The sequence below is a fragment of the Parabacteroides merdae ATCC 43184 genome (assembly GCF_025151215.1).
Taxonomy (GTDB): Bacteria; Bacteroidota; Bacteroidia; order Bacteroidales; family Tannerellaceae; genus Parabacteroides; species Parabacteroides merdae.
The window spans coordinates 980414-1038084 of record NZ_CP102286.1; the positions used below are offsets into that span (position 1 = coordinate 980414).

Genomic DNA, 57671 nt, shown 5'->3' on the forward strand with positions numbered 1-57671 from the left:
TATAGATGTATTTCTTATAAAAAAACTATTATAGAGTGGCTGGGACAATGTGTCGGGATTGCAGTTCACCGACCGTTGGTCCGTGAAACAATAAATCAATATATAAATTATTTAAAACAATTAACAGGACAAGATATGAGCACGATAGTTCAATCTGAAATTATTAATTTGCTTTCGAAAGCTGAAAATATAGAGTCTGTTTTGCAAATACCGACCTATATAGAAGCCGTGAAAGATGCCATTATGACAAAAATGATTCAATCTGTGGCCTTGGAATGTGGCGTGAAAGGTGGATTACGGACAGACCTAAAGGAGCGTGAGTTTTATTTTTATAAGGAATCATGGAAAGAAGGAACTTCTATTTATTTTGGATTGGATAAAGGTAAAGTTTATTATGCAATTAAAACAAAAGAGTCTCTGGATGGGAAGGCTAAGCCGGAAATATATCTGGAACATTTATTTGAAGAAGGAATAGATGCGTTTGATCCTTATGGCTATGGATATATTTGTGAATATGACTGGTTGACAAATAATCATATATGGGTGGAGATGGCTGATGGTTCATTTGCCAAGAAGTATATTATTCCTTCTGTAAAGAAGATACTTGAATTTGTCGAATGTGATGAAATGTTGAAATCAAAATTAGAAGAAAGAAATGAAAACGTTTAATTGTTGGTTGATTGCGAATGTGTTGCCTTACGTCGTAGCTATAAGTTGTTATTTTGCTATAGGAGGCTTAGGGCTAAGAATGAATTGTTTTTCTTTTTGGGATTATTTTGTAGTATTTGGTTGTGGGGGTATTTTTTCCATCATAGTTATGATTTATACATATTGTAATATCGAGGAAGTTCTTTCTTGCCGTTTTATATGGGGGAACAGCAATGTGAGTATATTCTCATTTTCTTTAATTTATACTCTTAGAAAAGGAATATTAGCGTTCCTTTTACCTGGGGCAATTTATTTTTCCATCCTTCTTTTTTTAATGGAGGATAATAAGAATAATGAAACAGAACAAGTTACTGAACAAGTAAAGGCAAATGCGAAACCATCTGCTTCAGAAAAGAAAGATGCCAAAGATAAAGAGGTTGTAATGGTTTGCGAATATATTGAAAAAGGAGATTATTATATTTACTATCCTGAACAGTGTATGGCCCAGAATGATAATAATTTGGTATTCCTTTCAGAGAATGGAATAAAGATCGAAGCATTTTTCAATGAAAGTGAATCATTGGATATTCATTATCAGAATGGAATAAAATATAATGAAGAACATGGGTGGAACACGACTTACAAACATCGTTCAAAGACGGGTTATTTTTTATCCGGAAAGAATTCGGACGGGATTATTTATTATCAGAAAACTGTAAAAAAAGATTTCGGTAGTTATTATACAATCCGAATTGAGTATCCAGAATCAGAAAAAGATTTTGGGGATCAATATATTAAATATTATATAAAGCGTTTCCCTGAGCAAATATAAAAAAACGTTACCGGACGAGGGGAACGGCTGACTGTCGTGCAAATCTGTATCTTTCGCTATGCTGAATGTGATACAGTCCGAAAAACAGTCGGTGAACCAGTATTTCCGACAGATGATACTTTAGTGCCGGGAATTTTTGTAACAAAAAAACGGCTCAGTAGATGTTTTTGGTGAATGAAGGGTGGCACATCGCCACTCTTTTTTGATATATCAAAATGTCACTACCACCCCGTGTAAATCGGATTAGTACCCCATGTTCTATGAATTAATATAGCGGGTAATATTTTTAACATAATAAAAAGAAGCGTTTTGCCTGTTTGGAGGAAGCAAAATGGCAGATTCCGGGAGTGGCGATTCTTGGAAACTGTTTGAAAAAAGTCCAAACCGCTTTCCAAGTCCGCGAATGATTTGTACATTTGTGACATTATTTAAAAAACAATGACGGAAGATATTCAAAAAGCCTGCGAAATTATGCAGGCGGGAGGCATAATACTCTATCCTACAGATACGATCTGGGGAATTGGTTGCGATGCGACCAACGAGAAAGCCGTACAAAAAGTGTACGAGTTGAAGAAGAGAACGGACAATAAGGCTATGCTGGTATTGACCGACAGTTCGGCAAAACTGAGCATGTACGTGTCGGATATGCCCGATATAGCTTGGGACCTGATCGAAGTGGCCGATAAACCGCTTACGATTATCTATCCTCATGCAAAGAATCTGGCGAGCAATCTCTTAGGTGAAGACGGAAGTGTCGGCATCCGGGTGACGAACGAAGAGTTTTCCCGTAAACTGTGCGAACGTTTCCGCAGGCCATTGGTTTCCACCTCTGCGAACGTGAGCGGCGAGCCTTCTCCGGGTAATTTCAGCGAGGTGTCGGACAGTATTAAGAACGGGGTCGATTATATTGTGAAATATCGCCAGGATGATATGAGCAAGGCCAAGCCTTCCAATATCATCAAATTAGGAGACGGTGGCGTTATCCAGGTAATCAGATAAAAATGAAGAAGAGCAAGCAGGCTGGAAAATACATATTATCGGATTTTATATCGGCTTCGGTAGCGTGGTTGCTATTCAATATCCTTCGCTATGAGGTGTTCGCCATCGATGAGGGAGCAGATAGTCTGCTTGATTATTTGCAATATCCGGGTGTGCTTGGCGGCCAGGTAGTCATTCCTCTTTTCTGGCTGGTGCTTTATTATTTTTCGGGATATTATAACAAGCCGTTCGGGAAGTCCTGCCTCACCGAACTTTTCTCGACATTCATTACCGTGCTGATCGGGACGGTTTTCGTCTTTTTTGCATTGCTGCTCGACGATATTCCCCGTTCGATCGATATCTATTATAAACTGTTCTTCGGAATGTTCGGATTGCAGTTTTTCATAACCTATATCCCGCGTCTGCTGATTACGCAAAGCGGGATGAGGAAGATAAAGAACCGGGAGTGGGCGATGAAGGTGCTGATTATCGGTGCGGGAGGGAAGGCTGTCCGCATCGCCCACGATTTGTATCGCCTGGGCTATGATATTTGCGGCTTTGTCTCGGAAGACGAGAGGACGCCGGTCAAGGCCGACCGGAATCAGGTGCTGGGGACGGTGGAAGATATTCCGGTCTTGATGGAAAAAGAGAATGTGGATGAAATCGTTTTAGCTGTCGAGTCGAAGAATAATAAGGCGCTTTTAGGAATCCTCTATTCGCTCTACCGGTATAAACGTCCGATAAAGGTGTTGGCGGACCGGTTCAATATGCTTTCGAAAATACAGCTTCGGACGATACGGGGAATCCCGTTGGTCGATGTGACGGATAACAACTTTTCACCGGCCGAACAGAACATAAAGCTTTTTCTGGATAAAGTCTGTTCTGTCGTTGCACTGCTGTTGCTCTCTCCCTTATTCGCCTATATCGCATGGCGGGTGAAGAAGGATTCTCCGGGGCCCGTGTTTTTCCGCCAGGAGCGGATCGGTTATCTCGGACAGCCGTTTTGGATGTACAAGTTCCGCACCATGTATGTCAATGCCGAAGAGAACGGCCCGTCGCTTTCGTCGGAAGACGACCTGCGTGTAACGCCGTTCGGACGTATCATGCGGAAATACCGGTTGGACGAATTGCCGCAGTTCTGGAACGTGCTGAAAGGGGATATGTCGCTGGTCGGACCGCGCCCCGAACGGAAATATTTTATCGACGAGATCGTGAAAACGGCTCCCTACTACTATCTGTTGCACAATGTCCGTCCGGGCATTACCTCGTTGGGGATGGTGAAGTACGGCTATGCGGCAAGTGTGGACAAAATGGTGGAGCGTATGGAATATGATATATTATATTACGAAAATATGTCGCTGACACTGGATCTGACAATTCTGATCTATACAGTTAAAACAGTAATTACTGGTAAAGGCGTTTGAGGAATTAAGAATTAAAAAATAGAGGTGTTGATTATGAAGGATAATTTTCAATTTTCAATTTTCAATTTTCAACTTTTCTATCGGTTCCTGTTATGGCGGGACAAGCATATAAAAGAGAAGCATTTCATATTGATCGTCAGTTTTCTGGTCGGTATTTGTACGGCAGCAGCAGCTATTGTCCTGAAGTCGATCATTCATTTTATACAACATCTTCTGACCGGCAATTTTAATCAGGATGGGGCGAATTACCTGTATCTGCTTTATCCGGTGATCGGTATCCTGCTTGCCGGTTTGTTTGTAAAATATATCGTACGGGATGATATCAGCCACGGGGTGACGAAGATACTCTATGCCATTTCCCAGCGGAAGAGCCGCATCAAGCCTCATAATGCTTGGACTTCCATTGTCGCCAGTTCCGTCACCATCGGTTTCGGCGGATCGGTCGGGGCAGAGGCACCTATTGTGTTGACAGGGGCTGCGATCGGATCCAACTTGGGCCGTCTGTTCCGCATGGAGCAAAAGACTTTGATGTTGCTGGTCGGCTGTGGGGCTGCCGGGGCGATTGCCGGTATATTCAAAGCTCCGATTGCTGGGGTGGTGTTTGTGGTGGAAGTGCTGTTGTTGGACCTGACGATGACGTCGGTACTTCCTTTGCTTATCACTTCGGTGACGGCTGCGACTGTTTCCTATATTTTTACGGGTACGGAAGCAATGTTTCCGTTTTCCCAGACCGAAGCGTTTGTGATCGAGCGTATTCCTTATGTGCTGTTACTAGGTGTTTTCTGTGGTTTGGTGTCTCTCTATTTTACCAAAGTCATGAACCGGGTCGAGGGGATGTACCGGAACTTGAATAATTACTGGAAGAAATTCGTCGTTGGGGGGATCATGCTGAGTGTGCTGATCTTCATATTTCCTCCGCTCTATGGTGAAGGTTATGATACGATTTCGTCTTTGTTGAACGGGCAGTTCTCCCATATAATGGATAAGAGTATGTTCTATAGTCTGAACGATACCTATTGGGGATTGCAGATATTCCTTACGCTGATCTTGTTGTTTAAGGTTTTTGCTTCGAGCGCGACGAATGCTGGAGGCGGTTGTGGTGGTATATTTGCTCCCAGTTTGTATTTAGGATGCATTGCCGGATTCGTGTTTGCGCATGCGTCCAACTATTTTCCCTTTACGATGTATCTGTCGGAGAAGAACTTCGCCTTGTTGGGAATGGCGGGTATCATGTCCGGTGTCATGCATGCGCCGCTGACCGGTGTCTTCCTAATTGCCGAGCTGACCGGCGGGTATGCTCTTTTCCTTCCACTGATGATCGTATCTGTGAGCTCCTATATCACGATCAAGATGTTTCTTCCACACAGTATCTATTCGATGCGTCTGGCCCAGAAAGGGGAGTTGCTTACCCATCATAAAGACCGTGCCGTGTTGACGTTGCTGAATACCGACAGTGTGATCGAGCGCGACTTCCTGACTGTCTCTCCCGAAATGTCCTTGGGAGATATGGTGAAGGTGATTGCCAAGAGCGGGCGAAATATGTTCCCCGTTATCGACGAACGGGGTATCCTGTTGGGGCTTGTTCTGTTGGACAATATCCGGAACATTATGTTCCGCCCTGAGTTATATAATCGGTTTCACGTCTCCAAGTTCATGGTTTCGGCACCTGCCAAGATCCAGGTAGGGACGCCGATGGAACAGATCATGCGTATCTTTGACGATACGAAGGCCTGGAACCTGCCGGTTGTAGACGAGGAAGGACGGTATATCGGCTTTATGTCCAAATCGAAAATATTTAATTCATACCGCGAAGTGCTGGTTGAAAACTTTTCAGGAGATTAAAAAATGAAGAAAGAAGATTTACGAATCGTTTATATGGGCACTCCCGATTTTGCGGTGGAGAGCCTGCGTGCCTTGGTTGAAGGCGGATACAATATAGTAGGGGTGATTACGATGCCGGACAAACCGGTCGGCCGTCATGGCAGTGTCTTACAGGCAAGCCCGGTGAAGCAATATGCCCTGTCGAAGGGATTACCGGTACTCCAGCCCGAAAAGTTGAAAGATGAGGCTTTTCTTTCCGAGCTGCGGGCTTTGAAAGCGGACTTGCAGATCGTCGTCGCTTTCCGTATGCTGCCGGAGGTTGTCTGGGATATGCCGCGTCTGGGAACGTTTAACCTCCATGCCTCTTTGCTTCCCCAATACAGGGGGGCAGCTCCTATCAACTGGGCGGTGATCAACGGAGATACGGAAACCGGTGCGACCACCTTTTTCCTGACTCACGAGATCGACACAGGTAAGATCATCCGCCAGAAGCATTTGCCTATAGCCGATACGGATGATGTGGGGATCGTCCATGACGGCTTGATGACGATGGGAGCCGGGCTAGTACTGGAAACCGTCGATTTGTTGTTGGAAGGAAAAACAGATGCCGTTCCTCAGGAAGAATTTTATAAAGATCCTTCCGAACTCCGTCCTGCTCCGAAGATTTTCAAAGAAACTTGCCGTATCGACTGGCTTCAGCCGGTGAAAAGGGTTTATGACTTCATCCGCGGCCTGTCTCCTTATCCGGCTGCCTGGACTGAAATCGTTTCTCCGGAGGGCGTGCGCACCGCGCTGAAAATCTATCAGGCAGAGAAGCGCCCTGCCGCACATGAACTTCCCGTCGGAACCATCCGGACCGACCGTAAAAGCTATATCGATATCGCGGTGGAAGACGGCTATCTGCGCCTGCTGTCGGTTCAGTTGGCAGGTAAGAAACGTTTGCCTGTTACGGACTTTCTGAACGGGTTCAAGCAGATAGGAGAATATAAAGTCGATTGATAAAAGAAGGGAGATGTGTCGAAAGCCCCTTTGTTCCCGCGCTTGACGGCTATGCCCTCAATGTGGGAACAAAGGGGCTTTCGACACATCTCCCTATGTTCGGTGTTACCTGTATCCCGGCTTATTTCTGTTTCCGGCTGAATTTGTCCAATACCTTTTCCTGGAATAACTGCATCAACTCGTAGAAGCCGGGGATAAACATCGTTGCAAAAATGGTGTTTACCGCCATGCCGAATACGACTGCCGCTCCTAAGGATAGACGGCTTCTCGCTCCGGCTCCTGTTGCAAACAGCAGAGGCATCACCCCTAAGACGAATGCGAATGAAGTCATCAGGATCGGACGCAGACGGATATGGCCGGCTTCGAGTGCGGATTCGCGTATCGGATTGCCGGCCTTATGGTAGTCACGGGCAAATTCGACAATCAGGATGCCGTTCTTCGCAGAGAGGGCGATCAGCAGGATGATACCGATTTGTGTATAGATGCTGACCGGCACGCCCATGACGAAACAACCCAAAATGGCCCCTAACAGGGCGATCGGAAGTCCCATGATGGCGGCGATCGGGCTTGTCCAACTTTCATACTGGGCCGAAAGAACCAGGAAGGCGACCAAAAGAGCCATTGCAAAGACGAGCATGGTGGTGGAGCCTGCTTTCGTTTCCTGGTAAGCGACGGATGTCCATTCATATCCGAAATTATTGCCTAACTGCTCTTGTACGAGCTCTTCCATAGCCTGGATCGCTTCACCGGAGCTATATTTCGGATTGGCTATGCAGGTGATGGATGCCGACTTATACATATTATACAGGTTGATCTGATCCAGTCCCAACTGCTCCTTCACCTCTGTAAAAGCGGAGAAAGGAACCATTTTGCCGGAATTGTTTTCGAGACTCAGGTGCAACACATCGTCTATAACTTTTTGAGCTTGGTCGTTGGCCTCGATCTTTACCTGGTAGATACGCCCGAATTCGACGAAGTCGTTTACATAGGCGGCTCCCATATAGTAGCTTAGAGTCGCAAAAACCTGGTTGAGCTGCAGGCCGAGCAATTGCACCTTGTCGCGGTCGATAGCCAGGTTATACTGGGGGACGTTGGCTTGGTACATGCTCGAAAGGCTGAGCAATTGCGGCTTGCTCCGGTACGTGGCTTGCAGTGTTTCGATAGCATGCTGCATCTCCGTCGGGACCAGATTATTACGGTCTTCCAATTGGAGTTGCAGGCCTCCCGAAGCTCCCAATCCGGGGATTGCAGGGGGGACCATTGCGAATATCTGTGCTTCCTGGATGCCGTAGGCTTCGCGGTTGAAACGGTTTACGACAGCCGAGGCGGTATGTTCTTTGCCTTTTCGTTCGTTCCAGTTTTTCAGGATCACGAAATAGGTCCCTGCGTTCGAGAGTTCGCCGCCACCCATGATAGAGAAACCGTTTACTCCGATATAGGTCTTGATTTCAGGATAGCTGTCGAGGATCTTGTCGATCTGCTTTCCGACTGCTTCCGTACGGTTCAGGCTGGCTGCCGGCGGGAGCTGGGTGGATATCAGGAAATAACCGTCATCCTCTTCCGGGATGAAAGTGGTCGGCCAACGCATAAACATGACGATGGCAATGGCCGTTATGATCCCGAATATCACCATCGTGACAAACGGGTTCTTCAGCATGCGGCCGACGATGTCGTCATATATTTTCTGGGTTTTGCCGAACACCTTGTTGAAGGCTTTGAATACAAAGAATTTCGGTTCTTTGTTCGCTTGCAGGAACAGGGCGCACAGGGCCGGCGTAAGCGTCAGCGAGTTGAACCCGCTTAAGACGGTGGCGGCAGCGATTGTCAGGGCAAATTGTTTGTATAATTGGCCGGAGATACCGCTGATGAAGGTCGTCGGGATAAAGACCGCCAGCAATACCAGCACGACGCCTACGATCGGGCCGACAATTTCACCCATAGCTTCGGTCACGGCTTCACGGGCGGTATATTTCCCCGTATCCATCAGCCGCGACGAGTTTTCCACCACCACGATCGCATCATCCACCACGATCGCGATGGCCAGGATCAACCCGAACAAGGTCAACGTATTGATCGAGAATCCTAAGGCCGACATGACCGCCAGTGTTCCGATCAGGGAGACGGGGATGGTGATGCAGGGGATGATAACGGCACGGAAATTCTGGAGGAACAGGAAGATAACCAGTATGACGAGGGCTGTCGTCTCCAGGAAAGTGACGAGCACTTCGTCGATGGAGGCATTGATTACCTGTGTCGTGTCCAGTGTCACATCATAGACGACGCCTTCCGGGAGGTTGCCTGCCAACTGTTCCATTTTGGCCCGTACCCCTTTGGCCACTTCCAGCGAATTGGAACCGGGGAGTTGGTAAATGGCTATGGCGGCACTCGGCTGTCCTTTCAGTTTGGAGGTGACATTGTAGGAAGAACTGCCTAATTCGATACGGGCGACATCTTTCAAGCGGAGTATCTTGCCGCCCTCTTCCGTACGGAGGATGATGTTCCCGAATTCTTCCGGAGTCGTCAAACGGCCTTTTACCGTCAGTGTGTATTGGAACGGATTGTCGGCTTTGGCTATCGGTTGCCCGACGTAACCGGCCGAAACCTGTGTGTTCTGTGTCGAGATCGCCTGGAAGATCATATCCGGCGTGAGGTTGCGGATGCGCATGGCGTTCGGATCGAGCCATATACGCATGCTGTAGCTTCCGGCTCCCATGACACTGACGGAGCCGACACCCGGCAGACGCGTCAGTTCGTCCGTCATGTTGAGGCTGGCGTAGTTGCTCAGGTACAGCCCGCTGTAAGTGGAGTCACGGGAGCTTAGCGTCAGCATCATAACGATGTTGGACGATTGCTTCTTGGTGGTGATGCCTTGTACGATCACGGCTTCCGGCAGACTGCTTTGTGCAATGCTGACACGGTTCTGCACCATGACGGTCGCCATGTCGATATCCGTACCGACAGCGAACGTGATGGTCAGTGAATAGGCTCCGGAACTGGATGAATTGGAACTCATATAAAGCATGCCGTCTACACCGTTTACCTGTTGTTCGATGGGCAATCCTACGGTCTGCGCTACTGTTTCCGCATCCGCACCTGGGTAGAAAGCCGATACCTGTACGGTCGGCGGCGTGATTTCCGGATATTGCGCGATGGGAAGTATGTGTAGCGTGACCAATCCGGCTACCACCAGGATCAGGGCGAGGACGGTAGCGAATATCGGTCTGTTTATGAAGAATTTTACCATAGCTTTTTATTTTATAGGCTTAATACTCATACCGTCTCTGACTTTCAGCAGGGCGGTTGTCACATACCGTTCGTCGGGGCGGATACCGCTGATGACCTGCCGGAGCGTATCGTCCACCAACTGCCCGGGTTCGATGTGGCGGTAGCGCACGATGTTCGAGTCGTTCACTATATAGAGGAATTTTCCCAACTGGTCGGTCCCGATAGAGGCGTCGCGCACGAGGACAGCGTCTTTCTGTTCGCTGTAGGGCAAGGTGATTGTAACATACAGCCCGCTTTTCAATTCGCCGTCTTTATTTTCGAGATTGGCGCGGACGTTCAGCGTACCGGTCGACAGGTCGACGTTGGGAGAGAGGTAGTCGAGTGTCCCGGTATAACTTTGCCGTCCGTCCTGTCCGAGGCGTATGGAAACATGGGTAGGCATCTTGACGTTCGGATCGTTCTGGTCGGCAATCATTTTCATCCGCATGAACTGGTTGTCTTCGATATTGAAGTTGGCGTACATGATGTCGTCTTTGTATAATGTAGCCAATGTGACGGGTTGGACAGCGCCGTTGATATAGTTGCCCACATCATAGCTTGCACGGGTGACACGCCCGTCGTAGGGAGCCCGGATGTAGCAATAGCCCAAGTTGGTCCGGGCTGTTTTCAAAGCAGCTTCGGCATTATGCACGGATGCCTCCATTTCCGCTGCGGTCGATTCGGCCTGCAAGACCTGTATTTGGCTGACAGCCCCGCTTTTGGCTGCTTCTTTCATGCGTTCGTAGTTGCTGCGGGCATATTCGACCTGGGCCTTTGCCGTGTTTAGCGCGGCTTCCGCCTGGGTGACATTATTTTGGTACACTTCCGGTTCGATCACGAATATCAGGTCGCCTTTCTTCACTTTGGCGCCCGGCACGAGTTGCGAGGATTGCAGATATCCGTTCACGCGTGCTACCAGGTTGACCATGCGGTCGGAACTCAAATAGCCCGGATAGTCTTTTGTCAGCGTGATATCTCGCACGACCGGCATCGCGACGCTTATGGAAGGAGCCGGCATCTCCGTCTGGTGACTTTTCTCTTTACATCCGGCAAGCAGGACGATGGACAATCCCATCATCCCTATTTTAATAGCAGTCTTCATCTCTCTTATTTTTTAATTCGAATAATTTTTAATTCTCAATCTCCCAACCGCTGCCTAAAGCCTGGTAAAGCTGGATCAGGCTCAAGAGGGACGATCCTCTGGCTTGTGTCAGTTCGTTCTCGTAGGAGAGGAGAGAACGTTGTGCGTCCAGTACATTCTGGAAAGGTGTAAGTCCTTGTTTATAGAGGTCGAGCGAAAGTTCCAACGTTTGTTTCCCTTGGTTGACGACTTCCCGGAGCGCGACGATCTGCTTGATCGAGTTCTTATAGAAATTCATGGCATTGTCCACTTCCTGGACGGCAGTCAGTACATCCTGGTTGAATTGCCGGATCGACTCGTCGAGCTGGGCTTTAGCCAGCCGTGTCGCCTGTGCCAACTTCGTTCCCTGGAAGAAGTTCCAGGAGATGGCCGGGGCGATCTCGTAGGTCAAACTGTTATGGTTTACCAGTTTGTCCAAATCATGAGATGCGAAGCCCACCGATCCTTTGACGAAAACCTTCGGCCACCAGTCTGATTTGGAGGCGCCGAGCGATGCCGCCCGTGCGTTTACCAGGCGTTCAGCCTCCCGGATGTCCGGCCGGCGTAGTAGCAGGTTTGCGGGAATGCCGATGCCGATTGTCTCGATGTATTCCGGCAATGGCTTCCGTGTTTCCATGATTTCCCGGACGTCCCAGGGATAAAGTCCCATCAGTACGCCCAAAGCGTTTGTGTACTGGATGATTCCAGCTTCCAGCATGGGGAGAGAGGCTTTTGTGTCGTAGTAGACGGATAAGGCCTGTGCGACATCTAATTTTGAGACAAGCCCTGTTTCGTACCTTTTTTCAGTGATCTTGACGACCGCCTGTTGCGACAGGCAGTTCTTTTTGACCACTTCCACTTCCTGTTGCAGTTCCCGCAAGTTGATGTAGGCGGATGCCACTTGGGCGCAAAGGGAGACCATCACGGCGTTGTAGTCCTCTTTGGAGGCTGCAAAGTTCTCCTTTTGGGCCTTTACGCGGTTGCGGATGCTTCCGAATACATCGATTTCCCAGTTCATAGACAGGGCGGCATCGCTGTATTGGGTTATTGTCTGCGGCAGGTTGCTTGTATGCCCGCTACTTTGTTGCCGGGTCCAGCCGGCAGCGAGTCCCAGGGTTGGCGAATAGCTACCTTGTTGTATACGCAGATTGGCTTTTGCCATAGCGATACGGTCTACCGCCATCAGTACGGAGTAGTTCTGCTTTACGGCTACTTCAATCAGCGAGTCCAGGGTGGGATCATTGAAGTTTTTCCACCACTGGTCGTCTACCGGTAATGTCTGTTGAAAATCACTGTCGTTTTCCTGCCACGCTTCCGGTAATGCGTGATCCAGGTATTTGTGTTCTTTCTGCGCCGGCAGCGTTATCGGCAGGAACAGGCAGAGCACAGCATAACACCATGTACGTATGTGCATAATTTTTTTGTTTAGATTTAGCAATTAAAGAACAGACTTGCCGTATAATTGTTTGCCTCTTTTTATTTCTTTCTGTTTATTTTATACGTGGGATGCTTTGTATCTTTGCCACGAAATGAAATGAGAATAACAATGGGAAAGAAAGAAGAATATAAAGAAAAGAATCTACGGTTTTTAGAAGAAGTGGCTACCGGTGAGGGAGTCGTCAAGCTCCCTTGTGGTGTGTTGTATAAGGAGATAGAGAAAGGGACCGGTGTGGTTTCACCGGAACTGACGGATGTCGTCTCTGTCCATTACCGTGGAACGCTGGCCAACGGACGCGAGTTTGATAATTCCTGGAAACGGGGATGTCCGGAGGCATTCCGCCTCAATCAGGTGATCGAAGGATGGCAGGAAGCGCTCCGGCGGATGCATGTGGGAGACCGTTGGATGATTTATATCCCGTATACATTAGGTTACGGGACACGTACATCCGGTCCGATCCCCGGTTATTCCACACTGCTGTTCGAAGTCGAACTGTTGGGGATTGCATAATTTTCCTTAAGGCTCTTTTTCAGTTTCCGATAGACATATATGAATGCCGGGACGAGGAAGAGGTCTGCTGCTATCCAGGCGGTCGGATCGCCAAAGCAAACAGCTAAGAATCCGAATATCGGTACGGCATAGATACTGACCAGCGTGCGTGCGATCATTTCGGAAACTCCGGAAAGCATCGCCAGATTGGTGTATCCTGCGCCTTGTATGGTGTAGCGCAGGATACAGAGCAGCCCTAAGATCGGAAAGAAATAGCAAGAAACGTGTAGGAAGAGTACCGTGTTTTTAAGTATTTCCGTTTCCGAAGCGTCTACGAACAGCAATGATATCTTGTCGGAGGCCGACATCAGTATTGTAAAAGTGAAGACGGCATAGATCATCATCAGCAGCGAGCTGGCTTTGATCCCCTGCCAGATGCGTTCGGGTTTTCTGGCTCCGTAGTTTTGCCCCGTATAGGTAGCCATCGCTATACCTAAGCTTTCAAAGGCACAGATAAAGAACATCTTGATTCTCATTGCTGCTGTGAATGCGGCTACACAAGCTGTTCCCAAAGCGTTATTGGCACTTTGGAGCAGGATGCTGCCGATTGCCGTAATGGAGAATTGAAGTCCCATAGGTACTCCGATGTATAAAAGATTTTTAGCCAGTGGAAAGCGGAATTTGCGGTCGTCAGCCGTCCCTTTCAGGACTGGAAAATGCTTGTACATATAAAAATAACAGAGAAGTGCCGACACACCTTGTGACACGACGGTGGCGATACCAGCTCCTAACACGCCCCATCCCAACACGAGGATACAGAACAGGTCGAGCACGATGTTCAATACGGTAGAGAACAGCAGGAACCAAAATGGTGTTTTACTATCGCCGAGTGCACGTATGATGCTGGACAGCAAGTTGTAGAAGAACGTACAAGGTACTCCGATAAACGTTACGAGCAGATAATAGTAAGCTCCGTGAAAAATATTTTCCGGAGTCTGCATACTTCTCAGGATATCTGCACAGTATACGCTTGTCAGAACCGCAATGACGATCGACATCAGGGCTGCCAGTTGTAAACTGACCGTCACGTACCGTCGCATTGTCTTGTAGTCTCTCGCCCCGAATTTCTGTGCCACCGGAATCCCGAACCCGCAACAACACCCGTTGCAAAATCCTAAAATCAGGAATACGACCGAAGTGCTTGCCCCGATTGCTGCCAGATCATTGATCCCTAAGAATTTTCCAACGATAGCGGCATCCACAAGCGAGTAGGTTTGTTGCAATATATTTCCAAGCAACAGGGGGAAGGTGAAATTGAGAATAAGCGGCAGGGGAGCACCCTCCGTCATTTCTTTAGTAGTAGTTGCCATAAATGTGATACCTAAACAATTTTGGGAGACAAAGATAGAGAAAAGGATGGGAAGTTGTTCCGATAAGCGTATACAGATAGCAAAAAAATAGCGATGAAACTTCAATGCCTCATCGCTATTTTTTTATTAAGCTTAATCGAGTTATTCTCCTTTTTCGATCTGTTCCTGTACGATCGCATCTACGACAGCGACAGTCGTCAGGTTCAGGATGTCACGCGTAGAACTTTCCACGTCGGTGAAGTGGATCGGTTTGTTCAAACCCATCTGGATCGGGCCGATCGTTTCGCTGATGCCGAGTGTGTCGAGCAACTTGTAAGCACTGTTGGCAGAACTCAGGTTTGGGAAGATCAGCGTGTTGACATCTTTGCCTTTCAACTTGTTGAACGGATACATGTCGTCACGCAGTTTCTTGTCCAGAGCGAAGTTGACCTGCATTTCTCCATCTACCATCATGTCCGGATAGTTTTTGTGCAGATAGTCGATCGCGTCGTGGACCTTCAGCGGGCTACCCTGCTTGTCGGAACCGAAGTTGGAGTAGGACAACATCGCCATAACCGGTTCGTGCGCGAAGAATTTCACAGCATCTTGAGTCAGGCGGGCGATATCGATCAGTACTTCTGTCGACGGATGGCGGTTGATCAGCGTGTCGGCAATAAAGAACGTACCTTTCTTGCAAGTCAGGATATTCAAAGCACCGAAATGTGTGTAAGACGGACGGATACCGATGATCTGCTCTGCCATTTTGGTCACTTCGGAATAGCGGCTGTAAACGCCTGTCACGAAAGCATCGGCATCGCCTGTCGCAACCATCATCATACCGAATGCGTTGCGGTCGACCATCTTTTCGCAGGCTTCCGCATACGTGACACCTTCGCGGGCTTTCTTCTCAGACAGGATCTTGGCATAACGATGGCGGCGTTCTGTCTCGCGGTCGTGACGAAGGTTGACGATTTCGATCCCTTCGAGGCTGATATTTTCTTCGGCTGCGATCTTTTGCAGGCGTTCTTCGTTGCCTAAAAGGATAGGGATGCAGATACCTTCGGCTTTCGCTTCGGCAGCGGCTTTCAGCATATTGCCGTGGTTGGCTTCTGCAAATACCACCCGTTTCGGGTTGGCTTTAGCCATATCGGTGAACGAACGGAGCAGCTTGTTGTCATATCCCATCATTTCGCGCAAGTGGTTGGCATATCCTTCCCAGTCGGTGATCGTCCGGCGGGATACGCCCGAGTCAATAGCTGCTTTGGCAACGGCACAGGAGACACGAGTCAGGAGTCGCGGGTCGAGCGCTTTCGGCAGGATGTAATCGCGTCCGAAAGTCGTCCGTTTCAGTTTGTAGGCAGCATTCACGACGTCGGGAACCGGTTCTTTGGCAAGTCCGGCGATTGCGTAAACGGCTGCTAATTTCATCTCTTCGTTGATTGCTTTGGCGTGTGTGTCCAATGCGCCGCGGAAAATATAAGGGAATCCTAATACATTATTGATCTGGTTCGGATAGTCGGAACGGCCTGTGGCAAAAATAATATCGTCGCGTGAGGCCATTGCATCGGCATACGAGATTTCCGGATTTGGGTTGGCCAAAGCGAACACGATCGGGTTCGTATTCATGGAGCGGACCATATCTTGAGTCAACACATTGGCGACCGATAATCCTAAGAACACGTCAGCTCCGACGACGGCTTCCGTCAATGTCTTGATGTCGCGGTCGGTAGCGAAGAATTTCTTGGATTCGTTCAAGTCCGTGCGATGTGTGGAGATAACCCCTTTGCTGTCGCACATGATGATGTTTTCCTTCCTTGCCCCCAACATTATATATAGTTTCGTGCAAGAGATGGAAGCGGCTCCGGCGCCATTCACCACGATCTTCACGTCCTCGATCTTCTTCCCTGCGATCTCCAGCGCGTTGATCAAGCCTGCGCCGGAGATGATAGCTGTCCCGTGCTGGTCGTCGTGCATGACTGGAATATCCAGTTCTTCTTTCAGGCGTGTTTCGATCTTGAAACATTCGGGAGCTTTGATATCTTCAAGGTTGATGCCTCCGAAAGTGGGTGCGATGGCCTTTACCGTTTCGATAAATTTGTCAGGGTCTTTCTCGTTCACTTCGATATCGAATACGTCGATACCTGCAAAGATCTTGAACAACAGTCCTTTTCCTTCCATCACCGGCTTGCCGGCCAACGGACCGATATCTCCTAATCCTAATACGGCGGTACCATTCGAAATAACGGCAACCAAGTTTCCTTTAGAAGTATATTTGTAAGCATCCAACGGATTCTTTTCGATTTCCAGACAGGGTTCGGCAACGCCGGGCGAATAAGCCAGCGACAAATCCATCTGGGTACTATAGGGCTTGGTGGGAACGACTTCTATCTTTCCCGGCTTGCCTTCCGCATGATAGCGAAGTGCTTCTTCTTTAGTGATCTTAGCCATAGATTATTTTATAGTTTTTAATTTGTTGTTTGTCTTTCGAAAATTGCACACAAAAGTAACAAATTATTATGAATATGGTGTCGGTCGCTTACATTTAGTTGCTCGAATTTTGTGTGTTTGCTGGTCTCGGCTATTTGTTTTATCTTCGCACCTTTAATTTAATAGGGGGGAATGTGAAACAGACAATGGCTAAATATATGAAATGGCTGCTGCCGGCACTTTTTATAGTGTACTACAGTAGTATTTCTTTATTTATGCACGTCCATGTCGAGAATGGCACGACGATTGTCCATTCGCATCCATTCGAGAGAGCGGCAGACGGCACCTACCATCATCACTCGTCTCTTTCGGAAATCCAGTTGTTCCATTTGCTGACGACTGTTCATGTGCAGGATGGAGCCATCCATTCGCTGCTTCTACAAATTTATGTTACACCGAATTATAAAATAATTGATAATCCGGTCTATCCGGATTATTTGGTCCCTGTCTTAGGGAAACTGTCTCTCCGCGCTCCTCCTTTTGTCTGATAAAATAGCGTCTGTCCGTTAGTGGAGTATCAAAAAGCTTTCACCTTCTGAAAGATAGTAAAAATAAAGTTTCAGTTTGTTTCATATAGGTGAAACTTTATTTTCCCTGGTAGGAAACTTTATTTTCCATTGCATGAAACAAAATTTTCGTGCAATGGAAACAGCTGTTGTCTGCAAGGCTTTCCAGCGGCAGATGCATAAGGTGTGTATTTGTTTTTTAATCATTATTTTATCAAAACAAACGAAATGAATAAAATTATTATACTTATACTGTGTCTGTGCTGTGCCTTTACGATCGCGCGGGCGGAGGAGGGTCCTGCCTTGAATCCATCGGACGCGAACATTGTCGGTCATGTGGTGGACCGGAAAACCGGCGAACATTTGTCCTTTATTACGATCTTTTTGAAAGGGACGACTATCGGGACTTCGACTGACGGCACGGGGCATTATTATCTGAAGAACCTGCCGGAAGGAGAGTTTACGGTCGTGATGAAGACGATGGGCTATAAAACGATCGAGACGCCCGTGATGTTGAAAAAAGGTAGGACGCTGGAAATTAACTTTGAGGTGGAAGAAGAAGCCTTGTCTTTGGATGGAGTCGTGGTTTCGGCCAACCGGAACGAGACGACTCGGCGTATGGCTCCGTCGCTTGTGAACGTGCTGGATTCGAAAATGTTCGAGACGACGCATGCCACTTCGCTTGCCGACGGGCTGAACTTCCAGCCGGGCGTGCGGGTGGAAAACAATTGCCAGAACTGCGGTTTCCAACAGGTGCGTATCAATGGACTGGAAGGTCCTTACACGCAGATATTGGTGGATAGTCGTCCCATATTCAGTGCACTGACGGGTGTGTACGGCCTCGAACAGATTCCGGCCAATATGATCGAGCGTGTCGAGATCATGCGTGGTGGCGGTTCCGCTCTTTTTGGTTCTTCGGCGATTGCAGGTACGATCAATATCATTACAAAAGAGCCTTTGCGCAACTCAGCCCAGATTGCCCATTCGCTGACGATGATCGGAGGAAGTCGCCCGGACAATAACACGACCTTGAATGCTTCTTTGGTGACAGACGACCATAAAGCCGGCATCTATCTTTTCGGACAGAGCCGTCATCGTTCAGCTTACGATCATGACGGAGACGGCTTCTCCGAACTTGGCCAGTTGGAAGCCCGAACAGTCGGTTTCCGTTCTTATCTGAAGACAAGCACCTATTCTAAACTGGGTTTCGAATATCATAATATAAGCGAATATCGTCGTGGTGGCGACCAGATTAACCGACCGCCTCATGAAGCGTGGGTGGCAGAACAGACAGATCACAGTATCAATGGCGGTGGTCTGAAGTTCGATCTGTTCTCCAAAGATTATAAACATCGCCTGAACGTCTATACTTCTGCGCAGCATACGAACCGGAAGAGTTATTACGGGACTAATCGTAATCCGGATGCATACGGGCATACGACGGACATGACGGTTGTTGCCGGTTCGCAGTATTCCTATTCGGTTGATAAATGTTTGTTTATGCCAGCAGAATTTACCGGCGGCCTGGAATATAATTTTGACGAGCTAAAGGACGAAATGTTAGGATATAATCGTATCGTGGACCAGACGGTTCATATCGGTAGCCTGTTTTTGCAGAACGAGTGGAAGAATGAGAAATGGAGCTTTCTGATCGGCGGTCGTTTCGACAAACATAATCTGATCGATCATCTGATCTTTAGTCCGCGTGCGAATGTCCGTTTCAATCCGACCGAGGACATCAATCTTCGTTTATCTTATTCGAGCGGTTTCCGTGCTCCGCAGGCGTTTGACGAAGATTTGCATGTGGCGGCCGTCGGTGGTGAAGTGGCGATTATCCAGCTTGCTGAGGACTTGAAAGAGGAGAAGTCCAAGAGTATCAGTGCCTCGGCAGATTTCTATCATCGTTTCGGTCCGGTTCAGTTGAACCTGTTGGTGGAAGGTTTTTATACGGATCTGAGCGATGTGTTCTTCTTGCAAGAAAAAGGGCATGACGATCAGGGAAACCTGATTATGGAACGTCGCAATAAGGATGGAGCCCGCGTGATGGGAGTCAATTTGGAAGGAAAGATGGCGTATGCCTGGCTGCAACTTCAGGCGGGTGCCACCATCCAGCGCAGCCGTTATAAAGAAGCCGTTACTTGGAGTGAGACAAACCCGGACCTGCCGGCACAGAAAAAAATGTTCCGTACGCCGGATGTGTACGGTTATTTTACCTCCACCTTTACTCCGGTCAAACGTCTGGCTATTTCTTTCACTGGTACTTATACGGGAACCATGCTGGTTCAACATCTGGCCGGCTATATTCCGGAAGACCGGGAAGAGAAAACGCCTGATTTCTTTGATTTGAATATGAAGGTCGCTTACGACTTTCCTTTGTATAAATCGGTGACTTTGCAGGTGAATGCCGGAGTACAAAACATATTAGAGGCCTATCAGAGTGATTTCGATCAAGGCAAGGACCGTGACTCCAAATATATCTACGGTCCCGGAATGCCGCGCAGTTATTTTGTGGGGTGTAAAATCAGCTATTAAACGGTGAAAAAAGAAAAGTCCGGTAAGGGTTTGGTGTCTTTACCGGACTTTTTTATTTCGATCATTTGTCAGAATCCCGTTGACGAATTTGTCCGCTGTATTTATTCCTATATTTTTCTTATGCCAGGCATAGATTGCTCGTGCTTCTTTTCTTGCTGTCCGATTCCATCTTTCCTCGTTGGAGATCGTGGATAAGCCTTTTGACATTCTTTTTTACCTTGGCAAAACTTTTGTTGTCAAGACCGGTAATTGGGTTGAACAGCCCGAGACGTTCTCCTTGTAAATTCAATGTATTATTCATATTTTTATTTATTTAGGTTTTGTAATGTTCAAAAATGTAGCTCTTTTTCAGCAGGAAAGAAATTATTTCATAGCAAATTGACTTGATGGGACCGTTAAAGCGTGGAGATAGTAGTACGGTGGCTGGTCAACTGTACTCAGCGGGGTGTTGCCCCCTCGAAGCTGGTATAGCTATGCCGGCTTCGGTAAAGTTGTTGGCGATTTCCATACCACCCGTACCTCTTATCACCCCAAGTTGCGATTGAGCGTTCTAAATTCTATAGACTTTTATTGATCTCGTCGATGTAATTAAGGATTTTATCCCTTCCTTCTTTCTTCTCGGAAGAGGAGAGGAGGATGGGGGGAAGTTCTTCCCATGATTCTAATAATTTCGTCTGGTAGACTTTCAGGTTTTCCTGCAAACGACCTTTACTGATTTTGTCGATCTTTGTGAAGATGAGAGAAAAGGGGATTTCGTTTTCCCCGAGCCATTCCATAAACTCCAAGTCGATCTTTTGCGGTTCGTGGCGACAGTCGATCAGGACAAACAGATTCGTGAGTTGTTCGCGTTCCAAGATATAATCTTCGATGATCCGTTGGATATTTTCGCGTCCCTCTTTTCCCCGCTGGGCAAAACCATAGCCAGGGAGATCGACCAAATACCATTGTCCGTTGATGAGGAAATGGTTGATAAGCAGCGTTTTTCCCGGTTTCTGCGAGGTCATGGCAAGCCCTTTTTTTCCAGTTAGCATATTAATAAGGGAGGATTTGCCAACATTGCTACGCCCGATAAAAGCGTATTCCGGCAGGTCACCTGTGGGACATTTTTTTACGTTTGTGTTACTGATAACAAATTCTGCACTTTTGATTTCCATTGAAACGGTGTTTTAAATAGACAATTGACAATTGACAATTGAATGTCTCTTGCCATCGTCGCTTGTCATGTGTTAATACTCTTTTTTCTAATTGTCAATTGTCCATTGCCAATTGAACTAAGCCACAATCCCCCAAACGTGATAGCCCCGTTTAGCATCAACATCTCATAGCCGAAAGCATATCCCGTATGCTGTTTCACTAAATAATCTGTCAGGAAACAGAGCAAAGGAGAGACGATACAAATGTAAGGAACAAATTTGTCACGAGGATGTTTTTTTGTAAATAACCCGAATACAAAAAGGCCGAGTAGCGGACCGTATGTATAGGACGCGATCATATAAATGGCATCGATCACGCTCCGGTTATTGATTGCCTTAAATGCAAGTATGATGATAGCAAAAAGGATGGAGATCATTAAATGGACTACCAATCGGGTACGTTTGGCAGATTGTGCCTTTTCCTTTTCGACCCCTAAAATGTCAATGCAGAAAGAGGTCGTAAGGGCTGTCAAGGCAGAATCTGCACTGCTGAACGCTGCCGCGATGATACCGATTGTGAAGAAGATCAGGATCGAATGTCCCAATATGCCGGAGGTGCAGAACATTGGGAGGATATCGTCGTTCAATGCGGGCAGTTCGATCTGTTGCTGCGATGCAAGCGTCAGCAATAGGACGCCAAGCGAAAGGAACAAGAAATTAACCGGTGTGAAAGCAAAGCCATAAGTGTACATATTCTTTTGTGCGTCTTTCAAACTCTTGCAGGAAAGGTTTTTCTGCATCATGTCTTGATCGAGGCCGGTCATTACGATGGTGATAAAGATGCCGCTAAAAAACTGTTTCATGAAATGTTGTGTGCTGTACCAGTCTCCGAACTCGAAGATACGGAAGTGCTGGCTGGCTTGCAAGGTCTGCACCATGCCTGCAAAATCCAGTTGCATCTTGTCTTTCACCTGCCAGATAATTACGATTAGCATGGCGACTAGGCATAACGCCTGAAGTGTGTCTGTCCAGATGATTGTTTTGATACCACCCCGATAGGTGTAGAGCCAGACTAGGAAAATACTGATAACGACTGTTACGGCGAAAGATATGTTCCAGTACGCGAAAACATAATGTTGCAGGATCAACACAACTAAATAGAGCCTCGCCGCCGCCCCTACGATCTTGGACAGAAGGAAAAAGGAAGCCCCTGTTTTATAACTATGCTGCCCGATCCGGTCATCCAAATACGAATAGATGGAAGTTAGTTGCAGCTTATAATAAAGTGGTAGTAACACTTTGGCAATCAGTATATATCCAAAAAAGAACCCTAAAACCGTCTGCATATAGGTCATGTCTATGCTGCGTACCATCCCCGGAACAGAAACGAATGTGACACCTGAAAGCGATGTCCCGACCATTCCGATTGATACGATGTACCAAGGTGATTTACGGTTACCAAGGAAAAACGCTTCATTGCTTGAGCTCTTCCGCCCTGTGATCCAGGCAATCAGTAGAAGGATTCCGAAATAAGCGACTATAATAAAGAGGATGATATAGCTATTCATGATTTGTTCTTAATTTTAGGCAAAGATGCGGATAAAAAATGAAAACGATCTGTAATATTTCTCGATTCATCGGTGAAATTTTTGTTTTCGTAGGAAAATTTGGGCTTTTTGTATATTTTGTTTTGCGTATGTTATTAATTTCTTGTTCCTTTGTATCAGCTGGAGCTCGGGAGAGTCAAGGCGACCGGTTTACAAAACCGGAGACAAATAGGTAAACACAATAAAGAAGAAGGTGTGTCAAAATTCTCACCTTCTTTTTTATGCCCAAAGCCCCGACTTTCACAAGCTGGGGCTTTGTTATAACCTGAAGATTTTGTATCTTTAGGCATAAGAATTTATACTATGGCAAAGATACATTTTCGTCCTTACAATCCCAACCAAACAGTGCTTTTTCCTCAAAGAATAGATGAGGATATTGCAGATAACGATCCGGTGCGCATGGTTGACGCCCTGGTTGAGAGCCTGAATCTTGAAAGTTTCAGGAAGTTATATAAGGAATGCGGCCGCAGCCCTTACCATCCCAAGATGATGCTCAAGGTCATTCTGATGCCTACATGAACAACGTCTACTCCTGCCGGAAAATCGAAAAGCTCCTTCATCGTGACATTCATTATATCTGGCTTGCCGGATATGAGAAACCGGATTTCATTACCATCAACCGTTTCCGCAATCGGGTGAAGAAGGAAATCAACGAGGTGTTTACCCAAACCGTACTCCTTCTCTCTTCCAAAGGCTTCATCAGCCTGAACGTGGAATACATTGACGGGACAAAGATTGAATCCAAAGCCAACAAGTATACTTTCGTTTGGCGAAAAACGGTTGAGCGGAACCGAGAGCGCCTGATGAAGAAGATACATGTCCTGCTAGGGCAGATAGACGATGTCATCGCCCAAGAAAAGTCTTCGGAAAGTAATGAGGAGGTTGAGTTCACTCCGGCCATGCTGACCGAAATGGCGGGAGAATTACGTCATGTGCTGGAACAGGTTCCCGAGCCTTCCACCAAGGAGGAAAAGACTGAGCTGAAAAAGAGACGCAAACAGCTGAAGGAGCTGGAAGAACATAGGGACAAACTCCAGGAATACGACAGTCATCTGGACACGCTGCAAGAAAGGAATTCCTATTCCAAGACGGACAAGGACGCAACTTTCATGAGAATGAAGGAGGATGCCATGCGTAACGGGCAGACGAAGCCCGGTTACAACCTTCAGATCGGCACCGAGAACCAGTTCATCACCGATTTTGCACTCTTCCCGAACCCTACGGATACACTGACCATGATCCCTTTCCTGCAATCTTTTTCAAACAGGTATGACCGGATGGCTCATACGGTGGTTGCCGATTCCGGCTATGGTTCCGAGGAGAACTACCGCTTCATGTCAGAGAACGGCATGGAAGCTTACGTCAAATATAACTATTTCCACATGGAGCAGCGGCCGAGATTCAAACCGGATCCGTTCAAGGCAGAAAACTTCTACTACAATGAAGAACATGACTTTTGCATCTGCCCTATGGGACAAAGGATGCGGAGGATAGGTACTAGACATGTGAAAACCGCATCCGGATATGTCAGCGAAAATGCCAGGTACAGAGCCGTCAGATGTGAAGGCTGTCCGCTAAGATGCCGTTGTTTTAAAGCAAAAGGAAACAGGACGATAGAACTGAATCACAGGCTCAGAAAATACAGGCAAAAAGCCAAAGAGCAGCTCTGCTCCGAGGAAGGGCTGAAACACAGAGGACAGAGATGCATAGAACCGGAAGCCGTGTTCGGACAAATGAAAAACAATATGAATTACAAACGTTTCCGCCATTTTGGAAAGGACAAGGTCTTCATGGACTTTTCCTTCTTTGCCATTGCCTTCAATATAAAAAAGATATGTGCAAAAATGGCTAAAGAAGGTATGGATTGGCTGACTGGACTGTTTTATGAGCTTACAGTAGCTATATTTAGATGCTGCGAACACATAAATCGAAGAAATCCTCAAAATATCGCAGCTTAAAAAAATGAGCCGATTTTTATAGTCAACGAAAAAAAAGAAGGCGCATCGGGTATTACGACACACCTTCTTTGATTTATGTGTCGATGATAAATCATAAATCTGAAATCCCTCAATATCGTTTTTCAATAGAAGCTCCAGAAAAGTAATGGGAGAGAATCTGCCGGTAATCATATCCTTCGCCTGCCATCATGGCGGCCCCGATCTGGCATAGCCCTACGCCATGTCCCCAACCGGCGCCGGTCAGGACGAAACGTCCGGGGATATCGAATTGTATATCTTCTTTGTCCACGACAAAAGCCGAGCTGTACAGATGTGTTTTGGACAAGGTCCGGCGTATCTCCAATTCTTTGCCGATGGTAAAGGTCCGATGTGTCCCGACAATCTTCAGCATTTCAATACGGCCGGAAGTTCCTCGGTTGACGGGAACCAAATCCAGAATCTGACCGAAATCAATACCGCTTTTACGATGGATCAGTTCGGCTAATTCTTCCTGTTTGTAGAATACTTTCCAGCGATAAAAATCTGTCGTCTCCTGATCGTAGTTGTTCAACACTTGGCAGAGGATCTTTTTGTCGGCTGTATTGCAAAAAGCGTTAGGAGCAGAGTGAATCCATTTCCGGGCCTCTTCTTCCTGAGTGAGGTCCGGAAAAGTTGTTTCCCGACTGTCCCTCAATGCTGTCAGGTAAGAATGGGGGATCGGTTCCCAGCAATGTTCGAACTGTTCCGTCACACCTCCGCAACATTTGGAAAAGCGGGCATCGCAGATCGTTTCGCCATTCACCAGTATTTCTCCCCTTGTCTCGTGGATCACCTCTTGGACGATCGGGTTGGAAGCACGGGTAATTCCTTGGTAGCGCTGACAATGGTCGTCGGCACAGACATCGAAAATGTTATGGTCTTCGCGGTCGTACCAGCGTATCAGTTGCTCGTTATCCCGGTAACAGTTTTGCTGCTTCTCCTCTTTCCTTCCCAGGCGGAAGTTCTTTTCGATCTGTGCGAGCAGCCAGCTGCGTGAAATGACGGCATGTGCCTTTAACAGTTCCTTCGAAGCCTGCGCGCTCATTTCCGAAGAAATGACGCTGGTCAGATATTCTTCCACATCCACTTGGTTGATGACTACAATTCCATTTTCGCCAGTCACCAGGTTGAAAGCCCCTTTGAAACATTGGTCTTCTTGCCGTTGCCAATGGAAGTTACGGCCTATGGTGACTGCCTTCAATTCGAAAGACGAGGAAGGGGAAGCCGGTTCAAAGAATATTTCTTTAAACAACCTCCCGTTGTAAACGATATTGCCGTTTACAAATAACGCACGTTGTTCCCCAGTCAGGAACTTTCCGGTTTCCGTATGTACATACTCTCCATGAAATACAAACGAAACGGCCTTTTCCGTCATAATGCCGACGTTGACTACTGGTGCTTCCAATGCTTTTATGATTTATGATTTCAGATTTATGATTTATCATCGACGCATAATTCATAAATCTGAAATTATTATTATTATTTTTCTTCCTTTGCTTTTAACGAACTAATTGCCAAGTAGGCGATTAGCAGGATGTACATCACGATGGCCAGTACCCCGGCTGAATTACTTTCCATCCATTTGATATCGACTAGGTTGATGCCGGCGAAACGCATGGCTGCGCTGACGACTCCCATCAAGGCTCCGCCTGCGATGAAACCGGATGCCAGTAGAGTTCCTTTTTCCAGGCGTACACTGTTCAGAGCTTGGTCTTTGCTACGGCTTCCTACATACCAGCTGATGGCGCCTCCGATCAGCAACGGCGTGTTCAACTCCAGCGGAATGAACATGCCTAATGCAAATGCCAATGCCGGAATTTTACAGAAGTTTAGGATGATGGCCAGTACGGCTCCTATGGCATACAGTGCCCAGGGAGCACCCGAGCCACTCATCAATGGCTCGATAACCGCCGCCATTGCATTGGCTTGCGGAGCGGCGAGTTGCCCGCTTGTGAAACCGTATGTCTGATTCAGGATCAGGATTACACCGCCTACAGTTGCTGCCGATACCAGGGTTCCGAGGAATTTCCAACTTTCCTGCTTGGCTGGTGTGCTGCCGATCCAATATCCGATCTTCAGGTCTGTGATAAAACCGCCGGCCATGGAAAGCGCCGTGCATACCACACCTCCTATAATCAGTGCCGATACCATGCCGGCTGTCCCTTTCAGCCCGACGGCAACCAGAATAATAGATGCCAAGATCAAGGTCATCAATGTCATGCCTGATACGGGATTGGTCCCGACGATGGCAATCGCATTGGCGGCAACGGTTGTGAAAAGGAAAGCGATTATACCGACGATCAACAGCCCGATCAACGCGTAGTACCAGTTGTCCAGCACGCCGAAGTGAAAAAACAGGTACGTCACGATCAACGTTGCGAAGATGCCGATAGCGATCACTTTCATCGAAAGGTCTTTCTGTGTACGGATCTCTTCCGTATGCACGGTTCCCGTTTTTCCTTTCAGCTCTTTGGCTGCCAACCCTACGGCTCCTTTGATGATCCCCCATGAATTGATGATCCCGATCACACCGGCAGTCGCAATGCCTCCGATACCGATGTGGCGGGCGTAGGTGGTGAAAATCTCTTCCGCACTCATGCTTCCTACTGTCTGCGTAATGGCGTCATTGCCGAATGTCAGTACTTCGGAGCCGAAAATGGCAGACATCAACGGGATGATTACCAACCATACCAGGAATGAGCCGGCACAGATAATGGCCGAATATTTCAATCCGATGATATAGCCTAAACCCAACACTGCTGCACCGGTATTCACCTTGAACACGACTTTTGCCTTGTCAGCCAGCATCTCGCCGACACCGACGATGCGCGTGCTGACTGTCTCGCTCCACCAGCCGAAAGTCGCGATGATGAAGTCGTACAGACCTCCGACCAGACCCGCATAGATAAGCGGCTTTGCCTGGTTGCCTCCCTTCTCGCCGGACACCAATACCTGTGTGGTAGCAGTCGCTTCCGGGAATGGATATTTGCCGTGCATGGTCGATACGAAATACTTCCGGAACGGGATCAGGAGCAGGATACCGAGGATGCCGCCCAGGAGCGAACTCATGAATACTTCGAAGAAATTGATCGTAATCTCTGGATACTTGTCCTGCAAGATGTAAAGGGCGGGTAGCGTAAATATGGCGCCTGCCACGATCACGCCGCTGTTTGCCCCGATGGACTGGATAATGACATTTTCGCCCAGCGCGTTTTTACGTTTGAACCCGCTGGATAATCCGACTGCTATGATCGCGATCGGGATGGCGGCTTCGAATACCTGTCCAACTTTCAGTCCGAGGAAAGCCGCTGCCGCACTGAACAGGACGGCCATGACGAGTCCCCAGAATACGGACCAAGGGGTTACTTCCCGATACTGTTTGTCGGGCGATAGGATGGGTTTATATACCTCACCTTCTTTCAGTTCTCTGTAGGCGTTTTCCGGTAGCCCGCTCACCTTTTCTTCATCTTTTTTCTTCACGGTGTTTATATTTAGTTAGAATTATCGGATATATCATCGCAAAGCTACATTATTTCTTGGTAAGAAACAAGTGCATTGTTTATGAGGAAGTAGCTGCCGGTATAGGAACATTTGACGGTAGAATTTCATCTTATAAGTTGTCCGCTTGGTGGCGGACGATCGTTTGCCACCAAGCGGACAACTTATGCAATATAGAGAAAAAGCCAATATATAAGGGAGATTTTACTTATCTTTGCAGTGGAAGAAGATAAACAAACGAATGAATCAAAAATATCCATCAGTCTTATTGGAAAATGCAGTGAACGAATTGTCGTCATTGCCGGGAGTGGGGCGGAAAACAGCACTCAGGCTGGCGCTCCATATGCTTCGCCGTGATGTCGGTTACACGGAAGGGTTTGCGTCCGCGCTGTTGGCACTTCGTCGTGATGTCAAATATTGTAAGGTCTGCCATAATATATGCGACGATGACGTGTGTGCTATCTGTGTTGACTGCCAGCGTGATCATTCTACGGTCTGCGTGGTCGAGAATATCAAGGAAGTGATGGCGATCGAAAACACGGGGCAGTTCCGCGGTGTTTATCATGTCTTGGGCGGTATTATTTCGCCGATGGACGGGATAGGTCCAGGTGATTTGCAGATCGACAGCTTGGTACAGCGGGTTGCCGGAGGAGAAGTGAAGGAAGTCGTTCTGGCACTCAGTACGACGATGGAGGGCGACACGACGAATTTTTTCATCTACCGCAAGCTCTCTTCCTATGATGTGAAGATATCGGTTATCGCCCGCGGTGTCTCTATTGGCGACGAAATCGAATATGCCGATGAGATAACGTTGGGGCGTTCCATCGTGAACCGCACCAGCTTCAACGACTCCATCAAACTATAACAGAGTTATAATTTAAGATTTACGCAGCATTGATAAATCATAAATCCCCATGAAACTCTCAATTATAATTGTCAACTACAACGTAAAATATTTTCTCGAACAGTGTCTCTGTTCCGTGCGTGCTGCCATAGCAGGGATGGAGGCGGAAGTACTGGTTGTCGATAATCATTCGGCCGACGGTTCGGTCGAATATCTTCGCCCGCGTTTTCCGGAAGTCACTTTTATCGAGAATAAGGATAATCCGGGGTTTGCCAAAGCGAATAACCAGGCGATCCGGATCAGTCGCGGAGAATATGTCCTTCTGCTGAACCCCGATACTGTGATAGGCGAAGAAAGCGTGCGTTCTCTTTGTTTCTTTATGGACGAACACCCGGAGGCGGGAGGAATCGGGGTGAAGATGTTGGACGGGCACGGTGTTTTCTTGGCGGAGAGTAAACGGAGTTTTCCCTCTCCTTGGGTGTCTTTCTGCAAGATATTCGGATTGTCGAAATTGTTTCCTTCTTCACGCCTGTTTGCCCGTTACAGCCTGCCGTATTTGAATAAGGAGAAGCAGCATAAGGTCGAAGTTCTGGCGGGCGCTTTCATGTTTCTTCGCCGTAAGGCGCTAGATAAAGTGGGACTGTTGGATGAGTCTTTCTTTATGTATGGCGAAGATATCGATCTGTCTTACCGGATCGTGCAGGGAGGCTATGTGAATTATTATATTCCTGAACGTATCCTTCATTATAAAGGAGAGAGCACGAAGCATGGCGATATCAAATATGTGAAAGCCTTTTATGGGGCCATGCTGATATTCTACCGGAAATATTATCCGCATTCCGGTTGGCTGATGAGCATGCTCATCCGTTTGGCTGTTCTGTTGAAAGCATCCCTTTCCGTTGCCGGCGGTATGTTGGGGTTGAAGCGAAAACCCCGGGCGAAACATCGTCGCCTACTGGTGCTTTGTCGGGAAGAAGAGTTTGAAAAGGTGAAAGCAGCCTGTGTGAAACGGATGCCAGATCTGGAATATGTCAATCTTTGGAATCTGAATGAAGAGCGTGTGATGGATGCTATCTGTCGTCGCAATCAGATGAAGCGCTTTACCGATTTGGTATTCTGCTACCCGGATGCCCGTTTCGAGCAGATGCTTTTATTGATGGACAAGGTGGCCGATAAAAGGATCAACTATCATATAGTTATTAATGGAGAATTGATAATTGACAATTGAAAATTGCGTTGAGCGATTTCTCATTGTTAATTGTCAATTGTTAATTGTCAATAAAAAATGAACTTACTTCAAAACAAGACAGTCTGCCTTCGCGCCCCGGAACCGGAAGATTTGGAATTGCTCTATTCGTGGGAAAATAATCCCGAATGGTGGGAGATTGGGAACACGTTGGCGCCTTATTCCCGCTATCTGTTGAAAGAATATATAGCAGAATCTCACCGGGGTATATTTGATTTGAAGCAATTGCGCCTGATGATCGACCTTTGTTCCACGGGCGCAACGGTCGGTATGCTGGATTTGTATGATTTCGATCCGCATCATCGCAGGGCGGGAGTCGGCATACTGGTCGATCCGCTTTACCAGAAGAACGGACTGGCGACAGAAGCGCTGGAGTTATTGGCCGAATATGCTTTTTCTTATTTGAAGTTGCATCAACTCTTTGTGCATATCCCGATAGGTAACGAACCCAGCAAAGCCCTTTTTGCCCGTTGCGGCTTTACCGTGACAGGTATACTGACAGACTGGATAACGACTAAAGATGGTTATTCGGACGTCTTGACGATGCAGAAAATCAATGAGAGGAATTTGTGATTTATAATTTATTATCGACATGTAAATCATAAATCATTAGTTCAGCGAGGGTTCTTTCGGGTATTTGGTCCACGTTTCATATTGGCTTCCGAGCGATTCGAGCGATTTTTTCCAGAAGCCTTCACCTTCGGCAAGTAGCACATTCCGGTTGGATGCATGACTTACGACCCATGAATTTTGATCTATTTCATTGTGCAGTTGTCCTTCCTGCCACCCGGAGTAGCCTAAGAAAAATTTCACTTTCCCGTCGACAGGGTGTCCGTTCTGGATATAATGTATCAATGCGCTGAAATCGCCGTCGAAATAGAGGTGATCGTTTATCTTAAGGGAGTTAGGGATGATTAGATCTCCTAAAGAATGAATGAAGAACAGGCGGTTGGCACTGACTGGACCGCCTAAATAGATCGGCATTTCCGGAAATCCCTGTAAATCGGCAAAAAAGGTGTTGACTGATAGCTCTGTTTTCTTGTTTAATACAAAGCCCATCGAACCCTCCTGAGTATGTTCTACCAATAGTACGACGGAACGTTGGAAGTAGGCGTCTTGTAAAAAAGGTTCTGATATCAAGATGCTTCCTTGGGCCGGAAGCACGTCATTATGAGTTATCTTGAATATGTTGTTATACATTGCCATGACAGAAGATACTTGCTGGTTAATAAAACAGCGACAATATATAGCTTTTGGTTTAAACAAACAAATGAAAAGCCGAGCTTTCATGTTAATGAGTCATAAATAAAAGCCCGGCCTGTGTTAATTATGCGGTGTGATTCTCTTTGAATAGCTTCAGGCGCTCTTCGAGAAGGGCATATTGATGCGGTTTGATAAAAGATGTACAAGCGCGTAGGCCTTCTTGGTTACTACCTGTCGTGCTTAATGAAATGGCGCTTACACCGTAATAAATAAGTTCTTCCATCAGTTCTCCTCCTGTCATTCCCGGATAGGCGATCGTGAAATAAAATCCGTCTGCGATCGGTTCGTCTAGGTCATGGTCGTAGACGATCCGGAAACCATAATCGGTAAAGATCTTTTTTAATCTTTCTGCTCGGCGTCCGTATTCTTTTACTTCCGAAATAAAATCGAACGTTCCGTCTGCCGCAGCTTTGAACATGGCTGCCAATGCGAACTGCGCCGAATGGCTCGTGCCGGACGACAGGGCATATAATACGCGGTGAATGTATACGGTTCCGAACGTTCCTCCTCCGTAGCGCTGTGTCAGTCCGGGATAGGCTCGGTGATACAGTTTGTCGGAGATTGCCGTGACGCCGATGCGCTGGCCGGCATAGCTGAATGCTTTTGAACCTGAAATTTGTAAAATGTAATTATCCGTATAACGGGCAACGGTTGCCTGGAAAGGCGCTTCAAACGGCTTGCCCAACGGTTTCCGGAAGTCCATAGCGAAGTAGGCCAGGTCTTCGATCACGATCGTGTCATATTTGTTTGCCATGTCTCCGATGATCTTCAGCTCTTCTTCCGTCAGGCAGAACCAGGCCGGATTGTTGGGATTGGAGTAGATCATGGCTGCGATGTTGCCTTTGGAGAGATATTGTTCCAGTATGTCCCGGAGTTTTTCGCCCCGGTATTCGTACACGTCGAACGATTCGTATCTATAGCCCATGACTGTGATCTGCTGCTTCTGGACAGGGAACCCCGGATCGATAAAGAGAATCGTGTCCTTTTCCGGCGTACATTGTCCGCAAACGAGAAACGATGCGTATGTCCCCTGCATGGAGCCGGTTACGGGAACGCAGCCTTCCGGCGCAATATCGATATCGATAAATGCCTTGATAAAACGAGATGCTTCCGCTTTTACATCGGATGTGCCATTGATATTCGGATAGATAGAGGCGACGCCATCTTGAAGAGCTTTGATCTCGGCATCGACACCGACTTGGGCTGCTTTCAGTCCGGGAACACCCATTTCCATATGGATAAATTCTGTTTTAGTCTCTTGTTCAAGTTGTGTGGATATGGCAACGACCTCGCGGATCGTCGCTTTCCCGAAATCGGGAAGTCCGTAGCCATCTATAATCTTTCTGGCTGTCTGATAATCTACCGGAGTATTCTTCATGATTGTTATTATTTATATGAAAGGCAAAAGTAGAAAAATAATCTATCCGACGTAAATTTTTGCCGTGAAACTATTGCAAGATTCAAAATAATATATACCTTTGCATCGCAATCGAGAGAGATTGCAGGATAAAAGTTATGGTTCGGTAGTTCAGCTGGTTAGAATACATGCCTGTCACGCATGGGGTCGCGGGTTCGAGTCCCGTCCGGACCGCCAGAAACAAAAGTCTTTGGTTCATTGTGAATCAAAGACTTTTTTATTTTAATCCAAGGGGTCGAGATTCTGTTGAAAATGATTTGCACCTGCCCAAAAATGAAACCTTTCAGGTGAAGGACGGAATGAAAGTTATGAGGCTATGAAGTGAGTATAAAAACAAAAAAGACCTGAAAGATTTTCTTTCAAGTCTTTTTTTGTGGGCAGTGATGGATTCGAACCACCGAAGGCGAAAGCCAGCTGAGTTACAGTCAGCTCCATTTGGCCACTCTGGTAACTGCCCTTTTGAGCCTCTTGTCGGATTCGAACCAACGACCCCGAGATTACAAATCACGTGCTCTGGCCAACTGAGCTAAAGAGGCATTCATTTTTTATCAGTATCAATCTCTCTCGATTGCGGGTGCAAAGGTACGTATTATTTTTTAATATGCAATAGTTTGGGGGCATAATGTGTAATATTTTTCTTTTAAAAACTCTCCGAACTCTGTTCGGAACTCGGAGAGGGCTTTCTGTTTATGTTGGGATATTGTTATTCTTTCTTCAAAAGTACCTCATTTATAGCTTTTTTGAAGTCGGCCTTTCCCATTGCCCCTTTTGCCATCTGCGGTTGCCCGTTCATTGGGCAGAAAAGGAGGGAGGGAATACTTCTGATACCGAAAGAGGCGGCCAATCCCTCTTCTTTTTCCGTATCTACCTTATAAATATCGATTTTTCCGGCATATTCTTCTGCTAATTCTTCTAAGATAGGAGCGACCATCTTACAAGGTCCGCACCAGGTGGCATAGAAATCCACGATACAAGGTTTGTCTCCTTTGTACACCCACTTGTTGGGGCTGGCTTCGTAGTTCGCTACTTTTTTCAGAAATTCCGTTTTTGTCAATTCTTGTACTTTCATGTTTATTCTCCTTATTAATTGAGGTTTATATTCTTGTTTATTGATTATATAACAAAGGTATGCTATTTATTCCATTCCGTTATTGAACATTTTTCCCTTATAATTGGAAATATTACTATATTGCTTGAGTTCCAGTCATTTTGTAAATAAAAAAGCCGTCCGGTATGTTGCCGGGCGGCTTTTATCTGGAGTTTAAAGAGCTTTAATATCTTTTGCCAACGGTATCCCAATCGATGATTTTCCATAAAGCGTTCAAATGATCGGGACGGCGGTTCCGGTAATCCAAATAGTAGGCATGTTCCCACACATCGAATCCCAGAATCGGTTTCAATCCGTGAGCAACCGGATTGCTACCGTTAGCTTCTTTGGTAATTGAGAGTTTTCCGTCTTTATCTTTAGCCAGCCATACCCATCCTGAACCGAATAAACCGGTTCCTGCAGCTACGAATTCTTTCTGGAAGTTTTCGAACGATCCCCAAGTCGCGTCGATCGCTTTGGCGAGGGCGCCGGTCGGTCTGCCACCGCCATAGGGGGAGAACTGGGTGAAGTACAAATTATGATTAAGCGTCTGTCCGGCATTGTTAAAGATAGCACCGTCGGATTCTGCCACGATCTGTTCTAATGTAGCGTTTTCGAACTTGGTTCCCTGAATGAGGTTGTTCAGGTTATTTACATAAGTCTGTAAATGTTTGCCATGATGGAACTCAATCGTTTCTTTACTTATAACCGGTTCCAGCGCGTTGGCTGCATAGGGTAACTGGATTAATTCAAATTTCATAACTTTTTCTTTTTTATCTGTTATTTGACTATTATTACTATTATTTGTTATCAACAATAATAAACTGAGACATAATGTAAGCATAATCAATCTGTTTTATGTTGTTTCTACTATTCTAACATTCCCTGCTCGAAATTTGTTCATAGAATGAAATGCATATTATTTATCGCGGGATAGACTTTATCTATGAACGGAATGTACTATCTTCGCCAACCAATTAAAATAAACACAATAATGACAAAAATTCAGGAAACACTGGTTGCGTTGCCAGAGGAAAAGAAAGCTCTGTTTATCCCGGCTTTCGGAGATGTGGACAAGTTTTATACGACCGTTTATCTGATTGCCCGAAACGAGCATGTGACGGAGCTGGAAAAACCGGACCGTTACGAAGACCGCTTGCAGGTGATCCGCCAGATTCGTGGCAAGGTGGAGAAGTTGGTGAGTTCTTTCGGGTTGGACGGCTCTGAGATCGTGGCAGATATCGCCAGCGATTATTTTGAAGATTACGTGAATTATAAGGAACCGGATATCCGGATGACGAATGAAGAGTTTCTCGGTATCATACAGAAGGTAGCGAGGGAGTGAGAAGAATTATGATGGAAGTGTGTCGAAACCTCCTTGTCCCTGCACTTGATGCGGGGCCGCAAAAGGACAGACCTTATCAATCAGATTTTTATAGGGTCGGTTTTAATGCGATCCCACATCAAGCGCGGGAACAGGATAGTTTCGACACACTACCATCATAATTACTTCTTCAGCCGTTTTTCCAGCAATCGCATATAGTAGCCGCCGACGACTGAACGGGCCTGGAATCCACGTTGTGTTCCGTCGGAAGTGTAATGCCAGTCGCTCAACGGGACGCGTGAGGTCGTTTCGTTGGCGTATTTCCAGACCGGAAGCATGAACGTTTCAAAATCGGCCGTATTGCCGGTCAGGCAGGCACTCCACAGAATCCAGTCGGATTTGGTATAATCTTCGCGGTTGTCCAGCGGCAGACCGTATTTGTTTTGTCTGGTCTTGTAGTAAGCTGTTTCCGTTTCAGCTATTTCCGAAGGGAATATATTCAGATCTAACAAGCGGTCCCAAACCAAATTATATTTCTGACTCCATGTACCGGACTTATCGAAGGTCAGCTTATAGTGATCCCCGTCTTTTGCCATCGCAATCCATTTGCCAGCCATTTCACGAGCTGTCGCCAGATAAGAATCCGCTATTTCCTTCTTTCCCAACATCCCGGCCATCTTGCCGTAGCCGGCTATCCCCATGATCGCCTTGATGGACAGGTTGGTGTTGTGAGCGAAGTGACCGGCGAAATCGTCCGTACATAACTGGTTGTCCGGGTCAAGCCCCTCTTTTTTCAGGTAATCGGCCCAGGTTGTCAACACATCCCAATGTTTGGCCGCATAATCCGCATTTCCTTCGATTATCGCAATGGCTGTCGCGAGGATCAGCATATTGCCGGATTCTTCGACCGGCATATCGCCGCCGTAGGTCTGTCCGTTAGCCTGCGGATACGTGCCGACATCGTGTGAGGGGAAAGGCTTGTTCCATCTGCCACTTTCGCTGTAGTAAAAGATCGGGTTCATCATCCCCTTCAGGAGCTCGGGGTTATAGCATAAGAACATCGGTGCCGAAGGGTAGGTGATATCGACCGTCCCGATCGAACCGTTGCTGAAATTCTCTTTCGACAGGAATAGCAGGTTGCCTTCCTTGTCTGTCACTAACTTATGGGCGGAAATGGCCTGGCGATAGGCCAGGGCGCACAGCTCGGCATATTTTTGTCCGCCGGCGGCCGCTGTTTCCTGCATCAGGCGTCCGTCGAAGTCCGCACACCGTTTCATCATTCCGGCATACTCTTTCTGGCCTTTGGCGAAGGCATCGAAAATGTCCGTCTGCCCGTTGTGCTTCCAGTATGCCATCCGGTTGTCATTGAAATACTGGATCGCATACAGATCGTCATATCCGATCAACAAGTGCCCTGACACGGTCTTTTCGTTTACCTTGCCCAGGTTGTCGGAGTAGGCGAGGACTGTCATCTGTTTTTCCATATCCGGAGACACATTCTCTGCCTTGCCGGACAGTTTGCCGTCGGACATGAATGCTTTTTTGGCAGCATAATATTCGTCTATGGCAACTGTCACATCCGGGGATTGTACGGCTGAAAGATAGAAATAGCCCCAGTCGATGCGAAGGTCGTCTCCCTTCTTGCCCAAAACTTCCTGGTCGACAGAGCCGGTCTTCAGATAGACATACCCGTCTTTTTCGATCTTTTCGAAGGTGACAGGCTGGTCTGTCGTGTTGACGGCCCATTGCGGAGTCGCTTCGAGGTATAACTGGACTTCGTGTGTCCGACCATCTAACGAACGGGCCTGATACGTGATATAATTGTACGGGGCGGTCATGGCCTCCAGGTCGTCCATCAGCATCGGAGCAGTGAAGATCAAATCCAGTTCGACAGGGCCGCATTCGAACGTATAGTACGTCTGTGTCGGCATGACGGTGGTCGCCGTCTGGACCGCTTTATTGTCAAACGTGTCTCCCCGTTTTACCTTCTTCATGATTCCCATGTCCACGTATGCACCTCCTCCGTTGTTGCGGCAGTGGGCAGCCAGGATGTTCCCCGTCGGTTTGAGCGTGTTGGCCACTTCCTGCGGGATTTCCTTCAGCAGGTCGTAATCCAACCCGTTGCCGGTTACGGCCACCTGCTTACCGTTGATGTACAACTCGATGTTGTCGTCGTGCGAATATTGCAGGAACAGATCTTCCTTATCCGTCCCCTCAGGCCAGTCGAACGAGCGGCGTACCCAGATGTCGCCGTCTTGCCAGGGAGTGGAGCGATACGGATTATCGTCTGTCCCGAATGCCGCCTTGCCTGTTTTCCAGCCTTTTGTCTCGTAATCGACGGCGGTCCATTCTCCCTCCGGCAGCTCGAATGTGTAGGTCGCCTCCCATAAGCCGGAAACCGCCGTACCGATAACCGGCGTCACCTCTACTTTATCCGCTCCCATGAACCGGTATGAAACGCCGTCTACACGCAGGCTTCCCAACAGAGGGAAGTTACGGCCGGTCCAGTGGCGCACGCTTTCTTCGTTCAGGTGGTCGGCAAACGACCAGGCGCTGGTGTACGGGTCGATCGTTACCAGCGGTGTTGCCGGCGCCCGTAATTCGTTTTTGGCAGCAGGGGCATATACTTCGTTTGCGATACGCGTGTTCGACGAACAAGCACTCAGCAAAGCGACCGTACAAGCCGATAGCAGCATGATTTGTCTTTTCATTTTGTCTTTACCTTAAATTATTGATGATTTTAAATAATCTTCCCCTTTTTCGGTTGCCCGAAATTAAAAATAAAAAGCGATAGTCGGAAGCAACAAAGTTCTGCTACCGGCATATTGCAAGATTATTGAAAGCATTTGCATGATTTTTAAAATATCAAAATGTCATTACGACCCCATGTAAATCGGATTAGTACCCCATATATTTGGAATTACTATAGCGGGTGATATTTTTTAACGTTTCTATTTAAACTGGGGAGTGGCTGTTTTGCTGACGAAATGATATCGGGCAAGGCAGACATTGTTTTCATGGGCGGAGTAGAACCTCGCCTCTACGGGAGACCTTGAAATAACTTTTTTTGTGCTTCTTCTGTATGTGTATGTGATGGATAACGTTTATTTTTGTCGGTTACAGCAGTGCTGTTGTGGAATAGTGATAAGAATAGTTGATAAAATTAGGCTTTTTAGGCAAAAATCGATGAGGTACTTTACTAATATTTTACGTTGGATATCTTCACAGGAACACTTATATTTCTTGTTCGGCTTGCTTTTCATCATTCCGAACTGTGTTTTTCTGTTCACAGAGCCTTTACCTGTTCCGGTGGGCCTTGCTTCTATCGTCATGCCGTTGGCGTTCTGGATGGGAGTTCTGCTGCTGGCGCGTAAACCCGGAGTGGTGGTCTGGTGTCTGTTGCCGAAAATCATACTGGACGGAGGCCAGTTGGTCCTGTTGTATCTTTTCGGCGAGTCGGTGATAGCCGTGGACATGTTCCTGAATCTGACAAGTTCGAATGCTTCCGAAGCAAGCGAATTATTAGGAAATATTTTTCTTGTCATCGTTTGCGTCTTTTTCTTTTATACGCTTCCTACCTTGTGGCTGGCCACGCGTTCAATCCGCATGAAAGACAGGCTGACTGCCGTGTTCCGCAAGCGGTGGGCGTTCAGAAGCTTGGGGCTTTTCGGAGTGGGGGTGCTGCTCTGTTTCCTGCCTTCTTGGCAAAAGCATAGTTTCTCGCTCAAGAACGATGTTTATCCGGTCAATGCGCTTTATAATCTCTATTTTGCGATTACCAAATCGAACAAAAACGCCAACTATTCCATCTCTTCTGCCGATTTCAGGTTCAACTCGGTCCGGACGGGACAGGCGGATGGCAAGCGCGAGATTTACGTGCTTGTGGTGGGAGAGACTTCGCGGGCTATGGAATGGAGCTTGTATGGATATGAACGCAATACGACTCCGCGTATGGAAGGACTCGATGGTCTGGTACATTTTACGGATGTTGTGACGCAATCCAACAATACGCACAAAAGTGTTCCGATCATCCTGTCTGCCGCTAGTGCGGAAAACTATGGCGTGATATATGACGAGAAAAGCATCGTTACCGCTTTCAAGGAAGCAGGTTTCCGTACGCTTGTCATTGCCAACCAGAAACTGACTACTTCGATGATCGGGGCTTTCTACCGGGAGGCTGATACGTTTATCGATATGAGCACGTTCAACACCGGATCGTATCTGACCTCATTGTATGATGCCGCCCTTTTGCCGTATTTGGAAAAGGAACTGGATAAATCGGACGAGGATATGTTTATCGTCCTCCATACATACGGGTCGCATTTCAATTATCATGAGCGTTATCCGGCTGAGTTCCGGATTTATACGCCGGATAAGGCCGAAGGCATCCGCCAATCCTATAAGAAGGAACTGCGTAATGCTTACGACAATTCGATCCGTTATACGGATTATGTTTTGGGAGAAATCGTCGACATGTTGAAAAAGAAGGAGGTTTGTGCGTCGATGCTTTATCTGAGCGATCACGGAGAAGATATTTTCGATGATGCACGTGCTCGTTACCTGCATGCTTCGCCTATACCGACTTATTATCAGCTCCATATCCCGTATATCATCTGGTTCTCGGACGATTATCGGACCGTTTTTCCGGAGAAATACCGGACGGCGATCTCTCACGGGGCTTATCCGGTCAGCACGAACAGTGTGTTCCATACGGTATTGGATATTGCCGGTGTCCGGACTTCGGTATCCGATTCCACACTGGCCCTGACCAACCCAGCTTTTGCCGTTCGTGACCGTATGTTTCTCGGTGATCACGACGAACCTGTCCCGTTCTGGAAGGTTGGATTGAAGAAAGCGGATTTCGTTATGTTGGACAAATGGAAAATAGCTTATAGGAAAGACTAATGAGCGCACAGAATGGACATATTACAAGTAAAGTCATATTGGGATACCTGTTATTGATCCTGATAGCCGTGTGTTCGGTCGTTTATATTTATAACATTATCGAACAGTTTGCTGGCGAAGACGACCCGAACAACAAATCGAGGGAGAAGGTTTATCTCGTGACCAACACTCTGTCGTTACTCTACGAAAGCGAAGCGCTCGGACAAATGGTCGGGTTTCCACAGGGGGAAATCAAGCATTTCAACCGCACGCTGAACAAGGCTTTGCAGAATATGGATTCCTTGCGTACATTAGTGTCGAATCCCGCACTATATCCCAAGATCGACACGATCGATATGTTGATCGAGCAGAAGCGTTGGAACACGCGCCGCCTGTTGGAAACCTGGCGTGAGACGAACGCGGAACATCTGTATACCCAAAACATCGAGAAGGTGATCGCCCGGCAAGATACGATGATCCGGCAGGTCGAAATACAGGAGCGCGTGATCGTGCACCAGGATTCCGTGAAAACTCCTCAGCCCCATAAGCACCGTGGCTTTTTCCGCCGGCTCGCCGATGCATTCTCACCGCCTAAAGAGGATTCGACTGTTATCGTGAATACGACCCGGCAGATCGTGACTGATACGTTGGTGAATTCCTTCAACCCGGCAGACACGATCGTGACGGTCCTGAAAAATTTGCAGGACAGTGTGGCCGATCAGCGTAAACAGCTTGTCGACCAGCTTTTAGAGCGTGCCGCTAACTTGCGTTATAATAATAGCATCATCACGAGCCGAATCAACCAGATGTTGCGCGATATAGAAGAAGAGGAGATGAACGCGTCGATGGAGCGTGTTGTGAAGAAACAGGAGGTGCTGCGCGAAACCTCTTATCTCATTGGCGGCATCGCTATCCTGTCGCTGATTATCGTGGTGGTCTTTATCATTCTGATCACGCGTGATATCTCCAGGAGCCAGTATTACCGGCAGCAATTGGAGAAAGCCAAGCAATATGCCGAAGACCTGCTCCATAGCCGGGAGAAGTTGATGCTGACGATCAGCCACGATATCCGTGCGCCGCTCTCGTCCATAATCGGTTATATAGAACTGCTGCTGCGCCGTCGTCCGGACGAAAGGCAACGTTATTATTTGGAAAATATGACTGGATCGGCCAATCATATCCTTTCTCTGGTGAACGGTTTGCTTGATTTTCATCGATTGGAATCGGGGCAGATGGAGATACAGAACGTGCCTTTCAGCGTACGTACGCTTTTTAATGAAATATACGGGAGCTTCCGCCCGATAGCCGAGGCGAAAGGACTTGCTTTTGTTCTGAATATGAAGGAGGAAGGGATGGATCGCATCTATTCAGGTGATCCGATACGCCTCCGCCAGATAGTCAGCAACCTATTGTCTAACGCTGTCAAGTTTACTCATGAAGGTCGTATCGTTTTGATAGTCAAATTGTCAATTCTCAATTCTCAATTGACAATTACTGTCTCCGACTCCGGTGTCGGGATTCCGGAAGAAGAACAGGAAAAAATTTTCGGCGAGTTTGCCCGTCTGTCGGGAACCGAAAAGGAAGAAGGTTTCGGTCTCGGACTTTCCATCACCCGCAAGCTGATTGAACTGATGGGAGGAACCTTGTCGCTAAAGAGTGTTCCGGGAAAAGGAAGTGATTTTACGATTGTCCTGCCTTTGCGGGAATCGGAAGTGCAGACGTTGCATGCCACGCCTGCCATAGAGGAGGAAGACGAAACGGAGACCGGGGGGTTCGAAGGGCGCGAAATCTTTTGTTTGCTGGTCGATGACGATCCGTTGCAGCTGGCACTGACGGAAGAGTTTTTGAAACGGAACCATGTGGAGGTCACCAGTTGTTCAAATCCGTTTGCTGTGGTCGATATTTTGCGTAATAGTTCTTTCGACGCGATCATAACCGATATACAGATGCCGGGCATGGATGGGTACGGCCTGCTTAACGTCATTCGTTCGTCGGGTGTCCCCGGTACAGATACTGTGCCTGTCATCGCGCTTTCAGCCAGTGTGGAAAACGAGAATACACATTATTTGGAAGTCGGTTTCACCGGATTCCTAAATAAGCCTTTCACGGCTAAGCAGTTGATCGCTTTGTTGAATAACCTGTTGCAAGCGGATATACAAGCCGAGGTGTCGCCTGAATTCAATTTTGATTCGCTTACTGCTTTTGCCGGCGAAGACAAAGAAGCTTCCGCTTCCATTATCCGGACTTTTGCCGAGGAGACGAACAAGAGCGTTTCGTTGCTACAACAAGCTTTGGAGAAGACCGACCGTGCACAGGCTGCCAAAATCTCCCATAAGCTAATCCCGCTTTTCACCATGTTGGGAGCTTCCGATTTGGTAGCCCAACTGAGAATCCTTGAGAAGAACGACGAGGCACTGACAGACGAAGGTTGGAAGCGGCTTTTATTTGAAGTGATCCGGCAGGCGGGTGTTGTTGTGGGCCAGGCTGTGGAACGGTATCTGTAGAAAAATTCCCCATATATGTCCACAATTCCCCATTCGTGACGTTGTAATAAATAGCTTCAGTAAAACATTCTGGGCGACTTCTCTGTTAGAATAGAAGAGTTTACAAAAACAGGCTGTGTGTCAGGCTGAGTTTGGCACGATATTCGCTTCTTTTATAGCAAGAAGCGGAAGTGGACGTTTCTACATTAAAAAAACCGTTTTAAAGTATGTTCGAGTATCTATTTTAAGTCTGCAAACAAAAAGAGCGCCTGAATGGTGCTTTTTTTGTTTTATATGACTTCTTTATCTACTTTTGTCTTTTGTAAAATCATAAATTAAAAATCTAAATCGTTATCAATGGAGCATGGACTTTTGGCTAAGTCGCCTCGTATCGAGGTGGTGGATGCATTACGCGGTTTTGCCGTTATGGCTATTATGTTACTACACAACATCGAACATTTTAATTTTTATGACTTCCCGACAGCTTCTTCGGCTTTTATGGAGGCGATGGATAAAGGAATATGGGAAACATTGTTTTTTCTCTTTTCCGGGAAAGCTTACGCGATTTTCTCCCTGCTGTTCGGATTCAGCTTTTTTATTCAATATAACAATCAGGCGAAGAAAGGTAAAGACTTCCGTCTGCGTTTCCTGTGGCGGCTTTTCCTTTTGTTCATTATCGGCTGTTTCAACGGGGCGTTTTTCCCCGGCGACATATTAGTCCTTTATTCTATAATTGGCGTGGTGCTCGTGTTAGTCTGCAGATGGAGCGACCGAGCGATCCTCATTGCCGCTATTATCCTGATGCTCCAGCCTCTCGAACTCGGCAAGTTTTTCTATGCGATGATAAATCCTGACTATGTGCCGGCAGCCGGCGTTTGGCGTGTTCATAGCCAACGTATGTATCCGTTCCTTTCGCAGCCGGATTTCTGGGCGATGGTCAAGTCCAACCTTTGGGACGGCCAGTTGTTCAGCCTGTTGTGGGCATGGGGGTACGGACGTTTTTTCCAGACTGCCTCTTTGTTCCTGTTGGGTATGCTGATGGGACGCAGACAGTTGTTTGCCAACCTGTCCGAACATCGGGTTTTTTGGATGCGGACGCTGGTTATCGGTGCGGTCTGCTTTGTCCCGTTGTATTTCATTACGGCTTCCCTTCCGGATATGATCTCCAACAAGGCGATGCTGACTCCGATGAACACGGTGGTTTCCTCTTTCCGCAATTTCTCTTTCATGTGTGTGTTGGTCGCTTGTTTTGTCTTCCTGTGGCAACAAGTTTCGACCCATGAAATGCTGCACGGTTTGGTGCCGTATGGAAAGATGAGTTTAACTAACTATTTGACACAGTCTATTATAGGGTCGTTTATCTATTTCGGTTACGGTTTGTCACTTTATAATGTTTTAGGTACGACAGCCAGCTTTGGAGTCGGCGTCCTGTTGTTCATCCTCCAGTTAGGTTTCTGCCATTGGTGGTTGAAGAAATTCAAGCAAGGTCCGTTTGAGGGGGCGTGGAAAAAGGCAACTTGGGCATTTTGAATTGACAATGGACAATTGATAATTGCGGCAAGCGGTATTTAATTGTCCATTGTCCATTGTCAATTATCAATTCTTAGTTATCTTTGTGTACGAAACAAAAAAGAATAATATGCCGTCTATCCTGATTTTAGAAGATGATATAACATTCTCGTTGATGCTGAAAACCTGGCTGGGAAGGAAAGGCTTCGAAGTCAGTTCGGTATCATCGGTTTCGGATGCACGAAGCCGGATAGAGGATGTCTCTTTCGATTTGATCTTGTCTGATTTGCGTTTGCCGGACGGGGATGGAATCGATCTGTTGAAATGGATAAAAGAAAATAATTTTGTAATTCCCCTGATTATGATGACCAGCTATGCGGAGATACAAACCGCCGTGCAAGCCATCAAGTTAGGAGCGTCCGATTATATTGCCAAACCGTTGAACCCGGAAGAACTTTTAGGCAAAATCAAGGATGTGATAAAGACGGAAACAGGTTCGGTTGCTTCTGCCACCGAACTGGAACGCCCTGCGCGTTCAGCCAAACGTCCCGAACCGTCGGGAGGAACGCGTAGCCAGTATGTGGAGGGACAGAGCCAAGCTGCCCGCCAGCTCTACGAGCATGTACGTCTGGTTGCTCCGACAGATATGTCTGTGTTGATTACCGGTTCGAGCGGTACAGGGAAAGAGTATGTTGCTCGCCGTATTCACGAACAGAGCAATCGTAAGAAAGCCCCTTTTATTGCTGTTGACTGCGGAGCGATCCCGAAAGACTTGGCCGCATCCGAATTTTTCGGGCATGTGAAAGGTTCGTTTACCGGAGCTATCGATAATAAAGAAGGTGCTTTTGTTGCCGCCCAAGGTGGTACGATTTTTTTGGATGAGATCGGTAACTTGTCCTATGAGGTACAGGTACAGCTTCTTCGTGCCTTGCAGGAGCGGAAAGTAAAACCGATCGGTAGCAATCAGGAGATCGCGATCAATGTCCGTCTTGTCTCCGCGACAAACGAGAACTTGCGTTCTGCGATTGATAAGGGAGATTTCCGTGAAGATTTATATCATCGTATCAACGAGTTTACCGTCCGTATCCCTGATCTGAAGGAGCGGAAAGAAGACCTTTTGCTGTTTGCCAACAACTTCCTGGATCAAGCCAATATAGAATTGCAGAAAGATATTATTGGCTTTGATAATGACGTGATCCGGATTTTCCAGTCTTATTCGTGGCCGGGTAACTTGCGTCAGATGAAGAACGCCATCAAGTATGCTACCCTGTTAGCGACCGGTCGCTATATTACCCCTAACGAGCTTCCAGAAGAACTGACTGCCGACCCGATTTCCGCTCCGGTCAATATCCAGTTGAAAAACGAATCGCACGAATGCGAAATGATCAAACGTGCCCTGCAAGAAGCCGGTAACAATAAGACCAGAGCAGCCCAACTGTTGGGTATTGATCGCAAAACGCTTTATAATAAGTTGAAAGCGTATGGGATTGCTTGATCTTTTTACAAGATAGGGGGCTTGGTTTCTATTAAATAAATATGATTTCTTTTGTTTTTATGGAAAAATGTCTATATTTGCTGCAATCATACACTTAATTTCGAGTGTTGATTTTAAATTGTTACAGTATGTTCGTTAAATCTTATAGACGACTATTCAATTGCCTGATTTCTTGACAGGTGTTCTTCCCTTTTCTCTTTTACCGTTTTCGGGTAAGAGCTCTTTCGGTTTGCATTAGTATCTGAAGTCATTGGCTTGGGTCGGTGGTTTTATCTCTGCATCATTTTGTCCGGAATTTATCAGATTAAAATAATTGAATAAAAATAGCCTTTTATATAATATGACTATAATCACAGCTCAGCGTGCACCGCACAGTGCATCTAATTTCGCCCCCACAGTAGAGGCAAATGCCTATGGAATGAATGACCGGATCAAACGTCTTCGACAAGAGACGTTCGAAGCCGAGCCCTCCCTGTCTATTGAACGCGCTTTGATAGAAACTCGTTTCTACAAGGAAAACTACGGAAAATATCCGATTCCGATTCTTCGGGCCATGAATTTTTATGAGATCTGCAAGCAGAAGACGATCTATATCGGCAAGGATGAACTGATCGTGGGCGAACGCGGACCAAAACCGAAATGTGTGCCGACTTTTCCGGAACTGACCTGCCATAGTGTGGAGGACCTGCATGTCTTGAACACACGTGAATTGCAGCGTTATACGATCAGCCAGGAAGACATCGACACGTATGAACGCGAAGTGATCCCTTACTGGAAAGGACGTACCCAGCGAGAACGTATCTTCAGCCATGTGCCTCAGGAGTGGAAGGAGGCCTATGAGGTGGGGATGTTTACCGAATTTATGGAACAACGCGCTCCGGGACATACCGCTTTGGACGGAAAGGTGTATAAGTACGGATTATTGGATTTGAAAGAACGTATCCGGAAAGAACTGGACGGGCTCGATTTCATGAACGATCCCGAAGCGACCGACAAGCAGGAGGAGTTGACTGCCATGTCCATCTCGTGCGACGCCGCCATCCTGTTTGCCGAACGACATGCGGATCTCGCCGATGAAATGTCGCTGACGGAAAAAGATCCGAAACGGGCGACCGAGTTGCGCCGTATTGCCGAAGTTTGCCGCCAGGTTCCGGCACATGCTCCCCGAGACTATTGGGAGGCGATCCAGATGTATTGGTTCGTCCACTTAGGAACGATCACCGAACTGAACGGTTGGGACGCGATGAATCCCGGCCATTTCGACCAGCATCTGGCTCCGTTCTACGAAAAGGGGATTGCCGACGGTACGTTGACACGCGACGAGGCAAAAGAATTGATGTCCTGTTTCTTCATCAAAGTGAACAACCACACGGCTCCTCCCAAAGTCGGCATCACGGCTAAGGAAAGCGGTACGTATAATGATTTTACGAACCTGAATATCGGCGGTGTAAAAGCCGATGGCAGCGACGGGGTGAGCGAGGTCTCCTACGTCATGCTCGAAACGATCGAAGAACTGCATATCCTGCAACCCGGCAGTGCTATCCATATCAGTGCTCGTACACCGGAACGTTTCCTGCGTGCCGGCTGCAAGGTGATCCGCCAGGGACATGGCTATCCGTCTGTTTTCAATCCGGATGTGTATATCCAGGAGTTGATGCGCCAGGGAAAATCTTTGCAGGATGCACGTGAAGGCGGTTGCAGCGGTTGCATCGAGGTCGGAGCGTTCGGCAAGGAGGCATACGTATTGACCGGTTACCTGAATGTGCCGAAAATTTTGGAAGTGACGCTTAACAACGGTGTCGATCCGGTTTCCGGGCGTAAGGTCGGATTGGAGACGGGCGATCCGCGCAGTTTCGGCAGCTATGACGAACTATATGCCGCCTTTATGAAGCAGGTCCGCTACTTTGTGGATATGAAGGTGCGTGTCAGCAACTATATCGACCGAATGTTTGCCAAGTATGCACCGGCCACCTTCCTGTCTCTCTTCATCGACGATTGCATAGCGAAAGGACGGGATTATTACAACTGCGGTCCGCGCTATAATACGACCTATATCCAGTGTACGGGACTCGGTACGATTACCGACAGCCTGGCGACGCTGAAAAAACATATATTCGAAGATAAACGCTGGTCGATGGACGAATTGCTGAAAGCGATGGCTGATAATTTCGAAGGAGCCGAGGCGATGAGACAGACGATCCTGAACCGCACGCCATTCTTCGGAAACGATGACGAATATGCCGACAGTATTGCTGTGAAGGTGTTCGACGATCTCTATGATACGATCGAAGGAAAGCCGAATACGAAAGGCGAATGTTTCCATCTGAATATGCTGTCTACCACCTGTCACGTATATTTTGGCAAGGTGATGGGGGCGACTCCTAACGGACGCTTGGCCGGGCGTGCCATCTCGGACGGCACGTCTCCGTCTCATGGTGCCGATACGCACGGGCCGTCTGCCGTCATCAAGTCGCTCGGCAAGCTTGACCAGGTGAAGAGCGGGGGGACGTTGCTGAACCAGCGTTTCCTGCCGAGCCTGTTGAAGCGTGAGGAGGATATCTCCAAGTTGTCTTCGTTGATCCGCAGCTATTTCGCTTTGGGCGGACATCACATCCAGTTCAATATCGTCGATACGGAGACGCTTTATGCTGCCCAGAAATGTCCGGAAGATTATCGCGACCTTCTGGTCCGCGTAGCCGGTTACAGCGATTATTTCAATGACATGAACGCCGATCTGCAGGCGGACGTGATCATGCGGACGGAACAGGAAACGTTTTAGCAATTGAAAAAAGATGTTTGTTTTCGATATAAAACGATATGCCATTAACGACGGGCCGGGTATCCGGATTACGATTTTTATGAAAGGATGCCCCCTGTCGTGCGTATGGTGCCATAATCCGGAAGGAATCTCCAGCCGGAAGCAAAAACTCTATACGAAAAAGAAATGCATCGGTTGTCGGACGTGTGTCGAGGCTTGTCCTGAGCAGGCATTGACACTCACACCGGAAGGGATCGTGACGGACGGGGCGCGTTGTACCCTGTGCGGAATCTGTGCCGAGGTGTGTCCGGCTATGGCGATGGAGATATCGGGCACGGAGTATTCGGCTGAAGCCTTGATGAAGGAGATTGAGAAGGAGATCGTTTTCATGGATCGTTCGGAGGGAGGTGTGACGTTTTGCGGAGGAGAGCCGTTGTTGCATCCCGGACCGTTACTGGACTTGTTACGCCGTTGCGGGGAACGGGGGATACATCGGGCTGTCGATACGACGCTGTTCGCCCGGCCGGAGATCGTACGCGACGTGATGGATAATTGCGAGCTTCTCCTTGTCGATTTGAAGCAGATGGATTCGGCCAAGCATGCGAAATATTGCGGTGTCCCGAACGAATTGATCCTGTCCAATCTCCGGATGGTTGCAGAAGCCAGACACGATTTCTATCTTCGTATTCCCTTGATCGAAGGCGTGAATGCCGATGAAGAAAATATAACACGCAGTGCCGCTTTTCTGGCTTCGTTGCCGTGGGAGCACCGGATTGTGAACCTGCTCCCGTATCATGACATCGGCAAGAGCAAACACGAGAAGTTAGGTACGGTCTACAATCCGGATCGATATGCTTTCGCCGCCCCTTCGGACGAGACACTCGGACGTTGCCGGGAGATATTCGCCTGCTACGGGATCGAAACGACGATCGGGGGATAATTGAAGGTCTTTTATTTCCTCTGTCACTGTATCACTGATTCCTTTTTATCAATTGATATTCAGCTTGTTTTATTTGTGATATATGCCTGTTTTCTCTATCACTACCCTATCACTGGCAATTCAGATAAATAATAGGTGCTTTGCTTGTATGTATCTGTATATAAGTATATTATAAATGATATAAACGATAAACACCCTATTTCCATCCCTACAAATCACTCGATTATTTTATGTAAAAACGGCTATAAAATAGGTAAAACCGGGTGGTTTTCATTGCTCGGCAAGGTACTTTAGTTGCCGGACATCCCCATGTTGCCATCCTTTACATCCGGGTGTAGGGAGCCGGTACACCCGGATGTAAAGGATGGCAACATGGGGGTGTTTACGGAATTATGTGCTTGTTTCATAAACAAAAATGCCATGTTTCAGAAGTGATAGAGGAGTGATACAGGAAAACGTCCTGTATCACTCCTCTAACGCTTGAATGTTAATAGCTACAACCTTCGTAGTGATAGAGTGATAGAGGATTTGTAGAAAACTTCGTATGAAGATCACAACCTTGGAAAATTTTGATGCGGTTGTCCTAAAAGATGGATAATATGTTTTGATATACCAACTATAAATTTAACTCCGGTTTCAGTCGGTTTAACACAACAACTCTTTCGTCTGCCGTGTTTCATTATCAATTTTATTAACGCCAAAAAAATAGATATATGGAATGGTTTGCCAATTTGCTCCGGCATTACCCGGAGCTTGCTATCTTTCTCACGCTGGCTTTCGGCTTCTGGATCGGTAAATTCAAGATTAAAAAGTTCATGTTAGGAACGGTAACCAGCGTCTTGCTGGTCGGTGTATTGATCGGACAATTGCATATCGATATCGGAGCTCCGTTGAAATCGGTATTTTTTCTGATGTTCTTGTTTGCCGTAGGGTATAGTGTCGGTCCGCAATTCTTCCGAGGATTGAAAAAGGAGGGATTGCCACAGGTATTGTTTGCCGTCGTGATGTGCCTGTTCTGCCTGTTGGCCCCGTTTGTGCTGGCAAAGATCATGGGCTATTCTGCCGGAGAGGCAGCCGGTCTGTTGGCAGGTTCGCAGACGATATCAGCCGTACTCGGTGTGGCTGAAGATACGATTAACCAATTAGGAATACCGGTGGCAGATAAAACGGATATGATCAATGTCATGCCGGTAGCCTATGCCGTCTCTTATATTTTCGGTACGGCTGGTTCCGCTTGGATCATGAGTGATATTGCTCCCCGTCTGTTGGGAGGGATCGAATCGGTCAAGAAAGCCTGTCGCGAACTGGAAGCCAAAATGGGTTCGGACGACGAAAGCGAGCAACCCGGCTTCATGCCTGCCGCCCGTCCGATCACGTTCCGCGCCTACAAGATTAACAATGGCTGGTTCGGCGCGGGAAAGACCGTGAAAGAGCTGGAAGATTATTTGGAGGGACAAGGAAGACGCCTTTTCGTCGAACGGGTCCGTATCGATGGTGTGATTCGGGAGGCGAAGGCCGATCAGATGCTTTTGAAAGGAAACGAAGTCGTGCTCAGTGGACGTCGTGAATTTGTGATCGGAGAGGAGGACTGGATCGGCGATGAAGTAAATGATATCGAATTGTTGGACTTTCCGGCCGAAACCCTGCCCGTATTGATCTCCCGCAAAGAATATGCAGGCATGACAGTCGCTAAACTACGCAAATTACCAGTTATGCACGGTGTCAGCATCAAGAGCATCAAACGTGCTGGTATCAACATTCCGGTTTTAGCCGCGACGACGATCGATCCCGGCGACATGTTGGAGTTGGTTGGTACAAAATTGGAGGTGAATGCGGCTGCCGATACATTAGGCTATGCCGACCGCCCGACGAACCAGACGGATATGATTTTCGTCGGCCTCGGAATTTTTCTCGGAGGTGTCGTGGGGGCTTTGACGATCCATTTCGGAGGTGTTCCCATCAGCTTGAGTACGAGTGGCGGGGCGTTGATCGCCGGATTGGTCTTCGGCTGGTTGCGTTCCAAGCATCCGACTTTCGGACGAATTCCGGAACCATCCCTTTGGGTGTTGAACAACGTCGGGTTGAATATGTTCATCGCCGTTGTCGGCATTACGGCCGGACCGAGCTTTGTCACCGGCTTGAAGGAGGTCGGCGTCAGCCTCTTCTTCATCGGTGCGTTGGCTACCGCTATCCCATTGATCGTCGGTGTGCTGTTGGGAAGATATGTCTTTAAGTTCCACCCGGCCATTACGTTGGGCTGTACATCCGGAGCGCGTACGACCACAGCAGCTTTGGGTGCTGTGGAAGATGCCGTTGAGAGCCAGACACCCGCATTAGGCTATACGGTGACATACGCGGTCGGTAATACCCTGTTGATCATTTGGGGAGTCGTGATCGTCCTCTTGATGACCTGAAGGGTATTGGAAGCATTGTTTTTATATACTCATTATATTCAATTAAGTTATTTCTCTATGACACACAAAATCACTCGTGAATACGAAAAGAAAATGTCAGAAATCAGTCCTTTCGAACTGAAAAATATCCTGATAGACCTTGCGGACGAAAGCGCCCGTAAGAGTACGCATATCATGCTGAACGCAGGGCGTGGCAATCCGAACTGGATCAGTACTGTACCCCGCGAAGCCTTTTTCCTGCTCGGCCAGTTCGGACTGGAAGAATGCGCCCGTTCCTCCGAATATGGCGAGGAAATGATCGGACTGGCCGGTATCCCCGAAAAGAAACGTATCGCCACCCGTTTCACGCAATTCCTGATGAAGCACGCCGGCTCTCCCGGCATGGCACTGCTGAAAGATACCTACGATTATCTTGTGAATGAGAAAGGAGTCGATGAGAACGACCTCGTACACGAATGGGCGGAAGGCGTCATCGGAGACCAGTATCCCGTTCCCGACCGCATCCTGAAATATACGGAAGTATTGGTCGAAGACTACCTGAAGCAGGAATTGTGCGACAACCGCCCGCCCAAAGGGAAGTTCGATCTCTTTGCTACCGAAGGGGGAACCGCCGCGATGTGCTATATATTCGATTCTCTGCAACAAAATTTCCTTCTTGGTAAAGGTGACAAGATCGTCCTGTTCGCCCCGGTATTCACTCCTTATATAGAGATACCGGAACAAGCCCGCTACTTGTTCGATGTAACCGAAATCCACGCTTGTAAAATGACAAAAGACGGCTATCATACCTGGCAGTACATGGAAGAAGACCTGGACATTCTGAAAGACCCTTCTGTCAAGGCCGCCTTTATCGTCAATCCGAGCAATCCGCCTTCGTACGGTTTGACAGATGGTTTGATGAAACGTATTGTAGATATCGTACGCAATGACAATCCGAACCTGATGATCATTACCGATGATGTCTATGCGACCTACATTCCCCATTTTCGCTCGGTTATGGCGGAATTGCCGGAGAACACCCTCTGCGTCTATTCTTTCTCCAAATATTTCGGAGCGACAGGCTGGCGCCTGGCCGTTGTCGCGTTGCACGAAGAGAATATATACGACCGGATGCTGAAGGAATTGCCGGCAGAGCGGAAAGAGCAGTTGAACGAACGCTATAGCAGTATTTCGCTCCATCCAGAGGAAATCCGTTTCATCGACCGTATGGTTGCCGACAGCCGTCAGGTCGCCTTGAACCATACCGCCGGTCTTTCGCTGCCGCAACAGACGCAAATGGCGCTCTTTGCCTCCTTCTCCCTGCTGGATCGCGAGAATGCTTATAAGGCGAAGATGCAGCAGATCATTCACGACCGCCTTCATACGCTTTGGGAAAGCACCGGTTTCACATTGCTCGACGATCCGTTGCGTGCCGGCTACTATAGCGAGATTGATATGTTGGTCTGGGCGAAGAAATTTTACGGAGATGATTTCGTTGTCTACTTACAGGAAAATTACGAGCCGGTAGACGTCGTGTTCCGCCTGGCACAAGAAACTTCACTGGTATTGCTCAACGGTGGCGGATTCGATGCACCAGAGTGGTCCATCCGCTGTTCGCTAGCCAATCTGAAACGTGAAGATTATGTCCGTATCGGGGAAGGAATCGCTTCCATTTTGCACAGCTATGCGGATAAATGGAAAGAATCGTTGAAGGAATAAACAAAGCCTTTGAACAAAACGGGCTCCCGCTACGTTCTATTATTGAACGTATAGGGAGCCCGTTCTCATAGATACCCTTTATCAGCCGATAGAAATTATTGAATAAAAGGTATTTATATAAATACTATTTTTATCCCATCCTACATTGCTAACTAATAAAAAGAATAGATATGGTGTACGACATTGACATGCTGAGAAGCTTTTATTCTAATTTCCCGAAGCGGGTGGATGCAGCTCGCGAACAGGTTGGCCGTCCGTTGACCCTGGCTGAAAAAATATTATATGCACATTTGTATGAAGAATCGGACATCTGTCCTTTTCGCCGTGGTGAAGATTATGTGAATTTCCGTCCTGACCGTGTCGCGATGCAGGATGCGACCGCGCAGATGGCGTTGCTTCAGTTCATGAATGCAGGAAAATCCCAATCGGCCGTTCCTGCCACCGTGCACTGCGATCACCTGATCCAAGCGAATATGGGAGCTAAGACGGATATCGCAACGGCTACGCAGAGCAACAGCGAGGTCTATGATTTCCTAAAATCCGTTTCCGACAAGTATGGTATCGGTTTCTGGAAACCGGGAGCCGGCATTATCCATCAGGTAGTGCTTGAGAACTATGCTTTTCCCGGCGGTATGATGATTGGTACGGACTCGCATACGCCAAATGCGGGTGGTCTGGGGATGATTGCCATCGGTGTAGGCGGCGCTGACGCAGTGGATGTGATGACAGGTATGGAATGGGAGTTGAAAATGCCGAAACTGATAGGTGTAAAACTGACTGGTAGCCTGAGCGGATGGGCATCTCCGAAGGACGTGATCTTGAAACTGGCAGGAATCCTCACTGTGAAGGGTGGGACGAATGCCATCATCGAATATTTCGGTCCCGGTGCCGCATCCTTGTCTGCGACGGGGAAAGCGACGATCTGTAATATGGGAGCCGAGGTGGGTGCCACGACTTCCCTTTTCCCGTTCAATCTGAACATGGCCACTTATTTGCGTGCTACGGGACGTGATGATGTGGCCGAGTGGGCAACAGCCGTTTCCGACTATTTGGAAGCCGATATGGATGTGCAGGCTCAACCGGATTCTTTTTATGACCGTGTGATTGTAATCAATTTGTCCGAATTGGAACCGCATATCAATGGCCCGTTCACGCCGGATGCGGCAACGCCTATTTCCGAATTTGCTACCAAAGTGAAGGAGAATGGTTGGCCCCGCAAGATGGAAGTTGGACTGATCGGTTCTTGTACGAACTCGTCCTACCAGGATTTGAGCCGTGCCGCTTCAATTGCCCGCCAGGCAGCCGAAGACAAGATACCGGTGGCAGCTCCGCTGATTATCAACCCCGGCTCCGAACAGATACGCTATACGGCCGAACGGGACGGTATCCTCGGAGATTTCGAGCAAATTGGCGCGACAGTTATGGCCAACGCCTGCGGTCCGTGTATCGGGCAATGGAAACGGCATACCGACGACAATACGCGCAAAAACTCCATCGTTACCTCCTTTAACCGTAATTTCGCCAAACGAGCAGACGGCAACCCGAACACGCATGCCTTTGTTGCTTCCCCAGAACTGACGCTCGCGCTGACCATCGCCGGAGACCTTTGTTTCAACCCGCTGACCGATACACTGAAAACCGCCGACGGCCGCGAAGTGAAACTGAAAGAACCGGAAGGCACCGACTTCCCGCCGAAAGGATTCGAAGTGAAAGACAACGGGTATGTTGCCCCGACGGGGAAGGACGCCGAAGTGGTAATCAATCCCGGCTCCAACCGTTTACAGGTCTTGAAGCCTTTCGCCGCTTGGGACGGCAAAGAGCTGATCGAAATGCCGCTGTTGCTGAAGGCTGAAGGCAAATGTACGACCGACCATATCTCGATGGCTGGTCCGTGGCTTCGCTTCCGTGGTCATTTGGAGAATATTTCGGACAATATGCTGATGGGGGCTGTGAATGCTTTCAACGGCAAGACAAACAGCGTGCTGAACCAGCTGAACGGCAAGTATGAGGCTGTGTCAGCCGTCGCCAAACAGTATAAGGCAAAGGGAATTTCATCTATCGTCGTAGCAGAAGAAAATTATGGTGAGGGATCGTCTCGCGAACATGCCGCTATGGAGCCTCGTTTCCTGAATGTAAAAGTGATCCTTGCCAAAAGCTTCGCCCGCATCCATGAAACGAACCTGAAAAAGCAGGGTATGCTTGCCCTCACTTTTGCCGATAAGGATGATTATAAGAAAGTACGCGAGGAAGACAAGATTTCGATTGTCGGCTTGAAAGAGTTCGCCCCCGGAAAGCCGCTGACGGCAATCCTTTACCATGCCGACGGCACAGAAGAATCGTTCGCGGTGAATCATACCTATAATGAGTTGCAGATAAAATGGTTTAAAGCGGGAGCAGCGTTGAATGCAGCCCGATGATAAATTATTGATTTATGGGCGAATTAAAACTGTCCTGTTCCCGCACTTGACGCGGGAACAAGGCTGTTAAATCATCATTTGTAAAAATAAAGAATAAGATTATGAATAAGATAACAAAACAAAACGGGACCCTCCTTGTCCCCGATAAAGTCGTCATTCCCTTTATAGAGGGAGATGGAGTAGGTGCGGAGATTACACCAGTTTGCCAGCGTATTGTCGATGAAGCGGTAGGCAGGGCGTATGGCGGCCAGCGAGTGATCGAATGGAAGGAAGTATTGGCAGGCGAAAAAGCCTTCAAGCAGACCGGCAGTTGGTTGCCCGACGAGACGATGGAGGCTTTCCGCGAATATATGATCGGGATCAAAGGCCCGCTGACAACGCCTATCGGCGGTGGCATCCGTTCGTTGAACGTCGCACTCAGGCAGACCCTCGACCTCTATGTCTGCCTCCGTCCGGTACGTTGGTTCCGTGGAGTTGTGACACCTGTCAAAGAGCCGGAAAAAGTTGATATGTATATCTTCCGCGAGAATACTGAAGATATCTATGCCGGCATCGAATGGCAGCAAGGGACGTCCGAAGCTCGCAAATTCCTCAAGTTCCTGACGGAAGAGATGGGTGTGACGAAGGTGCGTTTTCCCGAAACTTCATCCTTCGGCGTGAAACCCGTTTCGGTCGAAGGTACGGAACGTCTCGTTCGCGCTGCCATCGAATTTGCTTTGGCTAACCGCTTGCCCAGTGTCACGTTGGTGCATAAGGGAAACATCATGAAGTTTACGGAAGGCGGCTTCAAACTGTGGGGATATGCGTTGGCCGAACGCGAATTCCCCGATAAGACTTTTACATGGCCCCAGTATGAGAAGATCAAAAAGGAAAAAGGAGAGGATGCTGCCGCTACCGCTCTGTTGGATGCCGAAGCTGCCGGAAAGGTCGTCATCAAAGATGTGATTGCCGACGCTTTCCTTCAGAACACCCTCCTTGTGCCGGAAGAATATTCGGTGATTGCTACGCTGAATCTCAATGGTGATTATGTCTCCGACCAGTTGGCGGCTATGGTTGGCGGTATCGGTATCGCGCCGGGAGCCAACATCAACTACGACAGCGGCTATGCGATCTTCGAGGCGACACATGGGACGGCACCCAACATTGCCGGCAAGAACGTCGTGAATCCCTGCTCGCTTTTACTTTCTTCCGTCATGATGCTCGAATATATGGGATGGAACGAGGCCGGTCGGCTGATAACCGCCGCACTCGAACACGCTTTCTCCGAAGGGAAGGCCACTCGTGACTTGGCCCGCTTTATGCAGAATGGACAGCCTCTCGGCACTAAGGAGTTTGGTGAATATGTCATGTCGATCTTGTAACGGCATAGGAGTTGAATAAATTAAAATTTACTGTCATGAAAAAAGAATATATTATTTATAAATTGTCCGATGCATCCAAAGAAGCATGCAAGATCGACAACGAACTGTTCCCAATGTATAATGTGAAGCGTGGGCTTCGTAACGAAGACGGTACAGGAGTGTTGGTCGGACTGACGAAGGTTGGTAACGTGGTGGGTTACGAGCGTCTGCCTGAAGGCGGACTGAAAGCGATCCCTGGAAAACTGTTTTACCGCGGATACGATGTGGAAGACATCGCACACGGGTTGATCAAGGAGAAACGTTTCGGTTTCGAAGAGGTCGCTTACCTGCTTTTGTCCGGTAAATTGCCAGATATAGAAGAACTGGCAGGTTTCAAGGAACTGATCTGCGACAATATGCCGCTCGAACAGAAGACGAAGATGAACATCCT

39 protein-coding genes, 3 tRNA genes and 1 pseudogene (2 of these 43 running past the window's edge) are annotated in these 57671 nt (G+C 47.7%); 26 read left to right on the forward strand and 17 right to left on the reverse strand.

All coding sequences use genetic code 11. The features are described 5' to 3' along the window. The 6 genes from NQ542_RS03875 to fmt form a co-directional block, all read left to right on the forward strand. Positions 1–669 carry the 3' portion of a PDDEXK-like family protein gene (locus NQ542_RS03875; protein ID WP_005639313.1) on the forward strand. It extends 477 nt beyond the left edge of the window, so the window shows 669 of its 1146 coding nt (coding positions 478–1146); the start codon falls outside the window, past its left edge; it ends in the stop codon at positions 667–669. Beyond that, complete coding sequence (locus NQ542_RS03880; RefSeq protein WP_005639314.1) at positions 656–1480, forward strand: hypothetical protein; 825 nt, start codon at positions 656–658, stop codon at positions 1478–1480. Before NQ542_RS03875 ends, NQ542_RS03880 begins: the two co-directional genes overlap by 14 nt. A 438-nt stretch (positions 1481–1918) precedes the next feature. Beyond that, entirely contained in the window at positions 1919–2479 is a 561-nt protein-coding gene (locus NQ542_RS03885) for an L-threonylcarbamoyladenylate synthase (protein ID WP_005639316.1), read from the forward strand. A 2-nt stretch (positions 2480–2481) separates the two neighbouring features. Beyond that, positions 2482–3882 carry a sugar transferase gene (locus NQ542_RS03890; protein ID WP_005639321.1) on the forward strand — a complete coding sequence of 467 codons (1401 nt, stop codon included), beginning with the start codon at positions 2482–2484 and terminating at the stop codon, positions 3880–3882. A 33-nt stretch (positions 3883–3915) separates the two neighbouring features. Then, positions 3916–5724, forward strand: coding sequence for a chloride channel protein (locus NQ542_RS03895; RefSeq protein ID WP_005639322.1), 1809 nt, complete (start codon positions 3916–3918; stop codon positions 5722–5724). Between the two features lie 3 nt (positions 5725–5727). Further along, positions 5728–6702, forward strand: a complete 975-nt coding sequence (gene fmt / locus NQ542_RS03900) for a methionyl-tRNA formyltransferase (RefSeq protein WP_005639324.1) — start codon at positions 5728–5730, stop codon at positions 6700–6702. A gap of 121 nt (positions 6703–6823) precedes the next feature. Here fmt and NQ542_RS03905 read toward each other — a convergent pair whose 3' ends face one another. From NQ542_RS03905 to NQ542_RS03915, 3 genes are read right to left on the reverse strand one after another with little or no spacing between them, the layout of a single operon-like run. Continuing rightward, positions 6824–9946 carry an efflux RND transporter permease subunit gene (locus NQ542_RS03905; RefSeq protein WP_005639325.1) on the reverse strand — a complete coding sequence of 1041 codons (3123 nt, stop codon included), beginning with the start codon at positions 9944–9946 and terminating at the stop codon, positions 6824–6826. A 6-nt stretch (positions 9947–9952) separates the two neighbouring features. Beyond that, the gene (locus NQ542_RS03910) at positions 9953–11068 is read right to left on the reverse strand and encodes an efflux RND transporter periplasmic adaptor subunit (RefSeq protein ID WP_005639326.1); all 1116 of its coding nucleotides are present in this window, start codon (positions 11066–11068) and stop codon (positions 9953–9955) included. Between the two features lie 28 nt (positions 11069–11096). After that, positions 11097–12500, reverse strand: a complete 1404-nt coding sequence (locus tag NQ542_RS03915) for an efflux transporter outer membrane subunit (protein ID WP_005639327.1) — start codon at positions 12498–12500, stop codon at positions 11097–11099. 132 nt (positions 12501–12632) lie between these two features. On the opposite strand from NQ542_RS03915, the gene NQ542_RS03920 reads away from it, so the two are divergent. Continuing rightward, the gene (locus NQ542_RS03920) at positions 12633–13034 is read left to right on the forward strand and encodes an FKBP-type peptidyl-prolyl cis-trans isomerase (RefSeq protein WP_005639328.1); all 402 of its coding nucleotides are present in this window, start codon (positions 12633–12635) and stop codon (positions 13032–13034) included. Here the strand turns inward: NQ542_RS03920 and NQ542_RS03925 are convergent. Both NQ542_RS03925 and NQ542_RS03930 read right to left on the reverse strand, forming a co-directional pair. After that, the gene (locus NQ542_RS03925; RefSeq protein WP_005639330.1) at positions 12989–14383 is read right to left on the reverse strand and encodes an MATE family efflux transporter; all 1395 of its coding nucleotides are present in this window, start codon (positions 14381–14383) and stop codon (positions 12989–12991) included. The two genes, NQ542_RS03920 and NQ542_RS03925, sit on opposite strands and share 46 nt — an antisense overlap. Before the next feature lie 141 nt (positions 14384–14524). Then, complete coding sequence (locus NQ542_RS03930; RefSeq protein WP_005639332.1) at positions 14525–16810, reverse strand: NADP-dependent malic enzyme; 2286 nt, start codon at positions 16808–16810, stop codon at positions 14525–14527. A 173-nt stretch (positions 16811–16983) separates the two neighbouring features. Between NQ542_RS03930 and NQ542_RS03935 the strand changes: the two genes are divergently transcribed. Together NQ542_RS03935 and NQ542_RS03940 are read left to right on the forward strand one after the other, a co-directional pair. Next, a complete protein-coding gene (locus NQ542_RS03935) occupies positions 16984–17337 on the forward strand; it encodes a hypothetical protein (protein WP_005649948.1) in 354 nt (117 codons plus the stop codon). 246 nt (positions 17338–17583) lie between these two features. After that, positions 17584–19887 carry a TonB-dependent receptor gene (locus NQ542_RS03940; protein ID WP_005639339.1) on the forward strand — a complete coding sequence of 768 codons (2304 nt, stop codon included), beginning with the start codon at positions 17584–17586 and terminating at the stop codon, positions 19885–19887. Positions 19888–20005: 118 nt separating this feature from the next. Here NQ542_RS03940 and NQ542_RS03945 read toward each other — a convergent pair whose 3' ends face one another. The 3 genes from NQ542_RS03945 to NQ542_RS03955 form a co-directional block, all read right to left on the reverse strand. Then, positions 20006–20188 carry a hypothetical protein gene (locus NQ542_RS03945; protein ID WP_005639343.1) on the reverse strand — a complete coding sequence of 61 codons (183 nt, stop codon included), beginning with the start codon at positions 20186–20188 and terminating at the stop codon, positions 20006–20008. Positions 20189–20444: 256 nt separating this feature from the next. Next, positions 20445–21041: a ribosome biogenesis GTP-binding protein YihA/YsxC gene (gene yihA / locus NQ542_RS03950; RefSeq protein WP_005639345.1), complete on the reverse strand. Its 597-nt coding sequence runs from the start codon at positions 21039–21041 to the stop codon at positions 20445–20447. Positions 21042–21106: 65 nt separating this feature from the next. Further along, positions 21107–22588, reverse strand: a complete 1482-nt coding sequence (locus NQ542_RS03955) for a sodium:solute symporter (protein WP_005639348.1) — start codon at positions 22586–22588, stop codon at positions 21107–21109. Positions 22589–22930: 342 nt separating this feature from the next. On the opposite strand from NQ542_RS03955, the pseudogene NQ542_RS03960 reads away from it, so the two are divergent. Next, positions 22931–24585, forward strand: a pseudogene (locus NQ542_RS03960) (IS1182 family transposase). 109 nt (positions 24586–24694) lie between these two features. Here the strand turns inward: NQ542_RS03960 and NQ542_RS03965 are convergent. Then, complete coding sequence (locus NQ542_RS03965) at positions 24695–26008, reverse strand: SpoIID/LytB domain-containing protein (RefSeq protein WP_005649941.1); 1314 nt, start codon at positions 26006–26008, stop codon at positions 24695–24697. A 74-nt stretch (positions 26009–26082) separates the two neighbouring features. Next, complete coding sequence (locus tag NQ542_RS03970; RefSeq protein WP_005639353.1) at positions 26083–28083, reverse strand: OPT family oligopeptide transporter; 2001 nt, start codon at positions 28081–28083, stop codon at positions 26083–26085. A gap of 259 nt (positions 28084–28342) precedes the next feature. On the opposite strand from NQ542_RS03970, the gene recR reads away from it, so the two are divergent. The 3 genes from recR to NQ542_RS03985 are packed head-to-tail and all read left to right on the forward strand — an operon-like array spanning position 28343 to position 30764. Further along, positions 28343–28966, forward strand: coding sequence for a recombination mediator RecR (gene recR, locus NQ542_RS03975; protein WP_005639355.1), 624 nt, complete (start codon positions 28343–28345; stop codon positions 28964–28966). A 49-nt stretch (positions 28967–29015) separates the two neighbouring features. After that, positions 29016–30173: a glycosyltransferase family 2 protein gene (locus NQ542_RS03980; protein ID WP_005639356.1), complete on the forward strand. Its 1158-nt coding sequence runs from the start codon at positions 29016–29018 to the stop codon at positions 30171–30173. A 57-nt stretch (positions 30174–30230) separates the two neighbouring features. Then, a complete protein-coding gene (locus NQ542_RS03985) occupies positions 30231–30764 on the forward strand; it encodes a GNAT family N-acetyltransferase (protein ID WP_005639357.1) in 534 nt (177 codons plus the stop codon). A 36-nt stretch (positions 30765–30800) separates the two neighbouring features. On the opposite strand, the gene NQ542_RS03990 is transcribed toward NQ542_RS03985, so the two are convergent. Together NQ542_RS03990 and NQ542_RS03995 are read right to left on the reverse strand one after the other, a co-directional pair. Next, positions 30801–31397, reverse strand: coding sequence for a YqgE/AlgH family protein (locus tag NQ542_RS03990; protein WP_005639358.1), 597 nt, complete (start codon positions 31395–31397; stop codon positions 30801–30803). A 121-nt stretch (positions 31398–31518) separates the two neighbouring features. Next, positions 31519–32832: an aminotransferase class I/II-fold pyridoxal phosphate-dependent enzyme gene (locus NQ542_RS03995; RefSeq protein ID WP_005639359.1), complete on the reverse strand. Its 1314-nt coding sequence runs from the start codon at positions 32830–32832 to the stop codon at positions 31519–31521. A 139-nt stretch (positions 32833–32971) separates the two neighbouring features. On the opposite strand from NQ542_RS03995, the gene NQ542_RS04000 reads away from it, so the two are divergent. Beyond that, a tRNA-Asp gene (locus NQ542_RS04000) sits at positions 32972–33048 on the forward strand. A gap of 197 nt (positions 33049–33245) precedes the next feature. Here the strand turns inward: NQ542_RS04000 and NQ542_RS04005 are convergent. The 4 genes from NQ542_RS04005 to NQ542_RS04020 form a co-directional block, all read right to left on the reverse strand. After that, positions 33246–33328: transfer RNA gene (locus NQ542_RS04005), tRNA-Tyr, on the reverse strand. Positions 33329–33333: 5 nt separating this feature from the next. Next, positions 33334–33407 (reverse strand) — tRNA-Thr (locus NQ542_RS04010). 167 nt (positions 33408–33574) lie between these two features. Next, a complete protein-coding gene (gene trxA, locus NQ542_RS04015) occupies positions 33575–33988 on the reverse strand; it encodes a thioredoxin (protein ID WP_370686463.1) in 414 nt (137 codons plus the stop codon). Between the two features lie 154 nt (positions 33989–34142). Further along, positions 34143–34802, reverse strand: a complete 660-nt coding sequence (locus NQ542_RS04020) for a superoxide dismutase (protein ID WP_005639364.1) — start codon at positions 34800–34802, stop codon at positions 34143–34145. Between the two features lie 150 nt (positions 34803–34952). Between NQ542_RS04020 and NQ542_RS04025 the strand changes: the two genes are divergently transcribed. Next, a complete protein-coding gene (locus tag NQ542_RS04025) occupies positions 34953–35303 on the forward strand; it encodes a hypothetical protein (RefSeq protein ID WP_005643747.1) in 351 nt (116 codons plus the stop codon). Positions 35304–35464: 161 nt separating this feature from the next. Here the strand turns inward: NQ542_RS04025 and NQ542_RS04030 are convergent, their stop codons facing one another. Then, positions 35465–37993: a glutaminase domain-containing protein gene (locus tag NQ542_RS04030; protein ID WP_005639368.1), complete on the reverse strand. Its 2529-nt coding sequence runs from the start codon at positions 37991–37993 to the stop codon at positions 35465–35467. A 475-nt stretch (positions 37994–38468) separates the two neighbouring features. Between NQ542_RS04030 and NQ542_RS04035 the strand changes: the two genes are divergently transcribed. The 11 genes from NQ542_RS04035 to NQ542_RS04085 form a co-directional block, all read left to right on the forward strand. After that, positions 38469–40187: a phosphoethanolamine transferase gene (locus NQ542_RS04035; protein ID WP_005649935.1), complete on the forward strand. Its 1719-nt coding sequence runs from the start codon at positions 38469–38471 to the stop codon at positions 40185–40187. Further along, on the forward strand, positions 40187–42670 hold the full coding sequence (locus NQ542_RS04040; protein WP_005639371.1) for an ATP-binding response regulator: 2484 nt from the start codon (positions 40187–40189) through the stop codon (positions 42668–42670). Before NQ542_RS04035 ends, NQ542_RS04040 begins: the two co-directional genes overlap by 1 nt. A 336-nt stretch (positions 42671–43006) precedes the next feature. Beyond that, a complete protein-coding gene (locus tag NQ542_RS04045; RefSeq protein WP_005639375.1) occupies positions 43007–44179 on the forward strand; it encodes a DUF418 domain-containing protein in 1173 nt (390 codons plus the stop codon). Positions 44180–44288: 109 nt separating this feature from the next. Continuing rightward, positions 44289–45653 (forward strand): sigma-54-dependent transcriptional regulator, encoded by a 1365-nt coding sequence (locus NQ542_RS04050; protein WP_039850107.1) that lies wholly within the window; start codon positions 44289–44291, stop codon positions 45651–45653. Between the two features lie 340 nt (positions 45654–45993). Continuing rightward, positions 45994–48432, forward strand: coding sequence for a trans-4-hydroxy-L-proline dehydratase (gene hypD, locus NQ542_RS04055; RefSeq protein ID WP_005639381.1), 2439 nt, complete (start codon positions 45994–45996; stop codon positions 48430–48432). Positions 48433–48445: 13 nt separating this feature from the next. Then, a complete protein-coding gene (locus tag NQ542_RS04060) occupies positions 48446–49351 on the forward strand; it encodes a glycyl-radical enzyme activating protein (RefSeq protein WP_005639383.1) in 906 nt (301 codons plus the stop codon). 713 nt (positions 49352–50064) lie between these two features. Further along, complete coding sequence (gene aspT / locus NQ542_RS04065) at positions 50065–51765, forward strand: aspartate-alanine antiporter (RefSeq protein WP_005639387.1); 1701 nt, start codon at positions 50065–50067, stop codon at positions 51763–51765. A 57-nt stretch (positions 51766–51822) separates the two neighbouring features. Beyond that, on the forward strand, positions 51823–53463 hold the full coding sequence (locus NQ542_RS04070; RefSeq protein WP_005639389.1) for a bifunctional aspartate transaminase/aspartate 4-decarboxylase: 1641 nt from the start codon (positions 51823–51825) through the stop codon (positions 53461–53463). A gap of 170 nt (positions 53464–53633) precedes the next feature. After that, positions 53634–55880, forward strand: coding sequence for an aconitate hydratase (locus tag NQ542_RS04075; RefSeq protein ID WP_005639390.1), 2247 nt, complete (start codon positions 53634–53636; stop codon positions 55878–55880). Positions 55881–55981: 101 nt separating this feature from the next. After that, the gene (gene icd, locus NQ542_RS04080; protein WP_005639392.1) at positions 55982–57241 is read left to right on the forward strand and encodes an NADP-dependent isocitrate dehydrogenase; all 1260 of its coding nucleotides are present in this window, start codon (positions 55982–55984) and stop codon (positions 57239–57241) included. A gap of 35 nt (positions 57242–57276) precedes the next feature. Then, positions 57277–57671, forward strand: the start of a protein-coding gene (locus NQ542_RS04085; RefSeq protein ID WP_005639394.1) for a citrate/2-methylcitrate synthase. Its footprint extends 949 nt past the window's final position; 395 of the gene's 1344 nt are visible here — the first part of the coding sequence; it begins with the start codon at positions 57277–57279; its stop codon lies off the right edge, out of view.

Bases quoted from the DNA above. Each gene is read 5' to 3' on its own strand.
- NQ542_RS04020 (WP_005639364.1), bottom strand. From the start codon at position 34,802: ATGCTTACATTATGTCTCAGTTTATTATTGTTGATAACAAATAATAGT.
- NQ542_RS03985 (WP_005639357.1), top strand. From the start codon at position 30,231: ATGAACTTACTTCAAAACAAGACAGTCTGCCTTCGCGCCCCGGAACCG.
- NQ542_RS04035 (WP_005649935.1), top strand. From the start codon at position 38,469: ATGAGGTACTTTACTAATATTTTACGTTGGATATCTTCACAGGAACAC.
- NQ542_RS04060 (WP_005639383.1), top strand. From the start codon at position 48,446: ATGTTTGTTTTCGATATAAAACGATATGCCATTAACGACGGGCCGGGT.
- NQ542_RS03905 (WP_005639325.1), bottom strand. From the start codon at position 9,946: ATGGTAAAATTCTTCATAAACAGACCGATATTCGCTACCGTCCTCGCC.
- NQ542_RS03895 (WP_005639322.1), top strand. From the start codon at position 3,916: ATGAAGGATAATTTTCAATTTTCAATTTTCAATTTTCAACTTTTCTAT.
- NQ542_RS04025 (WP_005643747.1), top strand. From the start codon at position 34,953: ATGACAAAAATTCAGGAAACACTGGTTGCGTTGCCAGAGGAAAAGAAA.
- NQ542_RS03940 (WP_005639339.1), top strand. From the start codon at position 17,584: ATGAATAAAATTATTATACTTATACTGTGTCTGTGCTGTGCCTTTACG.
- NQ542_RS03920 (WP_005639328.1), top strand. From the start codon at position 12,633: ATGGGAAAGAAAGAAGAATATAAAGAAAAGAATCTACGGTTTTTAGAA.
- NQ542_RS03910 (WP_005639326.1), bottom strand. From the start codon at position 11,068: ATGAAGACTGCTATTAAAATAGGGATGATGGGATTGTCCATCGTCCTG.
- NQ542_RS03990 (WP_005639358.1), bottom strand. From the start codon at position 31,397: ATGGCAATGTATAACAACATATTCAAGATAACTCATAATGACGTGCTT.
- yihA (WP_005639345.1), bottom strand. From the start codon at position 21,041: ATGGAAATCAAAAGTGCAGAATTTGTTATCAGTAACACAAACGTAAAA.
- NQ542_RS03930 (WP_005639332.1), bottom strand. From the start codon at position 16,810: ATGGCTAAGATCACTAAAGAAGAAGCACTTCGCTATCATGCGGAAGGC.
- NQ542_RS03925 (WP_005639330.1), bottom strand. From the start codon at position 14,383: ATGGCAACTACTACTAAAGAAATGACGGAGGGTGCTCCCCTGCCGCTT.
- NQ542_RS04050 (WP_039850107.1), top strand. From the start codon at position 44,289: ATGCCGTCTATCCTGATTTTAGAAGATGATATAACATTCTCGTTGATG.
- NQ542_RS04045 (WP_005639375.1), top strand. From the start codon at position 43,007: ATGGAGCATGGACTTTTGGCTAAGTCGCCTCGTATCGAGGTGGTGGAT.
- NQ542_RS03945 (WP_005639343.1), bottom strand. From the start codon at position 20,188: ATGAATAATACATTGAATTTACAAGGAGAACGTCTCGGGCTGTTCAAC.
- NQ542_RS03995 (WP_005639359.1), bottom strand. From the start codon at position 32,832: ATGAAGAATACTCCGGTAGATTATCAGACAGCCAGAAAGATTATAGAT.
- fmt (WP_005639324.1), top strand. From the start codon at position 5,728: ATGAAGAAAGAAGATTTACGAATCGTTTATATGGGCACTCCCGATTTT.
- NQ542_RS03880 (WP_005639314.1), top strand. From the start codon at position 656: ATGAAAACGTTTAATTGTTGGTTGATTGCGAATGTGTTGCCTTACGTC.
- NQ542_RS03890 (WP_005639321.1), top strand. From the start codon at position 2,482: ATGAAGAAGAGCAAGCAGGCTGGAAAATACATATTATCGGATTTTATA.
- NQ542_RS03955 (WP_005639348.1), bottom strand. From the start codon at position 22,588: ATGAATAGCTATATCATCCTCTTTATTATAGTCGCTTATTTCGGAATC.
- NQ542_RS03885 (WP_005639316.1), top strand. From the start codon at position 1,919: ATGACGGAAGATATTCAAAAAGCCTGCGAAATTATGCAGGCGGGAGGC.
- NQ542_RS04075 (WP_005639390.1), top strand. From the start codon at position 53,634: ATGGTGTACGACATTGACATGCTGAGAAGCTTTTATTCTAATTTCCCG.
- hypD (WP_005639381.1), top strand. From the start codon at position 45,994: ATGACTATAATCACAGCTCAGCGTGCACCGCACAGTGCATCTAATTTC.
- NQ542_RS04030 (WP_005639368.1), bottom strand. From the start codon at position 37,993: ATGAAAAGACAAATCATGCTGCTATCGGCTTGTACGGTCGCTTTGCTG.
- NQ542_RS03915 (WP_005639327.1), bottom strand. From the start codon at position 12,500: ATGCACATACGTACATGGTGTTATGCTGTGCTCTGCCTGTTCCTGCCG.
- NQ542_RS04040 (WP_005639371.1), top strand. From the start codon at position 40,187: ATGAGCGCACAGAATGGACATATTACAAGTAAAGTCATATTGGGATAC.
- aspT (WP_005639387.1), top strand. From the start codon at position 50,065: ATGGAATGGTTTGCCAATTTGCTCCGGCATTACCCGGAGCTTGCTATC.
- NQ542_RS04070 (WP_005639389.1), top strand. From the start codon at position 51,823: ATGACACACAAAATCACTCGTGAATACGAAAAGAAAATGTCAGAAATC.
- icd (WP_005639392.1), top strand. From the start codon at position 55,982: ATGAATAAGATAACAAAACAAAACGGGACCCTCCTTGTCCCCGATAAA.
- recR (WP_005639355.1), top strand. From the start codon at position 28,343: ATGAATCAAAAATATCCATCAGTCTTATTGGAAAATGCAGTGAACGAA.
- NQ542_RS03980 (WP_005639356.1), top strand. From the start codon at position 29,016: ATGAAACTCTCAATTATAATTGTCAACTACAACGTAAAATATTTTCTC.